Here is a 55,622-nt window from a genome sequence, read left to right as displayed (position 1 = left end):
GTGAGGTTGATCCCGGCCGCGTACAGGAGGGCGCCGGCGCCGCCGGCAATGGCCGCCCTGCGCCCGTCGCAGTAACGGCCCAGGCTGTAGAGGCCGATCATCACGATCGGGTTGCCGCTGAAGGGGACCCGGACGTACGAGGCGGCGATCTCCAGGCCGAGCAGCAGGGCGACGGTGAGGATCGGCCGCTCGCGCCGCATCAGCAGCGGCAGGACGGTGCCCAGGTAGAGCGCGGAGAAGGACAGGTCGCCGCCCAGGACCCAGGTGGAGACGCCGCCGACGACTCCCGGCACGGCGAGCACGACCACGAGGGCGACGTCGAAGACCCGCGGGCGCCGGAGGAACAGCCAGGCGTCCCCGATTCGCCGCCGAATCCTCATGATCTGAGGTTAGGGGAAATTTCTACGGTATTGCGGGGAAGGCGGCTGGACCGCCGCCGTTGACGCTGCGGTAACGTCACCTCAAGGCGAGGGAATCGGGAGCATGCATGAGCCAGTCGGCGCGGGTCATCTGGGACGACGCCCTCACCTCCTACGACTTCGGCCCCGACCATCCGCTCGCGCCCGTCCGGGTCGAGCTCACCATGGCGCTGGCGCGGGATCTCGGCGTGCTCGACAAGGTCGAGGTGACGCCCTGCGCGCCCGCCACCGACGACGAGCTGGCGATGGTGCACGACCCCGGCTACGTCGAGGCCGTCAAGCGCGTCTCCGCCACCGGGCGGCCCGACCTGTCGGCCGGGCTCGGCACCACCGACAACCCCGCCTTCGCGGGCGTCCACGAGGCGTCCGCGCTGATCGCCGGCGCCTCGCTCGCGGCCGCCCGCGCGGTCTGGGAGGGCGCCGCCGAGCACGCGGTCAACGTGGCCGGCGGCCTCCACCACGCGATGGCCGCCACCGCCAGCGGGTTCTGCGTCTACAACGACCCCGCCCTGGCCATCGCCTGGCTGCTGCGGCAGGGCGCGTCCCGCGTCGCGTACGTGGACGTGGACGTCCACCACGGCGACGGCGTGCAGGCGCTGTTCTACGACGACCCGCGGGTCCTGACGATCAGCCTGCACGAGAGCCCCCGCACGCTCTTCCCCGGCACCGGGTTCCCCGGTGAGACCGGCGCCGACGGCACCGCGGTCAACGTGGCGCTCCCGGCCGGCTGCGGCGACGGGGGCTGGCTGCGCGCCTTCCACGCGGTGGTGCCGCCGCTGCTGCGCGAGTTCAGGCCCGACGTCCTGGTCACCCAGCACGGCTGCGACAGCCACGCCCTCGACCCGCTCGCCCACCTGATGCTCAGCGTCGACGGCCAGCGCACCGCCTACTCCCACCTCCACCGGCTGGCCCACGAGACGGCGGGCGGCCGCTGGATCGCGACCGGCGGCGGGGGCTACGAGCTGGTCCAGGTGGTGCCCAGGATCTGGACCCATCTGATCGCCGAGGTCTCGGGTCACCCGGTCGACCCGGCCACGCCGACCAGCGAGGCCTGGCGCCGTCTCGTACGCGAGCGCACGGGCGAGCTGCCGCCGCTCACCATGACCGACGGGCGCAGCGCGGAATTCCAGGATCTCTCCGGAGGTTATGACCCAGCGGACCCCATCGACCGTGCGATCATGGCGACCAGGAACGCGGTGTTCCCTCTGCACGGCCTCGATCCGATGCCCTAAGGAAGACCAGTGCTGAGCCGCGATCGACTCCGTGAGCATCTCGTCCAGACCCGCATCGCCGGGAACGTCGCGACCTCCCGCGAGAACAACCTGGACCACTACAGCTCGCTCGCCAACCGCGACCCCTACTACATGCTCGGGCTGACCTTCGAGCAGCCGTGGCGCTTCCGCGACGTGCTCGCGCTCATGTCCAAGGCGGCCGGCGTGGTCGCCGACCCGGGCCACCGCTGGGGGCAGGACACGATCGACCCCGATCTCACCATCGACGCGCTCGACGCCATGGCCGACCGGATCGCCGCCGCGCTGTCCGGGCCGAACCCCCGGCTGCTGTTCGCCACCGGCCACCCCACCGGCCTGCTGGCCGTCCACCTGCCGCTGGCCCAGATGGCGCTGGAGCACGGCGCGACGCTGCTGGCCCCGGCGGAGGGCTGGACCTACGCGGGGTCCGGCTTCGGCCGCCCGCGCCGCCTGCGCTACCTCGGCGAGGTGGCCATGCTCGATGACAAGGGCGCCTTCGTGCACACCCACGACGCGGCGCCTATGGAGCACATGCTGGCCGAGCTGGGAGACGAGCGGCCTGATCTGGTTATCGCCGACCACGGGTGGGCAGGGGCAGCTGGAGAGGCGGGAGTGCCCACTGTGGCTTTCGCCGACAGCAACGACCCCGGGCTCTTCGTGGGAGAGGCCGAGGGCAAGATCGAAGTGGTGGTGCCGCTTGATGACAACGTGCTACCGCGTTACTACCAGCCGCTCACACAGCGCCTCGTCACACGAGTCACAACAGCCCTATGAGTCGAAATCGGTCATCCTCATACCGTCGTTTCGCGCCTGCATTCCGAGAGACTCGCAGTCCCTTCGCCAACTTGTGATGCGACCTGGGCGACTCTTATGTATGACAGTTTGGACAGTTCCAGCGACTGGCTGAGCAGCCGGAAACCGTGGCTGGCCAGCGTTTTCGTGGATTCTCCTGACAGATGGATCCTCCGACTGGGAAACTGGGGGGTTTGCGCACTCCGAGTCCCGACTTACGCTGACGGCAGTACACGTGCGTGAGCAATGGCACCAGTGGGGATAACCCGGAAACACGTGCGGAAGAGGCGTCCGATGGGTGCAGGCGAAAGACCTCTCAGCGAGGTGAAGTTCCTGACGGTGGCTGAAGTGGCCACGGTCATGCGAGTGTCGAAGATGACTGTCTACCGACTGGTGCACTCGGGAGAGCTGCCGGCCATCCGTGTCGGCCGCTCGTTCCGAGTGCCGGAGCAGGCGGTGCACGACTATCTTCGCGAGGCCTACATCGAGGCCGGGTGAGTCACGGGTAGCGGCGCGCCACGGCGCGCCGTGAGTGCAGGCGCGGGAGAGGCCCGGTCGCGGCGCGCGGCCGGGCACTCACCCCCGAGGGGCGATCTACCATGGATCGCCGGTAGTCTGTGAGCCTGCGTGCGCTCGCACGCGACTCTGACGTGCTACCAAGACCTGGGGGTCCCGTGGGCTCTGTGATCAAGAAGCGCCGCAAGCGGATGGCCAAGAAGAAGCACCGCAAGCTGCTCAAGAAGACGCGCATCCAGCGGCGTAACAAGAAGTAGACGAGGCAGCTGCGAGGCGCAGATGACCCACACCGTGCTCGTCACCGGGGTCTCGCGCCACATCGGCGCCCGGCTGGCGAGCGTTCTGGCCGCTGATCCCGAGATCGGCCGTGTCATCGGAGTGGACACCGTGCCGCCCCCCTCGCTCACCCGAGACGGCGGCATCCCCCTCGGCCGGACCGAGTTCGTCCGGGTGGATCTGCGCAGCCCCGACATCGCCCAGGTGATCGCGGCCGCCGACATCGACACCGTCGTGCACATGAGCCTGGTGAGCGCTCCGTCGAGGAGCACCGGCCGGGCCGCCATGAAAGAGCACAACGTCATCGGCACCATGCAGCTGCTCGGCGCCTGCCAGCGGTCGGCGACCGTGCGGCGCGTGGTGGTCCGTTCGACGACGGCCGTCTACGGCTCCTCGCCGTACGATCCCGCGGTGTTCACCGAGGATCTGGAGCCGCACCACAGCCCGGACCACGGATACGCCAAGGACGCCGTGGAGGTCGAGGGCTATGTGCGGGGTTTCGCGCGCCGGCGTCCTGACGTCTGCGTGTCGCTGCTGCGCTTCGCCAACTTCATGGGTCCGGGCGTCGACTCGCCGCTGACCCGCTACTTCACCCAGCCGCTGCTGCCGACGGTGCTCGGCTTCGACCCGCGGCTGCAGTTCGTCCACGAGGACGACGCGGTCGAGGTGCTGAGCCGGATGGCGACGGAGGACCATCCCGGCACGTTCAACGTGGCCGGGGCGGGCGTGCTGCTGCTGTCGCAGTGCGTGCGCAGGGCGGGGCGGCCCGCCCTGCCGCTGCCGTCGCCCGCGTTCCGGCTGCTGGGCAACGCCGTGCGTGGCGCCGGGCTGGTCGAGTACTCGCCCGAGCAGCTGCGGCTGATGAGCCACGGCCGCACGGTGGACACCAGCGCGCTGGAGCGCGAGCTGGGCCGGCGGCCCAAGTTCACCACGGCCGCGGCGTTCGACGACTTCCTGCGCTCGCGCGGGCTGTACGCGCTCGGAGGTGCGCGCCGGTGAGCGTTCCCCGCGACGACGGGCAGGCCCCGGTCGTCCCGATCAGCGCGGCCCCTTCCTACTCCGCGGACGGCGGCGGCGACGCCCCCGATCCGGTCGCGGAGCTGCTGGCGTTCCTGCGGCGGCGGGTGACCGGCGACTACGAGGTCGACGAGTTCGGCTACGACGCCGAGCTGACCGACAAGGTGCTGCTGGAGCTGCTGCGGCCGCTCTACCACCACTGGTTCAGGGTCGAGGCGCTGGAGCTGAAGAACGTCCCCGAGGAGGGCGGCGCGCTGGTCGTGGCCAACCACGCAGGCACGCTCCCGGTCGACGCGCTGATGATGCAGGTGGCCCTGCACGACGAGGCGGGCAGGGCGCTGCGGCTGCTCGGCGCCGACCTGGTCTACAGGCTGCCGCTGCTCAGCCACCTGTCACGCAAGACCGGCCACACCCTGGCCTGCCGCGAGGACGCCGACCGGCTGCTGCGCAGGGGCGAGCTGGTCGGGGTGTTCCCCGAGGGCTTCAAGGGCGTCGGCAAGCCGTTCTCCGAGCGCTACAAGCTGCAGCGGTTCGGCCGCGGCGGCTTCGTCGCCTCCGCCATCAGGGCCGGGGTGCCGATCGTGCCGACGGCGATCGTGGGCTCGGAGGAGATCTACCCGAAGATCGGCGAGGTGCCGTTCGTGGCGCGGCTGCTCGGGCTGCCCTACGTGCCGATCACCCCGTTCTTTCCGCTGCTGGGTCCGCTCGGGCTGGTGCCGCTGCCGTCGAAGTGGCTGATCGAGTTCGGCGAGCCGATCCGTACGGACGAGTACGATCCCGGCGCGGCCGACGACCCGATGCTGGTGTTCAACCTCACCGACCGGGTCCGCGAGGTCATCCAGCAGATGCTCGACCAGCTCAGGCTGCGGCGCGGCCACGCCTTCCCGCCGTTCCTCTAGCCCGGCGTGAACCCCGACGGGGGGTAGTGGCGAGACATCTCCGACCGATCCCCCACAGAAGGGCGGAGATGATCACTCAACCCGCCACCCGGGATGCGGACGCCGCGCTCATCAGCGCCTCGCTGACCGAACCCGAGGCTTTCGCCGAGCTGTTCGACCGCTACTCGGGCATGCTCTACCGGTACGTGTCGCGCCGCCTGGGCCCCGGCCCCACCGCCGAGGATCTCGTCGGCGAGACGTTCCTGGTCGCCTTCTCCCGCCGCCGGAGCTACGACCTCGCCCATCCCGACGCCAGGCCGTGGCTGTTCGGCATCCTCACCAAGCTCGTCTCCCGGCACCACCGCACCGAGGCAGCCCGCTACCGGGCCCTGCTGCGCGCCCCCGTCGACCCCGACGTGGAGTCGCCGGCCGACCGGGTGGCCGCCGGGGTGACCGCGCAGGCCACCCGGCCCCGCCTGGCCGGCGCGCTGGCCGCGCTGCCCGCCAAGGACCGCGACGTGCTGCTGCTCGTCGCGTGGGGCGATCTCACGTACGAGGAGGCCGCGCGGGCGCTCGGCATCCCGATCGGCACCGTGCGCTCCCGCCTCAACCGGGGCAGGCGGAAGGTCCGCGCGGCCCTCGGTGACACCAACCCGATGCTGGGAGAGGAGTGACGATGGACGACCTGCGGATGCTCAGGGACCTCGGCGGGCGGCTGGAGCACGAGCCCCCGGCGACGCTGGCCCGCCAGCGGGAGCGGCTGGTCAGGGCCGGGTCGCGCCGGCGCTGGTTCGGCTGGATGGCGGCCGGGCTGGTCGCGGTCGCCACCGTGGCCACGGTCACCGCCGTGGCGGTGCCGGCGTTGCTGCTCGGAGACTCCCAGCGGACGGTGGCGCATCCGGTGGGGGGCCGGCCCGCCAAGGTGACAGAGGCGATGAACGTGCTGCTGGTGGGCACCGACAAGGAGGCGAACCGGGGCGTGCCGGACGATCCCGGCCGCACCGACCTCATCGTCCTGCTGCACCTGCCCGCCGACCGGAAGCGGGCCACGGCGGTCAGCATCCCGCGTGACTCGCTGGTCGAGCTCCCCACCTGCGGACCCGCGCCCGCCCGCACCGGCCTGATCGGCTCCGTGTACGGCGAAGGAGGGCTGACCTGCACCCTGCAGGCCGTGGAGAGCCTCACGGACGTGCGGATCGACCACATGGTGGAGGTGGACTTCGCCGGGTTCGCACGGCTCGTCGACGCGCTCGGCGGGATCGAGGTCACGCTGAAGCGGGCCGTCGACGATCCGAGGTCCAAGCTGACGCTGCCGGCGGGCAGGAGCCTGCTGAACGGCGAGCAGGCCGTCGGCTACATGCGGCTGCGCAACTACGGCGACGGCTCCGACGTCGCCCGGATCAGGCGCCAGCAGATCCTCGTCGCGGCCATGGTGAGGAAGGCCAAAGAGGTCCTCGCCGATCCGGACCGGCTTCGGCGGTTCGTGTCCGTGGTGGCGGAGTCGGTCACGACCGACAGCGCGCTCGACCTGGAACGGATGATCGCGATCGCCGAGACCCTGGAGGGCAGGGACCTGAAACTGGTGACGGTGCCGTGGGGCCCGCATCCGGCCGATCCGAACCGGATCGCGTGGAAGCAGCCCGACGCCGAGCGGTTGTTCGCCTCGCTGCGCTAGCGGTCGCGGTAGAGCCTGCGCAGCGCGATGCCGGCGGCGACCCCGCCGGCCACCGCGCCCAGCCCGGCGGCGATCGGCAGCGCCGTCATCGTGGCCTTGCGGCCGGTGCGGAAGTCCTTGATCGGCCAGTCGTGCTTCCTGGCGTGCTCGCGCAGCTCGCTGTCGGGGTTGATGGCCACCGGGCTGCCGACCAGCGACAGCATCGGCAGGTCGTTGGACGAGTCGCTGTAGGCGGTGCAGCGGGTCAGGTCGAGGCCCTCGCGGCGGGCCAGCGCCCGCACCGCCTCGGCCTTGGCCGGGCCGTGGAGCAGGTCGCCGACCAGCCGGCCGGTGTAGACGCCCTCGCTGGTCTCGGCGACGGTGCCGAGCGCGCCGGTCAGGCCCAGGCGCTGGGCGATCACCCGGGCCAGCTCGACCGGGGTCGCGGTCACCAGCCACACGCGCTGGCCCCGGTCGAGGTGGCTCTGCGCGAGCGATCGGGTGCCGGCCCAGATGCGGTCGGCCATGACCTCGTCGTAGATCTCCTCGCCGAGCCGCACCACGTCGTCGACCTTCGCGCCCGCGACGAACGCCAGCGCGGTCTCGCGGGCGACCGCGATGTGCTCGGGGTTCTCGCTGCCGCGCATCCGGAACGCCGCCTGGCCGATCGCGAACTTGAACAGGTCGCTCGTGGTGAACATGCCGCGGGTGGCCAGTCCTCTGGCGAAGTGGTAGATCGAGGCCCCGCGCATCATCGTGTTGTCGACGTCGAAGAAGGCCGCCGCCTCCAGGTCGGGCTCGCTCGGCGGCACGACCACCGCTGCCGCCGCCGCGGCCTCACCGGCGATCTCGGCCTGGACTTCGTGCCGTCGTCGTATTCCCCGCCACATGCGCTTCAGCTTACCTAGACGGCGGGACGAGCCCCTCGATGTAGTGGAGGTACCCGACGGCCTGGTCGTGCTCGTCCCCGTCGAGCTTCTCGATCATCGGCTCGACCATGTTCCGCTGCGTCTCGGCGAACTCGCCGATCTTGGGGGAGCGGGGTTCCGCCCGTTCCAGCCGGGTGATGCCGGCCCGGGTCGACTGCTCCATCTCCTTGAGCGTCCTGCCCACCAGGGCGCCCTCGCCGGTCTCGCCGAGCAGCTGGGCCACCTCCCTGGCGCGGGTCTCGGCCGACACCAGCTCGCGCTCGGCCCGTACCACGTCGTCGGTGCTCAGCCGGACCAGCGTGCTCTCGGTGGCGCGCTTGAGCGGGTACAGCGGGTCGCCCGGCACCGCCCGGTAAGTGGCGATCGTGGACAGCATCAGGACGGCGGCCACCCCGCTGGAGGCGAGCTGCGATGCCAGCCGCCGCCTGCGGCGCGGCCGGCGGTGCGCGGGCCTGGCGTGCCGGGGCGACGAGCCGGCGGCGGGCTGCGCCGTACGGTCGCCGGCACGGTCGCCGGCACGGTCGTCGGCACGGTCGCCGGGTTGGTCGCGGGCACGGTCGGCCGGCGGGTCGGCGGGCCGGCCGCCGGGGTGGTCGCCGGGGTGGTCGCGGGGGTGGTCGGCGGGGGGAATGCGAGCGGGGCCGAAGGCGCGCTCGAAGGCGCGGTCGAACGCGGGATCGAAGGGATGGTCGGGGATGCGGCCGGCGGCGGCCAGTTCGGCGCGCAGGCGCTCGCGGAAGGCCGGGTCGGGGCCGCCTCCGAGGGGGAGCCCGCTCAGCCCGGTGAGGTGGCCGAGCACCCGTTCGCGCGATCTGCGCGCCCTTTTCATGACCGCTCCCTCGACGCCTGGAGGCGCTGCCGTGACACCTGCCTAACGACGGTCGGTGGCGGTGGGTTACGCAAGGTCGTGTTTGAGTGCTCTGGCCAGTGCGCGCACGGCCCGGAACTGGAGGGCTTTGATCGCTCCACTCTTCTTCCCCATGATCAGCGCGGTCTCCGCGAGGGACAGGCCGTGCAGGAAGCGCAGCACCACGCACTCCTGCTGGTCAGGGTTGAGGTCACGGACCGCGCGCAGCACCCGGTCGTTGATGATGGCGCTGACCACGGCGTTCTCCGGGATGTGGGGGCCGTCGAGGGGGACGTCGATCACCTCGCCGGTGGACACTTCCAGCCGGTAGCGGCTCGATTTGTAATGATCTGTCACCAAATTTCGGGCGATCGTCACGAGCCAAGCGCCGAAATCGCGGCCCTGCCAGGTGAAGTCGGTGATCCGCCGCAGCGCCCGCAGGAAGGTCTCACTGGTCAGATCCTCGGCGAGCGGGTGGGAGCCGACCCGGAAGTAGATGTAGCGGTAGACCAGGTCCACGTATCGGTCGTAGAGCGTGCCAAAGGCGTCCGAGTCCCCGGTCTTGGCATGCAGCACCAGGGTACGCAGATCGTCGTCGGCGGCGTCACGGTCTTCGCGCACGTCAGGCTCGGTCGTCCGGGTGGGCGCGGCGACCGCTGTCGCGAGCAACCCGGAGAACGGCCACGAGTCAGGCATCCGGTATCCCTACGGGTAAGGGGTGCGGCGTGCTCGAACACTCTAGAAATCAACCGTAAATTGCACAATCCACTTGCCCCCGGCATGACATCCAGTAAGCGGCAGATACGGTGTGGACCAACCCGTTCCCTCTTCGGCTACCGGCGCGGAGGCTTTGTCCGGCAGCATTGGAGACACCATGGAGATCCTCGTTGCCGTCATCGCTTTCGCAGGTGCGCTCCTGGCCGCCGTCGCGGCCGGAGCCCTGGTCAGGCGGTTGCATGAGGAGCCGGAGGGCTGGCTGATCGCCTGGGCCGTCGCAGCCGGCCTGCTCTGCCTATCGCTCGGCGTGATCGGCGTCGGCCACCTGATCGGGTTCGGGACGGTCACCTTCAAGATCTTCCAGCTGACGGGGTCGCTGCTGGCGCCGCTCTGGCTGGCCATCGGACTGATCCAGCTCCTGGCGGAGAAGACGCCGCCGAAGTTCGGGGCGTGGCTGTTCGGCGTCGGCTTCACGGTCACCGCGTCGGTGATCCTCCTCATGGACCCGCTCAAGTCCGAGGAGATGGGCAAGAGCCTGCCCGACGCGCGCGCACACTGGGCGATCATCCCCGACTACCTGCTGCTGGCCGCCCACGCGATCGCCGCCCTCATCATGGCGGGCGCCGTGCTGGTGGCCGCGCTCCGATGGCGCGACGGCGACGAGTACGACACCGACAACCTGCATGCCTGCCTGGTGATCGTGCCGTCCGGGCTGGCCCTGATGGGGGCGATGCGGTTCGCGGTGCCCGGCGTGTTCACGACCGTGCTGCTGATCGTCGCCGCCGCCGCGATCTGGTACACCGTGCTGCGCCCCCTGGCCCCGTACGAGGACGACGACGAGTACGACGACTTCGACGCCGAGCCGAGCCAGGAACGGCGGCCGACGGGACGCCGGGCGGAGCCCGAGCCCGTCACCGCGAGCCCGCAGGGCCCGGCCACGGGGCCTGCCCCGCCGCGCCGGTCGGGGCTGGGCGACCTGGTGGCCGAGTACCGCGCCACGGGGGAGACCGACTACGCGGCCCGGATGTCCCCGGGCGACCGCGGCCCGTCCACCGGGGAGACCGGGTACGCCTCGCGCAGGCAGCCGCCCGACCCCGGCCCGTCCACCGGATACGTGATGAACGGCCACCACACCCGCCACGCCACGCCGGCGGCCGACTCCGACGGGCCCGCCACCGGCGCGATCTACCCGGCCGCCGACGTGTTCACCCCGCGCGTGCCGGCGACCGGCCCGCAGCCCGCCGTCCCGCCGGCCCCGCAGGGCCCGTCGGCGAAGCTGTCGCCGAAGATCTACGGCATGCTCACGGTCTTCACGCTCATGGACGGCGCCGGGGCCGCCTTCGACCGGCTGGCCGAGCAGACCGTCGAGGCGGTGCGCAGGGGCGAGCCGGACACCCTCGTGTACGCCTGCCACGCGGTCAAGTCGGCGCCCCTGCAGCGCATCGTCTACGAGATCTACCGCGACGAGGTGGCCTACCGCGACCACCAGCGCCAGCCGCACGTCGAGCGGTTCATCAACGAGCGCCAGGCCATGGTGCTCGCCACCAACGTCATCGAGCTCGACATCAACGCCGCCAAGGTCGTGCCGCTGCCGACGGTGATGTTCTAGCCGCTAGTCGGCCAGGGCGGCGCGCAGCCGGTCCTCGGAGACGCGCCAGAAGTCGTGCTGGACCCCGTCGATCAGCGTCACCGGGATCATCTCCGCGTAGCGTTCGCGCAGCTCGTCGGAGGTCTCGATGTCCACCTCCGACCAGGGGACGCCCAGCTCGCCCGCCACCCGGGCGATGATCTCCCGGGCGTCCTCGCAGAGGTGGCAACCGGGCTTGCCGATGAGGGTGATGCGATGCATGTCACCCACCGTAGCGCCACTTGCCAGGGTGCCTACTTTGTGCATCGGTTCACAAAGGGATTAACCTGAAAGGCGGTTCGAATACAAAGCCACGCGGCCCACGGTCGCCCGTTCCCCTGGAGCTCCCGCACGTGAAGAGCCCGTCCCACCCCCGCGATCGTGGCATCCCCGAGGCTACGGTCGCCAGGCTGCCGCTCTACCTGCGGGCGCTGCACGGGATGGCTGAGCGCGGGATCGCGACGGTCAGCTCCGAGGACCTGGCCACGGCGGCCGGGGTCAACTCGGCCAAGCTCCGCAAGGACCTCTCCCACCTGGGCTCCTACGGCACCCGCGGCGTCGGCTACGACGTGGAGTATCTCGTCTACCAGATCTCCCGCGAGCTCGGCCTGACCCAGGACTGGGCCGTGGCCATCGTCGGCGTCGGCAACCTGGGGCGCGCCCTGGCCAACTACGGCGGGTTCGTCTCCAGGGGCTTCCACGTCGCCGCCATGTTCGACGCCGACCCCGACGTCGTGGGCGACACCATCGCGGGGTTGAATGTTGAACATATTGACGCACTGGAAGCCGTGATCAAGCGGCGTGGAGTTTCGATCGTGGTTCTGGCGACACCTGCGGCAGCCGCACAGGAAGTGTGCGATCGTGTCGTTGCCGCCGGGGTGACCAGCATCCTCAACTTCGCCCCGGTCGTCCTCTCCGTTCCCGGCTCCGTCGACGTGCGGAAGGTCGACCTTTCCATCGAACTGCAGATTCTCGCGTTCCACGAGCAACGCAAGGCGGGGGGGCCACTCATGGCAGTGGACACGCAATGAGTGTTCTGGCGATCGGGCTCAGCCACCGGACCGCACCGGTGGCCATGCTGGAACGCGTGTCGGTCACGGGCGAGGCGCTGACCAAGCTCCTGCACGACGTGCGGCAGGAGGCGTGCGTGGCCGAGACCTTCGTGGTCTCCACCTGCAACCGGGTCGAGGTCTACACCGCCGTCGACCGCTTCCACGCCGCCGTCACCGTCGTCACCGAGCTGCTCAGCCGCCACTCCGGCGTGCCCGTCGACGAGCTGACGCCGCACCTGTACGTGCACTACGAGGAGCGGGCGGTCGAGCACCTGTTCTCGGTCGTGTGCGGCCTCGACTCCATGGTCGTCGGCGAGGCCCAGATCCTCGGCCAGGTCCGCCAGGCGCTCAAGCTCGCGCAGAAGCACGGCACCATCGGCGCCACGCTGAACGAGCTGGCCCAGTACGCCCTGCGCGTCGGCAAGCGGGCCCAGACCGAGACCGGCATCGACAAGGCCGGCGCGTCCCTGGTGAGCGCGGGGCTCGCGCTGGCGGGCGACGTGACCGGCCGGCGCGCCCTGGTGGTCGGCGCGGGCTCGATGAGCTCCCTGGCCGCCGCCACGCTGGCGCGCGCCGGGGTGAGCGACATCGTCATCGCCAACCGTACGTTCGAGCGCGGCGCCCGCCTGGCCGCCTCCGTCGGCGGCCGGGCGGTGGAGTTCTCCGCGGTCGGCCGCGAGCTGGCCGAGGCCGACCTAGTGATCACCTGCACGGGCGCCGGGCGGCACCTGATCACCGCCGACATGATGACGCGCGGGGCGTTCCTGCTCGACCTGGCGCTGCCGCACGACATCGATCCCGCCGTGCGCGCCGTCCCCGGCGTCACCCTCGTGGACCTGGAGACGATCCGCGAGTCCGGCATCGGCTCCCACGAGGACGACGCGGTGCGCGCGTCCCGCTGGCTGCTCGCCGAGGAGCTGACCGCCTACCTCGAGGCCGCCCGCGCCTCGCGGGTCACCCCGACCGTCGTGGCGCTGCGCAACAAGGCGGCGAGCGTGGTCGAGTCCGAGCTGGGCAGGCTGATGATGCGGATGCCCGACCTGGACGACAGGACCAGGGACGAGCTGACGCTGACCGTGCAGCGCGTGGTCGACAAGCTGCTCCACGAGCCCACTGTGCGTGTCAAGCGGCTCGCCACCTCGCCGGGGGGCGATCATTATGCCGAAGCGCTGCGCGAGCTGTTCGACCTGGATCCGAAGATGCCCGAAGCCGTAAGGGAGGTAGAGCTGTGATCTCGCGGCCCCTGAAGCTGGGCACCCGTCGCAGCCTGATGGCCACCACGCAGTCGCGGATGGTGGCCGACGCCTACACCGAGCTCACCGGACACGCCATCGAGCTGGTCGGCGTCACGACGTTCGGCGACGTGAGCAAGGCCCACCTCGCCCAGCTCGGCGGCACCGGCGTGTTCGTCAGCGCGCTGCGCGACAAGCTGCTCGAAGGCGAGATCGACTTCGCGGTCCACTCGCTGAAGGACCTGCCGACCAAGGCGGACCCGCGCATCGAGCTGGTCGCGCTGCCCGCCCGCCACGACCACCGCGACGCGCTCGTCGGCCCGGTCGCGTTCGCCGACCTGCCCGCGGGCGCCCGCGTCGGCACCGGCTCGCCGCGCCGCGTCGCCATGCTCCGCGCGCTCCGGCCGGACCTGGAGTACGTGCCGATCCGCGGCAACGCCGAGACCCGCATCGGCAAGATCGCCGCCGGTGAGCTGGACGCGGTCGTGCTGGCCGCCGCCGGGCTCAACCGGATCGGGCGCACCGCCGAGATCGCCGACCTCTTCGGGATCGATCAGCTGCTGCCGGCCCCGGGCCAGGGCGCGCTGGCCGTCGAATGCCTCTCGGACCGGGCCGACCTCGTCGAGTTCCTGTCCGTGCTCGACGACCCGCGGACCCGCTCCGCGGTGACCGCCGAGCGCACCATCCTGGCCGCGCTCGAAGCCGGCTGTTCTGCCCCCGTGGGTGCTTTCGGGCTCGATGACGGGCAGACTCTTCACCTGACCGCCGCGGTCGTCGCCATCGACGGCCGTCAGGCGGTGCGCAAGTCCACCGCCGGCTCTCCTTCGGAGGCGGAAGATCTGGGCCGCCGGCTCGCGGCCGAGATGCTTCACGAAGGGGCCGACAGATTGATGGGGGAGCAATCCCATTGAGCTCCGATAGTCCTACCTCCGGTTTCGTCGCGTTCGTGGGCGCCGGGCCCGGTGATCCCAATCTCCTCACCCTGCGCGGCGCCGAGCTGCTCGCCAAGGCCGACGTCGTCGTGCCCGGCGAGGAGGCGCACCGCGCGCTGCTGCGCCACAGCCGGCCCGAGGTGGAGGTGGCCGAGGGCGACTACCTCCGCCACGCCGCCGCCGGCCGGCTCGTCGTGCGCCTGTGCGAGGGCGACCCGATGCTGTTCTCCACGGTGGCCGAGGAGGTCGCGGCCTGCGCCGCGGCGGAGGTGGACTTCGAGATCGTGCCCGGCGTGCCGTCCGCGACCGCCGTGCTCGCCTACGCCGGCATCCCGTCGGCGGTGTCGGTGCCCGAGTTCCGCGTCGTCGACGCCGCCAGGGAGCAGGACTGGGCGTCCCACGCCGCCTGCCCCGGCACGCTCGTCATCTACCACGGCCTGGCCGACGTCGTGGCCATCGGCAAGGCGCTGGTCGCCGGGGGCAAGCCCGACACCACGCCGGTGGCCGTCACCTCCTCCGGCACCACCACCGAGCAGCACACCGTGGTGTCCACGCTCGGCAGGTTGCAGGCCGATCTCAAACACGCCGGGCTGGCCGAGCCCGCCCTGATCGTCGTGGGCGAGGCCGTCGGCCGGCGCGACACGCTGTCGTGGTTCGAGACCAAGCCGCTGTTCGGCTGGCGGGTGCTGGTCCCGCGTACCAAGGAGCAGTCCCGGTCGCTGTCGGAGCAGCTCGTCTCGTACGGGGCGGTGCCGGAGGAGGTGCCGACCATCTCGGTCGAGCCGCCGCGCACCCCGCAGCAGATGGACCGCGCCATCAAGGGCCTGGTCACCGGCCGCTACGAGTGGGTGGCCTTCACCAGCGCCAACGCCGTCAAGGCGGTGCGCGAGAAGTTCGAGGAGTACGGGCTCGACGCGCGGGCCTTCGCCGGACTCAAGGTCGCCGCGGTCGGCGACGCCACCGCGCGGGCGCTGGTCGAGTTCGGCGTCAGGCCCGACCTGCTGCCGTCCGGCGAGCAGTCGTCGGAGGGCCTGGTGGCCGAGTGGCCGCCGTACGACTCGATGCTCGACCCGATCAACCGGGTGCTGCTGCCCAGGGCCGACATCTCCACCGACACGCTCGTCGCCGGGCTGACCGAGCTCGGCTGGGAGTGCGACGACGTCACGGCCTACCGCACCGTGCGGGCCGCGCCGCCGCCCGCGCCGATCCGCGAGGCGATCAAGGGCGGCGGGTTCGACGCCGTGCTGTTCACCTCGTCCTCGACCGTGCGCAACCTCGTCGGCATCGCCGGCAAGCCGCACAACGTCACCGTCATCGCCGTGATCGGGCCGCAGACCGCGAAGACCGCCGAGGAGTTCGGGCTGCGCGTGGACGTCATGGCCGACCGGCCCTCCGCCTCGGCGCTGGCGGCGGCGCTGGCCGAGTACGGCGCCAAACAGCGGTCGGCGGCGCTCGCCGCGGGCGACACGCCGCGCCGGCCGTCCCAGACCCGCCGAGGCGCCAGGAGGAGAGTCAAGTGAGCGCCCAGTTCCCCGTGGCCCGTCCGCGCAGGCTGCGCCGCACCCCCGCGCTGCGCGCGATGATGGCCGGGACCAGGCTGCACCCCGCCGACCTGATCCTGCCCCTGTTCGTCAAGGAGGGCATCACCGAGCCGCACCCGGTCGGCTCCATGCCCGGGGTCAGCCAGCACAGCCGTGACTCGCTGCGCAAGGCCGCCCACGAGGCGGCCGAGGCCGGGGTGGGCGGGCTCATCCTGTTCGGCGTGCCCGCCGTCAAGGACGCCCGCGGCTCGGCCGGCGATGACCCCGACGGCATCTTGCAGGTGGCGCTGCGCGACGTGACCGCCGAGGTCGGCGACGCTCTCGTGGTGATGGCCGACACCTGCCTCGACGAGTTCACCGACCACGGCCACTGCGGCATCCTCACCGGGAGCGGCGAGGTCGACAACGACGCCACCCTGGAGCGCTACGCCGCCATCGCGGTCGCGCAGGCCAGGGCCGGCGCCCACATGGTGGCGCCGAGCGGCATGATGGACGGCCAGGTCGCGGCCATCAGGAAGGCGCTCGACGCCGAAGGGTTCGCCGGGGTGCCGATCCTGGCCTACTCCGCCAAGTACGCCTCCGCCTTCTACGGGCCGTTCAGGGACGCCGCCGAGTGCGCGCCGCAGTTCGGCGACCGGGCCGGCCACCAGCAGGACCCGGCCGGACCGCTGGAGGAGGCGCTCCGCGAGGTCAGGCTCGACCTGGCGGAAGGCGCCGACGCCGTCATGGTCAAGCCCGCGCTGGCCTACCTCGACGTCATCCGCCGCTTCCGCGACGAGGTGGACGTGCCCGTCGCCGCCTACCAGGTGAGCGGCGAGTACGCGATGATCGAGGCCGCCGCCGCCAACGGCTGGGTCGACCGCGACCGCATGATCATGGAGTCGCTGGTGTCCATCAAGCGCGCCGGGGCCGACCTCATCCTCACCTACTGGGCGACCGAGGTGGCGCGCCGTCTCTAACCCAGGGGTTTCCCGTCAACTCCTGAGACGTGTGCGTTAGAGTGCCATAAGAAGTGCTGGTGTGTCCCGCGTGCGCGTCAGGCCGGGAGAACGGGGCTGCCTCGGGCACGTAATCGTGACGGGAGACACCATGGTGGGGGTACCTCTGGCTCGCCGTACCAGGAAACGGTCGCGGCACACCCGGTTGGACGCCGTGCTCGGCTACGCCGCTCTGGGCTGGCCCGCCGTGCCCGGCGCGCACCCGCTGCGCAGCGGCCCCCGGGCCTGCTCGTGCGACCGCGTCGGCTGTCCCGATCCCGGCGCCCACCCCGTCTCGCCCGCCTGGAACATCCAGGCCACGACCGACACGGCCCAGCTCACCCGCTGGTGGCGGTACGACCCCGAGGCCAACGTCATCCTGCCCACCGGCCGCGTCTTCGACGTGTTCGACGTACCCCTGTCCACCGGACTGTCGGCCCTGGCCAGGATCGACGCCACCGACACCCCCTCAGGCCCGGTCGCCGCCAACGGCGACCGGGTCTTGTTCTATGTCGCCACCCGGGGCAACCCCGAGGACGAGGACGAATGGTGGTCCTGTCAGCTCGACTGCGACCCGGCCACCATCGAGGACACGCCCGGCCTGCGCTGGCACTGCCGTGACAGCTACGTCCTGGCCCCGCCCTCCACTCTCACCACCGGTCAGCCCGTCTCCTGGCTGCGGCCCCCCGACGGCCGCCCGCTCCCCGACCCGCTCCGCGTCCTGGAGCTGCTGGCCGACTAACCTGTTCGCGTGAGCCGTACACAGAACTCCGAGGACCTGTTCGCCCGCGCCTGCGCCGTCGTGCCGGGAGGGGTGAACTCGCCGGTCCGCGCGTTCGGCGCGGTCGGCGGCACGCCGCGCTTCATGGTCTCCGGCCAGGGGCCCTACATCACCGACGCCGACGGCAACCGCTACGTCGACCTGGTGTGCTCGTGGGGTCCGATGATCCTCGGCCACCGGCATCCGGCGGTCGTGGAGGCGGTGGCGGAGGCGGCCGCGCACGGTTTCTCGTACGGGACCGCGACCCCGGGGGAGGTGGCGCTGGCCGAGGAACTCGTGGCCCGGGTGGCGCCCGTGGAGAAGGTGCGGCTGGTCAGCTCCGGCACCGAGGCCACGATGAGCGCGGTGCGGCTGGCCCGCGGGTTCACCGGCCGGTCCAAGGTGATCAAGTTCGCCGGCTGCTACCACGGCCACGTCGACGCGCTGCTGGCCTCGGCCGGGTCCGGGGTGGCGACGTTCGGGCTGCCCGACACGCCCGGCGTGACCGGCGCCTCGGCGGCCGACACGATCGTGCTGCCCTACAACGCGATCGACCTGGTCGAGCAGGCCTTCGAGGCGGCGGAGATCGCCTGCGTCATCACCGAGGCGTGCCCGGCCAACATGGGCATCGTGCCGCCGCTCGACGGCTTCAACAGCCGCCTGCGCGAGCTGTGCACCCGGCACGGGGCGCTGCTCATCGTGGACGAGGTGCTGACGGGCTTCCGCGTCTCGCCCTCCGGCTGGTACGGGCTGGACCCGGTGGACGCCGACCTGATGACGTTCGGCAAGGTCATGGGCGGCGGGCTCCCGGCGGCGGCCTTCGGCGGCCGGGCCGAGGTCATGGCCTACCTGGCTCCCGAGGGGCCCGTCTACCAGGCGGGCACGCTGTCGGGCAACCCGCTGGCCTGCGCCGCCGGCCTGGCCACGCTGCGGGCGCTCGACGCCGACGCCTACACCAGGGTCGACGCCGCCGCCGCCGCGGTGGCCGGGGCCGCCACCGCCGCGCTGACGGCCGCCGGCGTGCCGCACCGGCTGCAGACGGCGGGCAGCCTGTTCTCCGTCTTCTTCACCGACCGGCAGGTGACGTCCTTCGCCGACGCCCAGACGCAGAACACGGCCGCCTACCGGGCGTTCTTCCACAGCATGCTCGACCAGGGCGTCTATCTGCCGCCGTCGGCGTACGAGGCGTGGTTCCTGTCGGCCTCCCACGACGACGAGGCTCTGTCCAGGATCGCCGACGCCCTCCCGGCCGCCGCCAAGGCCGCCGCCGCGGCCCTCTGACGGCCACCGGGCCGGGGCACGAGAACCATCGAGCCTCCCACGTGGTCATTCGCGAGCTGCGAACGACAATCTCCCAGATCTGCCGGAGATCGATTCCCTGATTCGCGGTCGGGCTTTTTCGCTGATCCGCCGGGCGGGGAGTCGCTATTTCGCGAGGGCGGTTTTCCCTGGTTCGCGGGCCGGTGGCTCGGGGATGCGGCGGCGGGTGCCGGCGTACAGGACGCCGGTGACGATGAGGACGGCGGCGGCGAGGCGGGGCCAGGTGAGGGGCTCACCGGTGAAGAGGGCGGCCGTGCTCATGCCGAAGACCGGGACCAGGAGCGTGTACGGGGCGACGGTGGAGGCGTCGTAGCGGCGCAGCAGGAAGCCCCAGACGCCGAAGCCGCCGAGTGTCGAGACGAAGGCCACGTACAGCAGGGACAGCCAGCCCTCCAGCGGCGCGGCGAGCGTGGGCACGCCCTCCAGCCAGAGCGACAGGAGCAGCAGCGGCGGGGACGACAGGGCGCTGACCCAGACCATGAAACGGAGGGCGTCGGGCGGGGCGGCCCTGCGCTGGGCGACGTTGCCCAGGCCCCAGGCCGCGGAGGCGGCGACGCACAGGGCGAAGGCGCCGATCGGGCCGGAGCCGCCGAAGTCGGCGGCGACCAGGGCCAGGCCGCCGAAGGCGACGGCCAGCCCGGTCACGCGGCGCGCGGTGAGCCGCTCGCCGAGAAGCGTCACCGCGAACAGGATCGTGAACAGCACCTGCATCTGCAAAACCAGTGAGGTCAGCCCGGCGGGCATGCCGGCTCGCATGCCCACCAGGAGCAGGGCGAACTGCCCGGCGCCGAGCGTGGCCGCGACGGCGGCGATCCACCGCCACCGCACCGCCGGACGGCCGACGAGGAGCAGGGCGGGGAAGGCCGCCAGCGCGAAGCGCAGGCCGGCGTAGAGCAGGGGAGGGAAGTGCTCCAGCCCCACTTGCATGACGACGAAGTTCACGCCCCACACGGCGGCGAGCCCGATGGCGAGCGCCAGGTGGAGGGGGCGGAGGGTGGTCACCGAGACCCTGACCGGGGCGAGGCTCAGGCGGCTCTGCGGTGGCGGGCGCGCTGTTGCCGGGCCTGGTCGGCGAGGGTCTTCAGGTAGGAGGTGGATCGGTACGGCTGCTTCTTCTGCTTAAGGATTCGCATGCAACTATTTTCCAGCGCTTCAGAATGAAGGACAAGCGAGACTTTCTTGGGTTCACGCTTTAGACTCGCTTACATGTTGGACCTGAACCGGCTGAAGGCCCTCCACGCGGTGCACGTGTACGGCTCGGTGGGAGCCGCCGCCGACGCGCTGATGGTCACCCCGTCCGCCGTGTCGCAGCAGATCGCCAAGCTGGAACGGGAGACCGGCGCCCGGCTGGTCGAGCGCAACGGGCGCGGGGTCCGGCTGACCGACGCGGCCGGACTGCTCGCCGAGCACGCCGAACGCATCCTCGCCCTGGTCGAGACCGCCGAGGCCGACTTCGAGGCGCTGCGCGGCGAGGTCGTCGGCCGGCTCAACGTGGCCGCGTTCCCGACCGCCGCCCGCGGCCTGATGCCCGGCGCGCTCGCCGCGCTCCGCCGGCGCCACCCCGACCTTTCGGTGAACCTGTACGAGCGCGAGCCCGAACGGATGATCCGCGAAGTGGCCAGGGGAGAGCTCGACCTGGTGCTCGTGCAGGACTGGATCAACCGGCCGATGCCGATCCCCGACGGCCTGTCCAGGAAGACGCTGCTCGACGACATCGCGGACGTGGCGCTCCCCGCCGACCACCCGCTGGCCGCCGGCAAGGAGGTCGAGCTGTCCGCCCTCTGCGGCGAGCGGTGGATCAGCTCCGCGCCGGGCACCGTCTGCCACGACTGGCTGGTGTTCACCCTGCGCAGCGCCGAGCTGGAGCCCGTGATCACCGCCATGGCCGACGAGTACCCGACCCAGCTCGCGCTGGTCGCCGCCGGGCTCGGCTGCGCGATCGTGCCCCGGCTGGGCCGCGACCTGGTGCCGCCGGGCGTCCGGATGGTGCCCCTGCTGCCCCGGCAGAGCCGCCGGATCTACGCGCTCTGGCGCAACGACGCCGCCCGCCGCCCCGCCATCCGGGCCACGGTCGACGCGCTCGTCCAGGCCAGCAGCGGCGAGGAGAACGGCTGGGCGGTCAACTGAGCGCGATGGCCACCACGCCACCGACGATCACGCCCGCGGCCGCCAGCCGATGGCGCAGCCCGTCCTCGGCCAGCAGACGCCCGCCCAGCACGACCGCGATCAGCACGCTGATCTCACGCGCGGGCGCGACCAGGCTGACCGGAGCCCTGGTGAAGGCCACCAGCACCAGCAGGTAGGACACGAACGCCAGCACCGCGGCCGCCACGATCGTGCGCCGGTGCGCCCGCCAGGCGGGCGCCACCAGCGCCCGCCGCCGCCCGCGCAGCACGAACGGGGCCAGCGCGATCGCCCGGCCCGCCTCGCCCAGGTAGTTCAGCAGGATCGGCGCCACCGCGAAGGCGCTCACCACCCGCGAGTCCCAGACCGTGTAGGCGGCGATGAACACGCCGGTGACCAGCCCGAACGCCACGCCCTTCAGGTTGGCCTGACCGACGCCCCCGCTCATCAGGAACACGCCGGCGCCCACCAGCAGGATCCCCGCGATGCCCACCGGCGACGGCCGCTCGCCCAGGAACAGCACCGCCACCAGGCTCGCCAGCATCGGGCCCGTGCCGCGCGCCACCGGGTAGACGACCGACAGGTCGCCGCTGCCGTACCCGCGTTGCAGGAGCACGAAGTACCCCAGGTGGATCGCGGTGCTCACCCCGATCACCGCCAGGTCCTGCCACCCCAGCCGGGGCCGCGCCACCAGCAGGAACCCGGCGAACAGGGGACTCCACACGACCGCGCCCGCCGCCGCCACGAGCCAGACGAAGACCAGGCTGTCGACGTGGGCGGCCTTCTTGCTCAGCAGGTTCCACGACGCGTGCGCCACGGCCGCTGTCAGGACGAGCGCGAGGGCTAACGGGTCCAATCGGACGGCTCCTTCCGGAGCCAGACTCTACTCCCCGGGCGATCGCCCCTGGCGATCAGGTGCGGCCGAGCGGTTAAGCTGAGGCCACCATGGCTGAAACCACCGTCGTTCATCTGCTGCGCCACGGTGAGGTGCACAACCCGGGCGGCATCCTCTACGGCAGGCTGCCGGGCTATCACCTGTCCGAGACCGGCGAGCTCATGGCCAAGACCGTCGCCAAGGCGGTGTCCGGTCGCGACATCGCGGCCGTCTACAGCTCGCCGCTGGAGCGCGCGCGCGAGACCGCGGCGCCCGTGGCGGCCGCGCACGGGCTGGAGATCCAGATCGACGAGCGGCTGGTGGAGGCCGGCAACCTGCTCGAAGGCCGGACCGTTGGGCAGGGGCTGCACATCCTGCGCAGTCCGCGCAACTACCGCTACTTCTGGAACCCGATGCGCCCCTCCTGGGGCGAGCCCTACCCGGTGATCGTCGCGCGCATGCGGGCGGCCATCGACGACGCCAGGGAGGCGGTGCGCGGCCACGAGGTCGTCATGGTCAGCCACCAGCTGCCCATCTGGGCCGTCAGGATGGCGGCGGAGGGCCGCCGCAGGCTGTGGCACGACCCCAGGCGACGGCAGTGCGGCCTGGCCAGCCTGACCACCTTCACGTTCGAGGGCGACCGGCTCGTCAGCGTCGGCTACAGCGAGCCCGCCGGGTCGCTGCAGAGGGGACCCAGCGTCCCGGGCGCCTGATGTCGCCGGTACAGTTGCAACTCTACCGGTTGTAGTACAAGGAGATCTTCCTTCCGTGCGCGCGAAGTCCATCTCCCTGCTCCTTATCGCTGCTCTGGTGACGGGGTGCGCCGGCAGCCAGAGCGGGCAGCCGCAGGCGGGCGACACCCGGTTCGTCGCCGGTGACGGGAAGATGCAGGTGTTCGAGGCCGCGGAGCGCAAGCCCGCGCCCGCGATCGAAGGCCCCGCCCTTGACGGTGGCACGGTCTCGCTGGCCGCCCACAAGGGCAAGGTCGTCGTGCTCAACTTCTGGGCGTCGTGGTGCGCCCCCTGCCGGGCCGAGGCCCCCGTGCTCAAGGAGGTCGCGGCCGAGACGAAGGCCGGCGGCGTGGAGTTCATCGGCGTCGACTTCAAGGACCGCAAGGCCGACGCGCTGGCGTTCGAGCGCACCGAGAAGCCGGGCTACCCGAGCATCTACGACCAGCCGGGCAAGGTCGCGCTGGCCTTCCAGGGCACGGTCCCGCCCGCCGCCATCCCGTCCACGCTGATCATCGACAGGCAGGGCAGGATCGCCGCCAGGGCGCTCGGCGCGGTCCGCTACACCGACCTGAAGAACGCGGTGATCAAGGTGCGCGATGAATGACGTCGTCGCCTCCGGCTCCCTGCTGCTGGCGGTGCCGATCGCCGCGCTGGCGGGGCTGGTGTCGTTCCTGTCGCCGTGCGTGCTGCCGCTGGTCCCGGGCTACCTCTCGTACGTGACGGGCATGAGCGACGACCCCAAGCGGGGGCGGCTGGTGCTCGGCGCCACGCTCTTCGTGGCCGGGTTCGCGGCGGTGTTCGTGCTCAGCGGCGCGCTGTTCGGGCAGCTCGGCCAGGTCCTGCTGGTCAACGCCGACGTGATCACGCGGGTGCTCGGCGTGCTGACGATCCTGCTCGGGCTGGTCTTCATGGGCGTGTTCCCGTGGCTGATGCGCGACGTGCGCGTCCACAAGCTGCCCGCCGCGGGACTGGCCGGGGCGCCGCTGCTCGGCGTGGTGTTCGGTCTCGGCTGGACGCCGTGCATCGGGCCCACCCTGGCCGTGGTGCTCACCCTCGGGCTCAACGAGGGCAGCGCCTCGCGCGGCGCGCTGCTGGCCGTCGCCTACGCGCTGGGGCTCGGGCTGCCCTTCGTCGCCGCCGCCCTGGCCTACAGCAAGGCGCTGCGCACCTTCCGCGCGATCCGCCGGCACTCCCTCCTGATCACCAGGGTCGGCGGCGGCATGATGGTGGTCGTCGGCGTGGCCCTGGTGACGGGCCTGTGGGGAGAGATGATCGCGACCATGCAAGGGCTGATCGGCAGCTTCAGGCCGGTGATCTGATGACGATCTCCGAGCTGGAGCGCGAGCGCGAGCAGCGCCGACCGGCCGGGGTCGGCCCGCTGGGCTGGCTGCGCTGGGGCTGGCGCACGCTCACCTCGATGAAGACGGCGCTGATCCTGCTGTTCCTGTTCGCGCTGGCCAGCATCCCCGGCTCGCTGCTCCCGCAGCGCGGCGTCGAGCCCGAACGGGTGGCGCAGTTCTACCAGCAGAACCCCGCGCTCGCCGAGGTGTACGACCGGTTCCAGCTCTTCGACGTCTTCAGCTCCGTCTGGTTCGCCGCCATCTACCTGCTGCTGTTCACCTCGCTGATCGGCTGCATCATCCCGCGTACCGGCGCCTACCTGCGCGAGCTGCGCCGCAAGCCGCCCGCGGCGCCGCGCAACCTGTCCCGGCTGCCGCACCACGCGTCCTTCGCGAGCGACCTGACCGTCGAGGAGGCGGTCAGGCGGCTGCGCAAGCTGCGCTTCCGCGTCCGCGCCGGCGACGGCTGGGTGGCCGCCGAGAAGGGCTACCTGCGCGAGACCGGCAACCTGCTCTTCCACATCGCGCTGCTCGGCCTCCTGGCGGCCGTCGGCGTCGGCTCCGTCTACGGCTACCGCGGCAACGTGCTCGTGGTCGAGGGCGACGGGTTCGCCAACACCGTCGCCGCCTACGACCGCTACATGCCGGGGGCGCGGGTCAACGCCGAGTCGCTGGAGCCGTTCGCGTTCGAGCTGAGCGACTTCCAGGCCACCTACCAGGTCGGCGGCCGGAACTCCGGCCAGGAGCTCGACTACTCCGCCCACCTCAAGGTCAACGACTCGCCCGGCGCGCCCGCCCGCGACTACGAGCTGAAGGTCAACGAGCCGCTCGTGGTCAACGGCACCCAGACCTACCTCATCGGCCACGGCTACGCCCCCGTCTTCCGGGTCACCGACGGCAAGGGGCAGGTCGCCTTCGACGGGCCGGTGCCCTGCCTCATCGAGGACAAGCCCACGCTCACCTCCGGCTGCGTGGTCAAGGTGCCCGACGCCGAGCCGTCGCAGCTCGGGTTCCTGCTGCGGTTCCTGCCGACCAGCACCCCGCTGAAGGACGGCGGTCACGCCTCGTCCTTCCCCGGGGCCGTCGTCCCCGAGGTGCAGGTCCTCGGCGCCTTCAGCGGCGACCTCGGGCTGCGCTCCGGCACCCCGCAGTCCGTGTACGAGCTCGCCCCTCCCGAGATCCTCAAGAAGCTCAAGCCTCTGGTGATGGGCGAGGCCGCGGGCGACCCGCTGGCCGTGGGCAAGGCGCTGGAGCTGCCCGACGGGGCGGGCAAACTGGAGTTCACCGGCGTCAAGGAGTGGATCACCCTCCAGATCGCCTACGACCCCGGCAGGCTCCCGGCCCTGCTGGCGGCGGCCACGGCCACCATCGCCATCGTGTTCTCGCTCACCATCCGCCGCCGGCGGGTGTGGGTACGGATCAAGGACGGCACGGCCGACGTGGGCGGGCTCACCAGGACCGAAGGGTCCGCCGCCGGGTTCGCCGAGGAGTTCGACGACATCGTGAAGCAACTGGCAGGAGACAAGGATGTCCGCTGAGACACTCGCAGAGCTGAGCGACCTGCTCGTGCTCTCCGCTGTCCTGCTCTATCTGGGGGCCATGATCGGGTTCGCGGTGGAGCTCGCGTTCGGCAAGGCGCGTGCCGACACTGCCAGGTCGCGGGCCGGCGCCCGGGTCACGGTGGGCGTCGGCGCGGCCGCGGAGCCGGGCGAGAGCGGACCGGACCCGGCGCCCGAGGGTACGACGGACGTCCTGGCGTCCCCCGGCGGGCCTGCGGCCGGCGACGTCGTCCCGGCCGCGGAGGGTCCCGAGCCGCCGGCCTGGGCCCGTACGGCCGGCCTGGTCGCCGTGGCCGTCGCCTGGCTCGGCTGGGCCGCCAACCTCGCCGCCATCGCCACGCGCGGCCTGGCGGCGGACCGGTGGCCGTGGGGCAACATGTACGAGTTCGTGGTGGCCATCTGCTTCGCCGCCGTGAGCGCGTTCCTGATCACCAACGCGCGGCAGAACATCCGCTTCGTCGGGGCCTTCGTCATGGTCTCGGCCGCGCTCGGGCTCGGCCTGGCGGTGCTCAAGTTCTACACGGCGGCGGGGCCGGTGGTGCCGGCGCTCAACTCGTACTGGCTCGCCATCCACGTCTCGGCCGCGATCCTGGCGGGTGGCCTGTTCACGCTGGCCGGCGCGGCGGGCATCCTCTACCTGGTGCGCGGGGACGGGCTGTCGCGGCTGCCGTCCCGCGCCGACCTGGAGAAGGTGGCCCACAAGGCCATCGTGGTGGCCTTCCCGCTGTGGACGTTCGCCGTCATCGCCGGCGCGCTCTGGGCGGACAAGGCGTGGGGCCGCTACTGGGGCTGGGACCCCAAGGAGGTCTGGTCGTTCATCACCTGGATCGGCTACGCGGCCTACCTCCACGCCCGCGTCACCGCGGGCTGGCGCGGCAACCGCGCGACCGTCGTCCAGCTCATCGGGTTCGCGTGCCTGCTGTTCAACCTGTTCGGGGTCAACATCCTCTTCCCCGGCCTGCACAGCTACGCCGACGTCGGCGGCTGACCTCGTGCCCGGGGGGCTACCCGGGCACGGCCGTGAGGGGCCGCCGCGCACGGAACGCCCGGCCCGTTGACGAGGCGCGGGCCGGCGTGGGTCCAGGCCGACCCAGGGGGCCCCGAAGGGCGTCCCGGGAAGGCGGCCGGAGGGGGTGTCAGGCCTCGGACTCGCCGCGGAGGCGGCGGTCGAGCTCCTGCAGGAAGTCGGGGTCGTCATCCGGGCCCTTCGGCGCCGGGCCGCTTTCGACGGGCGCCGGACCCGCCGTGACGACCGTCCTGGGACGGCCGCGCATCATCCAGAAAGCGCCCCCGACGAGGGGGACCGCCGCCACGATGATCAGCCATACGGCCTTGGGGGAGTGCCGGACCTCTTCCTCGGGGGTGGTGATGACGTCGAACAGCGAGAACAGCCAGAAGGCCAGAAGAGCCAGGCCGATTAGAACACCTGCCATGCCCGAACTGTAAGCCATCTTCAGACTGATCGTGCCATCTGATGCCCCATTCCAGGTGACTGAGGAAGATCTGCGTCGTACCGTGGAACCCGGTTCTCACCGGCAGGCGAGAGGTGCGATGGCCATTTCCAGTGACAAGGGACGCCATCGGCGGGGCCGATGGTGGCGGCGCGGCTCCTACCTCTTCTCCCGGCGCACCGAGGCTCCTCCCGAGGCCGAGCGCTCGTTCTGGGCCAGCCGCGTGAGGCGGTCCCGCGACGCCGGTCGGCCGGGCGCCGACGACCCCGACCGCGAGCCCCGCGACGAGCCGGGACGGACGCGCCGCCCGGACAAGGGCCGCCCGGAGGTGGGCCGCCCGGAGGTGGGCCGCTCGGAGAAGGACCGCTTGGAGAAGGACCGTGCCAGGAGTCGTGACCGGGCGTGGGGCCGGGCGTGGGACCAGGCGTGGGAGAAGGACCGGCCGCGGCGCTGGGAAGGGCGTGAGCGGCTGTCGGCGGCGGTCGTCGAGGAGCCGCGCTACACCTGGTACGACTTCGAGCTGCAGGACGCCGTGCCCCGGGCGCGGCCCAACCGGCCCGATCTGCCGCCGATGGGCGACGGGCTCAGTCACTGCGGCAAGCTGGAACGCATTCTGCACCGCCAGTGGGACTCCCGGCTGGGGCCGCCGCCGCCCGAGGTGGTGCGGGCGGTGGAGAGCCTGGCCCGGCTGCCCGACCGGCTCAAGGAGAAACTGGCCGCGGGCCTGGAGGGCATCTACGTCGGGCCCGGCGGCGTCCCCGACCTGGACGACATGGGCTACCTGCGCGGCGCGCCGCTGCCGTCCGGCCGCGCCACGTGGGACATCTGCGCCGGCGCGTACGGGGAGCGCAAGATCGTGGTGGGCGACCGGCCATCGCCCACGCCTGACGTGATGATGCACGAGGTGGGGCACGCCATCGACGACATCGACTCGGCGTTCGGCGAGTGGGTGTCGGACTCGCCGGAGTTCGCGGCGCTGTTCCGGAGGGTGGAGCCGCTGCTGGTGTCCTCGTTCCACCGGCAGGGCGGCGGGCTGGGCCGCAAGGAGTTCTTCGCCGACGCCTTCGCCGCGATCGCCGCGCGTCAGCGTCCGGCCCTGGTCGACATGCTCGGCGGCAACACGCGGATGGCGCTGGACGTCATGCTGTTCTTCAACAGGCGCTACGGAATCTAGGTGGTAGGCCATGTACGTCATCCGGCTCGCTGACGGCACCCTCAGGGTGCCGCGGAGCCTGGCCAGCGAGGACCGGCGCCTGATCGGCAACGGCTACGTGGAGGTCGGGCCGGACGACCCCGAGTACGTCCGGTGGCTGCCCGAGTCGGTGACCGAGGAGGAGGCGGCCGAGCGCCGGCGCCGCTGGGTGGAGGAGAACGACGCGCTGGAGCGGGAGTTCCTGGCTTTCAAGGCGGACCAGGACGAGGCGTGAGAGCCCGGGAGATGGGGAGAGCGGGCTCGGCAGCCTGGCAGGCGCCAGCCACGATCGGCGGTTGGCGCCTTTCACCGTGCTCGGCCGCGGGTTGGACCAGTGGGCACGCGGACGGAGGTCCCGTCTCGGTGATCCTGACGGGCAGGATCACCGACCGGACGGCACGTCAGACGCGCGGGGACTCACCTGCCGGCCTGTCGGCCGTAAGAACGTCCTCGCCTCGGAGGAGGGCGTGCACTTCCGATTCGCGGAAGCGCCGGTGCCCTCCGGGGGTGCGGATACTGCTGATTCGGCCTGCCGCAGCCCAGCGCGTAACCGTCTTTGGGTCTACCCGGAAGAGGGCGGCAACCTCTCCAGGGGTCAGCAGACGCTCGCTGCTACTCTCCACCAATCTCTCCCCCTCGCATCCCGCTTCCTGCCAGCGGGCGGACAGGTAACCAGTGTGTCGAGCGAAGCCTGATTTATCCGTGGTTTTGTGCAAAGATCACGGGTTGTTATCAGCTGACTGCCCGATTGTTATATGATAGAGCCTCTTTGGGGCTCTCGTGGGTGTTTCTTTACGAAACACCCTAACTGGGAACAGTAGCAGCGCTCGCGCCCGATGCGAAGAGCGAGCGGTCCGACGGGCCGAGTAATCTCGACCTCGTGCATCCCGTTCTCGTTTACACCGCGTCGCGGATCGGCCTGTTCATCATTGCCCTCGGCGTGTTGTGGCTGACCGGGCTGGAACACCCCGTGCTGCTGATCGGAGGGGCGTTCCTGGTCAGTGGATTCGCCAGTTTGGTCCTGCTGTCCAAGCAGCGGGACGCGATGAGCGCCCGCCTCACCGACAGGCTGGACCGTCCCAAGCCGCAGGACGACTAGGGCAGCGGGAACATGCCAATCCGGGCATGGTACTCCCGCCCGAGTCTCGTTGTGTCACTACCGACAAGTAGTCCGCTGCTATGCGTGAAAAACGCCTTCACGCCGATGCCGCGCTCCCGTCCCGGATTCCAACTCAGGGCCTTTCCCGTACGCGGATGAATGGCCGCGATGCCCTCGCGCGCCACGGCCCCCGGACCAGCGGAGTCGCGGCCTCGCGGATTGTGCAGCCAGCGCAGGTGACCGCCCACGTACACGGCGGCGCCGGTGACCGCGACCGAGTAGAGCGAGTCGCCGCCGGTGTGGTTGACCCAGGTGGGCTCGATGTCCTCGCCGCTCGCGTACGTCTCGAACCGGGCGGCGGTGTCGCACATGCCGCGGCGCGGCCCGCCGGTGGTCACCACCACGAAGTAGCGGCCGTCCGGCGAGATGTCGAGCCCTCGCACGTACGAGGGGAACACGTCCTTGCACTCGGCCGCGTAGACGCCGGTGCGCCAGGGGGCGACGGCGGCGACCGGGCGGCTCACGTCCACGACGCCGACCTGCGGCCGGGAGCGGCCGTTGAGGGTGGTGAAGCTGCCGTCGAGCACGAGCCGGTCGCCGGCCACGGCGAGCGCGTGCACCCGCACCTTCCGGGTGAGCGGCCTGGCGGGGACGACGCGGAAGTCGGCGTCCGCCGCGCCGGTGACCGCGTCGAGCCGGGCCAGGGCGACGCGCGGGCTGGTGAAGTCGCCGCCCACGTAGAGGTGGGAGCCCCTGCGGGCGAGCGTGGCGACGGCGCCGCCGGACACGCCGGGCGAGAAGGAGCGCACGGCCTGTCCGGTGGCCAGCTCGACGCGGGCCAGGGCGCGGGCCGGGGTGAAGCCGACGGCGGAGAAGTCGCCGCCGACGTAGACCGTGGCGTCCGGGCCGGGAGCGAGGCTGTGGACCGTTCCGCGGACGTCGGGGGAGAAGCGGGTCAGCACCCGGCCGGTCTTGAGTTCGTAGGCGAACAGGTTGGCGCGGGCGTACCTGACGGTCCTGGAAGCGTCGGCCACCTCGCTGAAGGAGCCGCCGACGACGACGGTGTCGCCGATCACGGTGATGGCGTTGACGATGCCGTCCAGTACGTGAGGGGTGCTGTCGACAGGGTCGGCCGAGACCACGCCGGAATGCGCGGTGGGGGCCGAGGCGATGATCGCCGCCAGGGCGACTCGGGCAAGCATTCGACAATTCATAGCAGACATTAGGTAGTCTCGCGGCTACTTTCCGTCACTTGTCGGGATGGCCCTAGGCTTGGGGACATGACGCGCGCGCAGCTTGACAAGAAGCCGGACGAGGTCGCGGCGATGTTCGACCGCACCGCCCGGCGCTACGACCTGGTCAACGACGTGATCTCCCTCGGGCAGGTCAGACTGTGGCGCAAGGCCGTGGCCCGCGCCGTCGACGCGGGTCCCGGCGAGCTCGTCCTCGACCTCGGGGCCGGCACCGGCACGTCCACCGAGTCCTTCACCGAGCTGGGCGCGCGGGCGATCGCCTCCGACTTCTCGCTCGGCATGCTCCAGGTGGGGGTGCGCCGCCGCGGCGGCAACGGGCTGACGGGCGGCGGCATCCCGTTCATCGCGGGCGACGCGCTGCGGCTGCCCTTCGCCGACGGCGTTTTCGACGCGGTGACGATCTCGGTCGCGCTGCGCAACGTGCACGACACCGGGCAGGCGCTGCGCGAGATGCTCAGGGTGACCAGGCCCGGCGGGCGGCTGGTGGTCCTGGAGTTCTCCCACGTGACCGCGCCTTCGCTGGACCGCGTCTATCGCGAGTATCTGATGCGGCTGCTGCCGAAGGTCGCCCGGGTCTTCGGCTCCAACGACGACTCGTACGAGTATCTCGCGGAGTCGATCAGGGACTGGCCCGACCAGCGGACGCTGGCGCGTACGATTCAAGATGCCGGCTGGCAGCGCGTCGCCTGGCGCAACCTGACCTGCGGCATCGTGGCCGTTCACCGGGGCTTCAAGCCGCCCGTCTCGAAAGAGTGACCGCGGGCATGATCTACTGGGGCATGACGGCCCCCCGGCTGCCACTATGTCCTGGAAAAGGGTTAGACTGACGGGCCGGAAAGTTTGTGAAGAGGTTCACAAAGGACCACCTCGGAAAACACCCCGTGTAGGACAGGACCAGGCCCGTGACCGTGCCAGCAGCCCGCAAGGCTGACGCCGACGTCATCGTCGTCGGCGCCGGTCCCGCCGGTTCCGCGACCGCCTTCTATCTCGCCAGGGCCGGGCTCGACGTCCTCGTGCTGGAGAAGACCCGGTTCCCCAGGGAGAAGGTGTGCGGCGACGGCCTGACCCCGCGCGCCGTGAAGCAGCTGCTCAACATGGGCGTCGACGTCGACACCCCCGGCTGGGTGCGCAACAAGGGCCTGCGCGTGGTCGGCGGCGGCCTGCGGTTCGAGCTCGACTGGCCCCGGCTGGAGCGCTTCCCCGACTTCGGTCTCGTCCGCACCCGCCAGGACTTCGACCAGATCCTCGCCGCCCACGCGGTCAAGGCCGGCGCGCGCCTGATGGAGGGCGTCACCGTCACGGGCCCGGTCCTCGACGACCGCAGCGGCCACGTCACCGGCGTGACCACCAAGGACGGCACGGTCCACCGCGCCCGCCTGGTGGTGGCCGCCGACGGCAACAGCACCCGCCTGGCCCTCGGCATGGGGCTTCACAAGCGCGAGGACCGCCCGATGGGCGTGGCGGTGCGCACCTACTTCGAGAGCCCTCGCCACGACGACGACTACCTCGAGACCTGGCTGGAGCTGTGGGACGAGGAGACGCTGCTGCCCGGCTACGGCTGGGTGTTCGGCGTCGGCGACGGCACCGCCAACGTCGGCCTGGGGCTGCTCAACACCAGCGCCCACTTCGGCAACATCGACTACCGCGAGCTGCTCAAGCGGTGGTGCCGGGCCATGCCCGCCGAGTGGGGCTTCACCGAGGACAACATGACGGCCCCGATCCGCGGCGCCGCCCTCCCCATGGCCTTCAACCGGCAGCCTCACTACACCCGCGGCCTCGTCCTGGTCGGCGACTCCGGCGGCGCGATCAACCCGTTCAACGGCGAGGGCATCGCCTACGCGATGGAGACCGGCGAGATCGCCGCCGAGGTGATCGCCAGGGCGCTCTCCCCCCGCACCACCGCCGCCCAGCGCGAACGCGCCCTGCGCGACTATCCGCGCGTGCTGAAGGACGCCTACGGCGGCTACTTCACCCTGGGCAGGGTGTTCGTCGAGGCGATCGGGAAGCCGGGCGTGATGAGCTTCGCCACCAGGCACGGACTTCCCCACCCCAGGCTGATGCGCTTCGCGCTCAAACTCCTTGGTAATCTCACCGACCGGCGAGGCGATGCGTCAGACACCATCATCAACGCACTCTCGAAGGTCGCGCCACGAGCATGATTCCCACCATCACCCGGCAAACCCATAGATCTCGCCACGCGCCCGGGAGCGCGGCGGCGCAAGAGGAGGCGTAGCGATGGACCTGTACGTGCCCATCCTGGTGCTCGCCGTTCTCGCGGGGGGCTTCGCGATCTTCTCGGTCGCCATCGCTCCCTTCACCGGTCCCAAGCGCTGGAACCGCGCCAAGCTCGACGCGTACGAATGCGGCATCGAGCCGACGCCCCAGCCAGTCGGTGGCGGACGGTTCCCGCTGAAATACATGGTCACGGCGATGCTCTTCATCGTCTTCGACATCGAGATCATTTTCCTCTACCCGTGGGCGGTCTCCTTCGCGCCGCTCACCAACGACGCCGGACAGGTGATCGCCTCGGGCCTGGGCGTGTTCGCGCTCGTGGAGATGCTGCTGTTCATCGTCACCGTCCTGGTCGCCTACGCGTACGTATGGCGCCGCAAGGGTCTGGAGTGGGACTGACATGGGACTCGAAGAGAAACTCCCCAGCGGGTTCATCCTCAGCACGGTCGAGCAGGCCGCCGGCTGGGCCCGTAAGAACTCGGTGTGGCCGGCCACGTTCGGCCTCGCCTGCTGCGCCATCGAGCTGATGGCCACCGGCGCCTCCCACTACGACCTCGCGCGCTTCGGCATGGAGCGCGCTTCGGCGTCTCCCCGGCAGGCCGACCTGATGATCGTCGCCGGCCGGGTGTCGCAGAAGATGGCGCCGGTGCTGCGCCAGATCTACGACCAGATGGCCGAGCCCAAGTGGGTCATCGCGATGGGCGTGTGCGCCTCCAGCGGCGGCATGTTCAACAACTACGCGATCGTCCAGGGCGTCGACCACGTCGTGCCGGTCGACATCTACCTGCCCGGCTGCCCGCCGCGCCCGGAGATGCTCATCGACGCGATCGTCAAGCTGCACGACAAGATCCAGAACATGAAGTTCGGCGCGCACCGCGCGAAGCAGATCGACGAGCTCGAACTGCGGGCGCTGCGTACGCTGCCGCTGATCGACCAGGGGGCGACCAAGTGACCTCGCCCGACAACCTTCCCGAGGTCCCCGACGCCGACGTGCCCGAGGAGGCGCGGACGCCGCAGCCGGTCGAGGCGCCGGTGATCAGGCACGGCATGTTCGGGACGCACGACTCCGGCGACACCTCCGGCTTCGGCGGGCTGGTCGTCCGCCGTCCGCCGCAGCTCTCCACGCCGCGCCCGTACGGCGGCTACTTCGACGAGATCGTCGACGCCCTCGCCATGGACGACGCCGTCGAGCGCGTGGTCGTCGACCGCGGCGAGCTGACCCTGCACGTCAAGCGGGAGCGGCTGGTCGAGGTCTGCCAGAAGCTCCGCGACGACCCGGCGCTCCGCTTCGAGCTGTCGCTCGGCGTCAGCGGCGTGCACTACCCGCACCTGGAGGGCGAGGAGCTGCACTCGCTCATCCACCTGTGCTCCCTGACCTACAACCGCCGGGTGCGCGTCGAGACGAGCTGCCCCGACGCCGACCCGCACATCCCGTCGACCGTCGGCGTCTACCCGGCGCACGACTGGCACGAGCGCGAGGCGTACGACTTCTTCGGCATCGTCTACGACGGTCACCCCGCGCTGACCCGCATCATGATGCCCGACGACTGGGACGGCCACCCGCAGCGCAAGGACTACCCGCTGGGCGGCATCCCGGTCGAGTACCGCGGCGCGACGATCCCCTCGCCGGATCACAGGAGGAGCTACTCATGAGCACCGCTTATGACGAGGCGACAGAAGGCAAGGTCTACTCGGTCACCGGCGGCGACTGGGACGAGGTCGTCACCGGCGTCCGCGAGGGCGACGACGAGCGCCTGGTCGTCAACATGGGCCCGCAGCACCCGTCGACCCACGGCGTGCTCCGTCTGGTCCTCACCCTCGACGGTGAGACGGTCACCGAGGCGCGCAGCGTCATCGGCTACCTCCACACCGGCATCGAGAAGAACATGGAGTACCGCACGTGGACCCAGGGGACCACGTTCGTCACTCGCATGGACTACCTGTCGCCGATCTTCAACGAGACGGCCTACTGCCTGAGCGTCGAGAAGCTGCTGGGCATCGAGGACCGGGTGCCCGACCGGGCCCAGGCGATCCGCGTGATGATGATGGAGCTCAACCGGATCTCCTCCCACCTGGTCGCGATGGGCACGTTCGGCATGGAGCTGGGCGCCACCACGCCGTTCCTGTTCGGCTACCGTGACCGCGAGATGGTCATGGACCTGTTCGAGTACATCACCGGCCTGCGCATGAACCACGCCTACGTGCGGCCCGGCGGCGTGAGCGTCGACCTGCCCGCGGGCGCGGTCGACAAGGTCGGCGAGTTCCTCAAGGAGATGCCCAAGCGGATCCACGGCATCCGCAAGCTCCTCGACGAGAACCCTGTGTACGTCCGCCGCACGCGCGACGTGGCCTACCTCGACGTGACCGGCTGCATGGCGCTCGGCGTCACCGGGCCGATCCTGCGGGCCGCCGGCCTGCCGTGGGACCTGCGCAAGTCGCAGCCCTACTGCGGCTACGAGACGTACGAGTTCGACGTCGCGGTCGAGCGGGGCTGCGACGTCTACTCCCGCTACCTGGTCCGCATGAAGGAGATGGAGGAGTCCCTCAAGATCATCGAGCAGGCCCTGGACCGCATCGCCGGTCCGCTCAAGGGCGACCCGGTGATGATCGAGGACAAGAAGATCGGCTGGCCGGCGCAGCTCGCGCTCGGCCCCGACGGGCTCGGCAACTCCCCCGACCACATCGCGCACATCATGGGCAGCTCCATGGAGGCCCTCATCCACCACTTCAAGCTGGTGACCGAGGGCTTCCGGGTGCCGGCCGGGCAGGCGTACGCGCCGATCGAGTCGCCCAAGGGCGAGCTCGGCGCGGTCGTCGTCAGCGACGGCGGCACCCGCCCCTACCGCGTCCACTTCCGCGAGCCGTCCTTCAACAACCTGCAGGCCGTCCCCGCCATGGCGGAGGGCGGGCAGGTCGCCGACGTGATCGCCGCGGTGGCATCTATCGACCCCGTCATGGGAGGTGTGGACCGGTGAGCTACGCACCGGAAGTCCGGGAGCGTCTGGAAAGGGACGCCAAGGAGATCATCGGCCGCTACCCGAAGTCGCGCTCGGCCCTGCTGCCGCTGCTCCACCTCGTGCAGTCGGAGGACGGCTACGTCTCCGACGACGGCCACGAGTTCTGCGCGGAGATGCTCGGCCTCAGCAAGGCCGAGGTCGTCGGCGTGTCGACGTTCTACACGATGTACAAGCGCAAGCCCGCCGGCGACTACCACGTCGGCGTGTGCATCAACGCGCTGTGCGCGGTCATGGGCGGCGACGAGATCTGGGAGGAGCTGTCGCAGCACACCGGCGTCGGCCACGACGAGACCACCCCTGACGGGAAGGTCTCGCTGGAGCGCCTGGAGTGCAACGCGGCCTGCGACTTCGCCCCGGTCATGATGGTCAACTGGGAGTTCTTCGACAACCAGACGCCCGAGTCGGCCAAGCAGCTCGTCGACGACCTGCGCGACGGCAAGGACGTGCGGCCGACCCGCGGGCCGAAGCGCCTGTGCACGTTCAAGGAGGCCTCGCGCGTGCTGGCCGGGCTGCCCGACGACCTGGCCGGTGAAGGCCCCTCGGCCGCCGGCGCCTCGCTCGAAGGGCTCAAGGTCGCCAAGGCCAACGGATGGAAGGCCCCAGAGGCATGAGCACTACCCTTACTCCGGTTCTGACCGCGAGCTGGGACAGGCCCGACTCCTTCACCATCGACGGCTACGGCCCGTACGAGGCGGCCAAGAAGGCGCTGGGCATGGACCCCGACGCGGTCATCCAGGCCGTCAAGGACTCCGGACTGCGCGGCCGCGGCGGCGCGGGCTTCCCCACCGGCATGAAGTGGGGGTTCATCCCCCAGGGTGACGGCAAGCCGCACTACCTCGTCGTCAACGCCGACGAGTCGGAGCCGGGCACCTGCAAGGACATCCCGCTGATGATGGCCAACCCGCACTCGCTGGTCGAGGGCGTCATCATCACCTCGTACGCGATCCGGGCCAACCACGCCTTCATCTACGTGCGCGGGGAGGTGCTGCACGTCATCCGGCGGCTGCACGCGGCCGTGCGCGAGGCGTACGAGAAGGGCTATCTCGGCACCGACATCTTCGGCTCCGGCTACGACCTGGAGCTCGTCGTGCACAGCGGGGCGGGCGCCTACATCTGCGGCGAGGAGACCGCGCTGCTCGACTCGCTGGAGGGCTTCAGGGGTCAACCGCGGCTCAAGCCTCCGTTCCCGGCCGTGGCGGGCCTGTACGCCTCGCCTACTGTTGTGAACAACGTGGAGTCTGTGGCGAGTGTTCCCAGCATCATCGCCAACGGCGCCGACTGGTTCGCCGGGATGGGCACCGAGAAGTCCAAGGGCTTCGGCATCTTCTCGCTGAGCGGCCACGTCACGCGGCCCGGCCAGTACGAGGCCCCGCTCGGCATCACGCTGCGCGAGCTGCTCGACATGGCGGGCGGCGTCCGCGAGGGGCACCAGATCAAGTTCTGGACCCCGGGCGGCTCGTCCACGCCCATCTTCACCGACGAGCACCTCGACGTCCCGCTCGACTTCGAGGCCGTCGGCGCGAAGGGCTCCATGCTCGGCACCCGAGCGCTGCAGATCTTCGACGAGACCACCTGCGTGGTCCGCACCGTGCTGCGCTGGACCGAGTTCTACGCCCACGAGTCGTGCGGCAAGTGCACGCCGTGCCGCGAGGGCACCTACTGGCTCAAGCAGGTGCTCAAGCGCCTGGAGGCCGGCCAGGGCACCGAGGAGGACCTGTCCACGATCACCGACATCGCGGACAACATCCTCGGCCGCTCCTTCTGCGCCCTCGGCGACGGCGCGACCAGCCCGATCCACTCGTCTGTGAAGTACTTCCGCGAGGAGTACCTCAAGCACTTCGAGGTCGGCGGCTGCCCGTTCGACCCGAAAAAGTCCACTGTGTGGGGTGACCGGTGACCACAACCGCTGTAGAGACGAACCTGGTGACCTGCACGATCGACGGGTTCCAGATCAGCGTCCCGAAGGGCACGCTGATCATCCGGGCGGCCGAGCTGCTGGGCATCCAGATCCCCAGGTTCTGCGACCACCCGCTGCTCGACCCGGCGGCCAACTGCCGCCAGTGCCTGGTCGACATCCCCGACGCGGGCAACGGCCGCGGCTTTCCCAAGCCGCAGCCGTCGTGCGCGATCGAGGTCGCCCAGGGCATGGTCGTGCAGACGCAGCTCACCTCGGCGGTCGCCGAGAAGGCGCAGCGCGGGGCGATGGAGTTCCTGCTCATCAACCACCCGCTCGACTGCCCGACGTGCGACAAGGGCGGCGAGTGCCCGCTGCAGAACCAGGCCATGTCCAACGGCCAGGGCGAGTCCCGCTTCCAGGAGCGCAAGCGGACCTTCCCCAAGCCGCTGCCCCTGTCCACGCAGGTGCTGCTCGACCGCGAGCGCTGCGTCCAGTGCGCGCGCTGCATCCGCTTCTCCGACCAGATCGCCGGCGACCCGTTCATCGACTTCTTCGAGCGGGGCGCCAAGGAGCAGGTCGGCGTCGCCGACGGCGAGCCGTTCCAGTCCTACTTCTCCGGCAACACGGTGCAGATCTGCCCGGTGGGCGCGCTGACCGGCGCCGCCTACCGGTTCCGGGCCCGCCCGTTCGACCTGGTCTCCACGCCCAGCGCGTGCGAGCACTGCGCCTCCGGCTGCGCCCAGCGCACCGACCACCGGCGCGGCCGGGTCACCCGCCGCCTGGCGGGCAACGACCCGCAGGTCAACGAGGAGTGGAACTGCGACAAGGGCCGCTGGGCGTTCACCTACGCCACCCAGCCCGACCGGCTCAGGACGCCGCTGGTCCGCGACGAGGACGGCGTGCTCGTGCCCGCCTCGTGGCCGGAGGCGCTGAGCGTGGCCGCGCAGGGCCTGACGGCCGCCCGCGGCAAGGCCGGCGTGCTGATCGGCGGCCGGCTCACGGTCGAGGACGCCTACGCCTACGCCAAGTTCACCCGCATCGCGCTCGGCAGCAACGACATCGACTTCCGCGCCCGGCCGCACTCCGCCGAGGAGGCGAGCTTCCTCGCGCACGCGGTCGCCGGCACGGGCATCGAGATCTCCTACGCCGACCTGGAGAGCGCTCCCGCCGTGGTGCTCGCCGGGTTCGAGCCCGAGGAGGAGTCGCCGATCGTCTTCCTGCGCCTGCGCAAGGCGTGGCGCAAGCGCGGGCTCCAGGTCACCTCGATCGCCCCGTTCGCCACCAAGAGCCTGGCCAAGATGGGCGGCACGCTCATCCGCACCGCCCCCGGCGGCGAGGCCGACGCGCTCGGCGAACTGGCCGCCACGCTGGCCCCCGGCACGATCGTGCTGGCCGGCGAGCGGCTGGCCACGGTCCCCGGCGCGCTGTCCGCGCTGGTGCGGCTGGCCTCCTCCGGCGCCAGGGTCGCCTGGATCCCGCGCCGGGCCGGTGAGCGCGGCGCCGTCGAGGCGGGCGCGCTGCCCAACCTGCTGCCGATCGGCCGGCCGGTCGAGGACGAGGCCGCCAGGGCCGAGGTCGCCCGCGTGTGGGGCGTCGCCTCGCTGCCGGCCGAGCCGGGCCTCGACACCGCGGGCATCCTCGCCGCCGCCCTGGAGGGCGAGCTCGACGCGCTGGTGGTGGCCGGAGTCGACCCGTACGACCTGCCCGATCCGGCGCTGGCGCTGGAGGCGCTGGAGCGGATGCCGTTCATCGTCAGCCTGGAGACCCGCGCCAGCGCGGTCACCGACCGGGCCGACGTGGTGCTGCCGGTCGCCACCGTCCAGGAGAAGGGCGGCACGTTCGTCAACTGGGAGGGCAGGGGCCGCTCGTTCGGCGCGCCGCTCAAGGTGCCCGGCCTGCAGAGCGACCTGGCCGTGATCGGCAACCTGGCCGACCGGATGGACGTCCACCTGGGACTGCCCGACGCGCAGGCCGCGCGCCGGGAGCTGACGTCCATCGGCGCCTGGCGCGGCGGCCGTGTCGCCGCCCCGTCCGTCGCCACCCGGGCCAGGCCCGTGCCCGGCGCCGGCGAGGCCCTGCTGGCGACCTGGCACCTGCTGCTCGACGACGGCCGGCTCCAGGACGGCGAGCCGTACCTCGCCGGCACCGCCCGCGCGCCAGAGGCGCTGGTCTCGGCGAGCACGGCGGCGGAGATCGGCGTCGCCGACGGTGACAAGCTCGTCGTCGGGGGCCGCGGCCCCAACGCCGTCACGTTGCCCGTCCGCATCGCCGACCTGCCGGACCGCGTGGTCTGGGTGCCGTCGAACTCGGGCGGCTGCTCGGTCACCCGCGACCTGGGCGCGGTGGCCGGCGACATCGTCACGATCGGGAGCGCCTCATGACCCTCGTTCTCGCGGCCGATCCGACCCTCGCCGACTTCGGCAAGGACCCGCTCTGGATCATCATCATCAAGGCCGTGATGCTCTTCGCCTTCATCATGGTGGGCATCCTGCTCGGCGTCTGGTTCGAGCGGAAGCTGATCGCCAGGATGCAGCACCGCTACGGCCCGAACCGGGCGGGAAAGTTCGGCATCCTGCAGTCCGTCGCCGACGGCCTGAAGATGGGGCTGAAGGAGGACCTGTTCCCGCGGACCGTGGACAAGGTGCTCTACCTGCTGGCCCCGATCATCATGGTGGTGCCGGCCTTCCTGGCCTTCTCCATCATCCCGTTCGGGCCGATGGTCAACCTGTTCGGCGTGCAGACGCCGCTGCAGCTGGTCGACCTGCCGGTGGCGGTGCTGTTCATGCTCGCCATGGGCGCCGTGTCCGTCTACGGCGTGGTGCTCGCCGGCTGGTCCTCGCGCTCGCCGTACGCGCTGCTCGGCGGCCTGCGCTCGGCGGCCCAGGTGGTCTCGTACGAGATCGCGATGGGCCTGTCGTTCGTGGCCATCTTCCTGTTCGCCGGGACGCTGTCCACCTCGGAGATCGTCGCGGCGCAGCAGCAGACCTGGTACGCCGTGCTGCTCATCCCGTCGTTCCTGGTCTACGTGATCTGCATGTTCGGCGAGGCGGCCCGCATCCCGTTCGACCTGCCCGAGGGCGAGGGCGAGCTGGTCGGCGGCTTCCAGACGGAGTACTCCTCCTCGCTGAAGTTCGCGCTGATCATGATGGGCGAGTACGTCCACACCTTCACCGCCTCCGGCATCGCCGTGACGCTGTTCCTCGGCGGCTGGCGGGCGCCGTTCCCCATCTCGCTGTGGGAGGGCGCCAACGCGGGCTGGTGGCCGGTGCTGTGGTTCCTCATCAAGTTCGTGCTCACGTTCTGCTTCATCGTGTGGGTGCGGGCCTCGCTGCCGCGCGTCCGCTACGACCAGCTGATGTCGCTGGGCTGGAAGGTGCTGATCCCGGTCAACCTGGCCTGGATCCTCCTCGTCGCCGCCGTGCGCAACGTGATCTTCGTCAACAACGGCACCTTCGAGGGCGACCTCTACATCGCCGCCGGCCTCGGCGCGATCGTCGTGATCGGCGCGATGGCGATCTGGATGCGGTTCGACACCGTCAACCAGCGGCGCAAGGAGGCCACGAAGGCGGAGGTCGAAGCCGAGTTCGAGACGCTGTCCAAGGAGCCGGCAGCCGGTGGCTTCCCTGTGCCGCCGCTCGACCTGCCGCACTACCACGGGGCGCAGCACAAGGAGATTCCCAGTGGGACTAACTGATTGGCTGAACCCCGTCAAGGGCTTCGGGGTCACCTTCCACACGATGTTCAAGAAGCCCGTCACGACCAACTACCCGGAGGTCAAGAAGCCGACGGCTCCGCGCTTCCACGGTCGCCACCAGCTCAACCGCTGGCCCGACGGCCTGGAGAAGTGCGTGGGGTGCGAGCTGTGCGCCTGGGCGTGTCCGGCCGACGCGATCTACGTCGAAGGCGCGGACAACACCGAGGAGGAGCGCTATTCTCCGGGCGAGCGTTACGGGCGCACCTACCAGATCAACTACCTGCGCTGCATCCTGTGCGGGCTGTGCATCGAGGCGTGCCCGACGCGGGCGCTCACGATGACCAACGAGTACGAGCTCGCCGACAGCAGTCGTGAGGCGCTGATCTTCACCAAGGAGATGCTCCTGGCCCCGCTCACGCAGGGCATGGAGCAGCCGCCGCACCCCATGCGCCTGGGCGAGACCGAAGAGGACTACTACCGGCTGGGACGGACCAATGGGTGAGACCATCACGTTCTGGGTGCTCGCCGTCGTGTCCGTCGGCGCCGCGCTCGGCATGGTCTTCAACAGGAAGGCCGTCTACTCGGCGCTGATGCTCGGCACCGTGATGCTCTGCCTGGCGGTCCTGTACGCGGTCCAGGAAGCGCCCTTCCTGGCGGCGGTGCAGATCATCGTCTACACCGGCGCCGTCATGATGCTGTTCCTGTTCGTGCTCATGCTGGTCGGCGTCGACAGCTCCGACTCGCTGGTCGAGACGTTGCGCGGGCAGCGGTTCTGGGCGGTCATCGCCGGGATCGGCTTCGCCTCGCTGATCGTGCTGGCCGTCGGCAACGCGACCTTCGGCTCGCAGGCGGGGCTCGCCGCGGCCACCGCGCAGGGCGGCGGCTACGTCCGCTCGATCGCGCTGCTGCTGTTCACCAAGTACGTGTTCGCCTTCGAGGTCACCTCGGCGCTGCTCATCACCGCCGCGCTCGCCGCGATGGTGCTGGCGCACCGCGAGCGGGTCGCCAAGAAGGCCACGCAGAAGGACCTGTCCCGGGCGCGGTTCCTCAGCGACCGGCCGACGCCGCTGCCGGGGCCCGGCACGTACGCCAGGGGCAACGCGGTCGACATGCCGGCGCTGCTCCCGGACGGGTCGGTGTCCGAGGAGTCGGTCAACCCCTACATCGCGCGCTATGACGTCGAGCAGGACCGGCTGCCCTCGGATCCCAAGTTCGCCGAGGCCATCCGGGCCCGGGCCGAGGAGGAGTCCGAGTGACCACGCAGTACCTCATCCTGTCCGGCCTGCTGTTCGCGATCGGCGCGGTCGGCGTGCTGATCCGGCGCAACGCGATCGTGGTGTTCATGTGCGTCGAGCTCATGCTCAACGCCTGCAACCTCGCCTTCGTCACGTTCGCCAGGCAAGTCGGCAACCTGGAAGGCCAGATCATCGCGTTCTTCGTGATGGTGGTGGCCGCGGCCGAGGTCGTGGTCGGCCTGGCCATCATCGTGACGATCTTCCGAACCCGCAGGTCCGCGTCCGTCGACGACGCCAACCTGCTGAAGTACTAAGAGGTGACTGGTGGATCCCGTTGAGATCATCCAGCACACCGCCGGTGGCGTGATCGGAATGTCCTGGCTGATGATCGCCTTCCCGCTGCTGGGGGCGACCATCCTGCTGGTGTTCAACCGCTACACCAACCGGTGGGGCCATCTGCTGGGCGTGGCCATGTCCCTCGCCTCGTTCGTCGTGGCGGTGCTGGCGTTCGTCCAACTGCTCGGGCTGCCCGAGGCGCAGCGCCGCCAGGCGGTGCACCTGTGGGAGTTCATCCCGGGCATGGTGGACATGGGGTTGCTCGTCGACCCCCTGTCGATCGCGTTCGCGCTGCTGATCACCGGTGTCGGATCGCTGATCCACATCTACTCGATCGGCTACATGGCGCACGACCCCGACCGGCGCAGGTTCTTCGCCTACCTGAACCTGTTCGTCGCGGCCATGCTCCTGCTGGTCCTGGCCGACAACTACCTCGCCCTGTTCATCGGCTGGGAGGGCGTCGGTCTCGCCTCCTACCTGCTGATCGGGTTCTGGCAGTTCAAGCCGTCGGCGGCGGTCGCGGCCAAGAAGGCGTTCGTGGTCAACCGGGTCGGCGACTTCGGCCTGCTGGTCGGCATGTTCCTGATCTGGACCACGTTCGGCACGCTCGCCTTCGCCGAGCTGAAGCCCATCACCTCGGAGAACCCGACCACGCTGGCCATCGGCCTGCTCCTGCTGCTCGGCGCGTGCGGCAAGTCCGCCCAGCTCCCGCTGCAGTCCTGGCTCCTGGACGCCATGGAGGGCCCGACCCCGGTCTCGGCCCTGATCCACGCGGCGACCATGGTCACCGCCGGCGTCTACCTGGTGGTCCGCTCCGGCGCGTTCTTCTTCCCCGAGGGGTCGGGCGCCGCGCTCGCCGTCGCCATCGTCGGCGCGGCCACGCTGCTCGCCGGTGCGATCATCGGTTGCGCCAAGGACGACATCAAGAAGGGCCTCGCCGGCTCCACGATGTCGCAGATCGGCTACATGATGCTGGGCGCGGGCCTCGGCCCGGTGGGCTACGCCTTCGCCATCGGCCACCTGATCACGCACGGCTTCTTCAAGGCCGACATGTTCCTCGGCGCCGGCTCGGTCATGCACGCCATGAACGACGAGGTGAACATGCGCAAGTACGGCGGGCTCCGCAAGTACATGCCGATCACCTTCGCCACGTTCTTCATCGGCTACCTGGCGATCATCGGGTTCCCGCTGCTGTCCGGTTACTTCACCAAGGACGGCATCATCGAGTCGGCGATCCACGCCGAGCCGGTCCTCGGCTGGCTGGCCGTGCTCGGCGCGGGCCTCACCGGCTTCTACATGTCGCGGATGGTCTTCATGACCTTCTTCGGCGAGAAGCGCTGGGACAAGGAGGCCCACCCGCACGAGTCGCCGGCCGTCATGACGGTGCCGCTGATCGTGCTGTCGATCGGGTCGATCTTCCTGGGCGGCTACCTGGTGCTGAGCAACACGCTCCTGCTGTGGCTGGCCCCGGCCGTCGGCCGTCCCGCGGAGCTGCCGGGCTTCCACCCCTTCAGCGTCCCCGGCCTCTCCACGCTGGCGCTGGTCGCGGTCGGCGCGGCGTTCGCCTGGTTCAAGTACGGGCGCGCCGAGGTGCCCGCCGTGCAGCCGCGCGGCTCGTTCCTCACCACGTTCGCCCGGCGCGACCTGTACGGTGACGCCCTCAACGAGTCGCTGATCATGCGGCCCGGCCAGTGGCTGACCCGTCTCGCGGTGTACTTCGACAACCGCGGCATCGACGGCGTGGTCAACGGGCTGGCGGCGGGCATCGGCGGCAGCTCCGGGCGCCTGCGCAGGCTCCAGACGGGCTTCGCCAGAACCTACGCGCTGTCCATCCTGTTCGGCGCCGCCATCCTGACCGGCGCCCTGCTCCTCGTTGGGAACATCTGATGTCGTCACTCTGGCTCCCAATACTCATGGCGGTGCCCGTGCTGGGCGCCGTCGTGGTGGCCCTGCTCCCGAAGGGCGGCACCACCCTGGCCAAGCAGGTCACGCTGCTGGTCTCCCTGGTGGTGCTGGCCCTGACGCTGGTGATGGCGTTCCAGTTCCCGAACGCCGCCGGTGACCGCTTCAAGTTCGAGGCCACGTACGACTGGATCCCGAGCTTCGGGGTGCACTTCGGCGTCGGCGTCGACGGCATCGCGCTGGTGCTGATCGCGCTGTCGGCGGTGCTGGTGCCGATCGTGGTGCTGGCCTCCTGGCACGACGCCGACGGGGTCAAGGCCGCCGACGGCACCGTGATCGCGCCCAAGCGGTCGGTGAAGACGTACTTCTCGCTGCTGCTCGTGCTGGAAGCGATGATGATCGGCGTCTTCGCGGCGACCGACGTCTTCCTGTTCTACGTCTTCTTCGAAGCCATGCTGATCCCGATGTACTTCATGATCGGGTCGTACGGCGGCGCGCAGCGGTCCTACGCGGCCGTCAAGTTCCTGCTGTACTCGCTCTTCGGCGGCCTGCTCATGCTGGTCGCGGTCATCGGGCTGTACGTGGTCGCGGGCAAGGGGACGTTCATGTTCCCCGAGCTCGTCGGGGCCATCCAGGACCCGGCCACGCAGAAGTGGCTGTTCGCCGGGTTCTTCATCGCCTTCGCCATCAAGGCGCCGCTCTGGCCGGTGCACACCTGGCTGCCCGACGCCGCCGCGCAGGCGCCCGCCGGGGCCGCCGTGCTGCTCGTCGGCGTGCTCGACAAGGTGGGCACGTTCGGCATGCTCCGCTTCTGCCTGGAGCTGTTCCCGGACGCGGCCAAGGCGTTCACCACGCCGATCATCGTGCTCGCGGTCATCAGCATCATCTACGGCGCGATCGTGGCCATCGGGCAGACCGACATGAAGCGGCTCATCGCCTACACGTCGATCTCCCACTTCGGCTTCATCGTCATGGGCGTGTTCGCCATGTCGCAGGTCGCCCAGGCCGGGGCGGCTCTCTACATGGTCAACCACGGCTTCGCGACCGGCGCGCTGTTCCTGGCCGCCGGGTTCCTCATCGCCAGGCGCGGCTCGCCGCACATCGCCGACTACGGCGGCGTCCAGAAGGTCACGCCGGTGCTCGCCGGCTTCTTCCTGGTCGCCGGTCTGGCCGGGCTCTCGCTGCCGGGGCTGTCGTCGTTCGTCAGCGAGTTCATGGTGATGATCGGCACGTACTCCAGCGACGCGTTCGGCTCCGGCGCGCTGGCCGCGGCGGCGATCGTCTCCGCGCTGGCCGTCATCCTGGCCGCCGTCTACATCCTGTGGATGGTGCAGCGGGCGATGAACGGCCCGACCGCCGAGCCGGTCAAGGCGTTCAAGGACCTGAACGCCCGCGAGGTGTGGGTCCTGGCCCCGCTCGTCGCGCTGATCATCGGCTTCGGGTTCTTCCCCAAGCCGCTGCTTGACGTGATCAACCCGGCCGTCACCTCCACCCTGACGAACGTCCAAGTGGACATCCCGGGCGTCGCTGAGAAGGGAGCCGGGCAGTGAACCCGACCATCGAGATGCCGACGATCGAGTACGCGACCCTGGCGCCGCTGCTGCTGGTGTTCGGCGCGGCGATCATCGGCGTGCTCGTGGAGGCGTTCGCGCCTCGCTACCTGCGCCGCTCCTTCCAGGTGCCGCTCACGCTGCTGTCCCTGATCGGCGCGTTCGCGCTGGTCATCGTGCAGGTCGTCAGGGGCGACGTGGAGACCGGGCCGGTCGCCATGGGCGCGCTCGCCGTCGACGGGCCCGCGCTGTTCATCTGGGGCGTCATCCTCGTCCTGTCCGCCGTGTGCGTGCTGCTGATCAACGACGAGGGCCACTTCGTCGCCTCGGCCGCGTCCGTGCCCGGCAGCTCCGACGAGGAGGCGTCCGAGAAGGCGGGGCACGAGCACACCGAGATCTACCCGCTGGTGCTGTTCGCCGTGGGCGGCATGCTCATGTTCCCCGCCGCGAACGACCTGCTGACGATGTTCGTCGGCCTGGAAGTCATGTCGCTGCCGCTCTACCTGCTGTGCGGCCTGGCCCGCCGGCGCCGCTTGCTGTCGCAGGAGGCGTCGATGAAGTACTTCCTGCTCGGCGCGTTCTCCTCGGCGTTCTTCCTGTACGGCGCCGCCATGCTCTACGGCTACGCCGGCACGGTGTCCTTCGCCGGGATCAACCAGGCGCTGGCTCAGGGCTCGCTGCTCGACCCGCTGCTGCTGCTCGGGGCCTCGCTGCTCGGCGTGGGCCTGCTGTTCAAGATCGGCGCGGCGCCGTTCCAGGCCTGGAAGCCGGACGTCTACCAGGGCGCGCCCACGCCGATCACCGCCCTCATGGCCTCCGGCACGCTGGTGGCGGCCGTGGGCGCGCTGCTGCGGGTGTTCTGGGTCGGCCTGGGCAACCTCGACTGGGACTGGCGCCCGGTGCTGTGGGTCGTCGCCGCGCTGACGATGATCGTCGGCGCCGTGATCGCCATCACGCAGACCGACATCAAGCGCATGCTGGCCTACTCCTCCATCGCGCACGCCGGCTTCCTGCTGGTGGGCGTGCTGGCGACGTACGACACCGGGGCGGGCAACGTCGTCTCGCTGCAGGCGATCCTGTTCTACCTGCTGGTGTACGGCGTCGCGACCGTGGGCGCGTTCGCCGTCGTCACGCTCGTGCGCGACGCCGGCGGCGAGGCCAACCACCTCTCCCGGTGGGCCGGCCTGGGCAAGCGGGCCCCGATCCTGTCCGGAGTGTTCGCCTTCTTCCTGCTCGCCTTCGCCGGCATCCCGCTCACCAGCGGGTTCTTCGGCAAGTACGCGCTGTTCACGGCGGCGATCGGCAGCGGCAGGGAGGCCGGCGACGCGCTCGGCGCCTGGATGACCGGACTGGTCGTGGTCGGCGTCATCGCCTCGGCCATCGCGGCGTTCTTCTACGTCCGCGTGATCGTGCTGATGTTCTTCAGCGAGCCGGTGGCGGACGGACCGACGATCGCGGTGCCGAGTACGGGGACCGTGGCCGTCATCGCGCTCTCGCTGCTCGTTACGGTAGGAGTGGGGTTGTTCCCGGAGCCCGTACTCCAGCTCGCCAACACGGCTGCTTCCAGCCTTTTCGTCAGATAAGGGGAAACCATATGTCCGCGCCTCCCGTTGTTGACCTTCCTATCGACGATGAGCGGCTGGCGCAGGACGTGGCCAACGGCCTGGCCGCGGTGGAGAAGCTGCTGCGCTCGTCGGTCGAGAGCGAGGACGCCTTCGTCACGGAGGCGTCCAAGCACCTCATCGAGGCCGGCGGCAAGCGGTTCCGCACCCTGATGGTGCTGCTGGCCGCGCAGTTCGGCGACCCGTCGGCGCCGGGCGTGGTGCCCGGCGCCGTGGTCATCGAGCTGACCCACCTCGGCTCGCTGTACCACGACGACGTCATGGACGAGGCCCGGGTGCGCCGCGGCTCGGCCTCCGCCAACGCCCGGTGGGACAACACCGTGGCCATCCTCACCGGCGACTACCTCTTCGCCCAGGCCTCCGCCCTGCTCGCCGACCTCGGGCCGGAGCTGATCAGGATCCAGGCGCAGACGTTCTCCCGCCTGGTGCGGGGGCAGATCCGCGAGACGATCGGGCCGCGCGCCGACGACGACCCCATCGCCCACCACATCCACGTGCTCGCCGACAAGACCGGCTCGCTGATCGCGGCGGCCGGCCGCTTCGGCGCGCTGCTGTCGGGCGCGACCGGCGACGTCGAGGAACGGCTCAGCCGGGCCTGTGAGGCGATCGGCGTGGCCTGGCAGCTCGGCGACGACCTGCTGGACGTGGCCTCGTCCTCCCGGCAGTCGGGCAAGACCCCCGGCACCGACCTGCGTGAGGGCATCAGGACCCTGCCGGTGCTGTACGTCCTGTCAGGCGACCCGGAGTCGCGGCTGGCGAAGCTGCTCGCGGGGCCGGTCGCGGAGGAGGACCTCGACGAGGCGCTGACCCTGCTGCGCGCCCACCCGGCGATGCTGCGGGCCCGGAGCGACCTGGCCGCCTGGGTCGACCGGGCTAGGGCCGACATCGACGGCCTGCCGGACATCCCGGCCAAGGCGGCGTTCCTGACGCTATGTGACTACGTGGTCGAGCGGTCGGGCTGACCTGCCGACGCGGGCGGCCCGCGCCGCCCGCAAGCTGTCGTACGTGAAGATCGCCAGCGCCAGCCACACGATCGAGAAGCCGATCCACCGGCTCGGCGGCATGGTCTCCTTCGCGACCAGCACGCCGCAGAGGAACTGCAGCACCGGCGCGATGTACTGCAACAGCCCGATCGTGCTGAGCGGGACCCGGATGGCGGAGGCGGTGAAGAAGAGCAGCGGCACCGCCGTGATCACCCCGGCGCCGATCATCAGCGCCACGTGCCAGCCGCCCTGGTGCCCGAACGTCGCCTCGCCGCTGACCTGCAGGAACCCGATGTACGCCAGCGCGGGAGCCAGCAGCACCAGCGTCTCCACCGTCAGGCTCTCGGCCGCGCCCACGTTCGCGTGCTTCTTGATCAGCCCGTACAGGCCGAACGAGAAGGCGAGCGCCAGCGCCAGATACGGCGGCCGGCCGTAGTCGGCCGTCAGCACGATCACGGCCAGCGTGCCGAACCCCACCGCCGTCCACTGCAGCGGCCGCAGCCGCTCGCGCAGCAGCACCACCCCGAACAGCACGCTCACCAGCGGGTTGATGAAGTACCCCAGCGCGCTCTCCACCACGTGACCGGAGTTGACCGCGTAGATGTAGGTCCCCCAGTTGACCGTGATGACCGCGGCGGCCAGGGCCAGCAGGCCGAGCTTGCGCGGCTGCCGCACGATCTCCTTGATCCACGACCAGTGCCTGCGTACGGCCAGCACCAGGATGACAGTGATCAGCGACCAGGCCATCCGGTGGGCCAGGATCTCGACCGCGCCGGCGGGCTTGAGCAGCGGCCAGTAGAGAGGGAACAGACCCCACATCACATACGCGGCCACACCGAAGAGAACACCGCGCCGTAGTTCAGGCATGAAACCCATCTTCGGGCATGACCACCTTTAAACACAAATGCGGGTTTCTTCACGGAAATGTGTAGCGTTTGTTAACGGTTACACCGTCTGTAGAGTGGGACTGCGGAGGTGTGCGATGGGCTGGATGTTCGGAACGAAGACGACCATGGTCACTCCCGAGGAGGCCCTCACCGGCCGCTCGGAGCCGATCCCCGTCCCGCCCCGCCACGCGGTCCTGGACGCCCCCCTCGCGCCGCCCTACCCCGAAGGCTACGAGGTCGCCGACTTCGGCCTCGGCTGCTTCTGGGGCGCCGAGCGCAAGTTCTGGCAGACCCCCGGCGTCTACACCACCGCCGCCGGCTACCAGGGCGGTTACACGCCCAACCCGACGTACGAAGAGGTCTGCACCGGGCGCACCGGGCACACCGAGGTGGTCCGCGTCGTCCACAACCCCGCGGAGATCTCGTACGAGCAGCTCCTGAAGGTCTTCTGGGAGGCCCACGACCCCACCCAGGGCATGCGCCAGGGCAACGACGTCGGCACCCAGTACCGCTCGGCGATCTACTACCACACGCCCGAGCAGCGGGCGGCGGCGGAGACATCGCGCGACGCCTACGCGAAGGTCCTGACCCAGGCGGGGTACGGGGAGATCACGACCGAGCTGGCCGAGGCGAAGCCGTTCTACTTTGCTGAGGATTATCACCAGCAGTACCTCCACCGCAACAAAAACGGCTACTGCGGGATTGGAGGGACCGGGGTCGCTTGCCCGGTGGGCGTCGCGCCTGCTGGCGAGTGAAGGCGGCGGTTTTCGACGAGGTCTGTGTGCTCTGGGCGGAGCACATGGGCCTGCCGTTCCCCGGAGCAATCGTCAATACCTGTGGATCAAGATCTTTAGGCGGCGGCCGTAGTCTCCTCGGTAGCCGGTGTCTCTTCGGGGCGTTCGACGAGTTTGCCGCCGAGGAATGTCGCGCCGGCGCGGACCAGGGCGACGAGGTGGGGTGCGTTGACCGCGCGCCAGCGGGCCTGGGCGGACTCGATCAGCTTGAACGCCATCGCAAGTCCGGCGGGGGTCTATACGATCAACGGTGTAACTCCGGAGACGTGAGGGACTGATGTTCCTCCGGAAGGAGACACCCCCGATGAATGAGATGACGATCGAGGAGGCAGCCGAGCCGGCGGCCGGATCGGCACCGGCTGGCGAGGTCGGCGCGTTGGATGTGCAGTTGCTGCGGCGGCTGGCCGATCAAGCGCGTGGCCAGGGTCTGGAGCTGAGCGGTGAGGGCGGGCTGCTGCGGCAGCTGACCAAGATTTTCCTGGAGTCGGCGCTGGAGGGCGAGATGGACGCCCACCTGGGCTATGCCAAGCACGATGCGAGCGGGGACAACTCGGGCAATTCGCGTAACGGTCGGCGGGCCAAGACGGTGATCACCGAGGTCGGGCCGGTCGAGCTCACGGTGCCCCGCGACCGCGATGCCAGCTTCGAGCCGCAGCTGGTCAAGAAGCGGCAGCGGCGCCTGTCCGGGGTCGATGAGATGGTGCTGTCGCTGTCGGCCAAGGGGCTCACCCACGGCGAGATCAGTGCGCACCTGGCCGAGGTATACGGCGCGAACGTGTCGAAGCAGACGATCTCCGCGATCACCGACCGGGTGATGGAGGGCATGACCGAGTGGCAGAACCGGCCGCTGGATGCGGTCTATCCGGTGATCTTCATCGACGCGATCAACGTGAAGATCCGCGACGGGCATGTCGCGAACCGGCCCATCTACGTCGCCCTGGCCGTCACCTGTGAGGGTAAGCGCGACATCCTGGGGCTGTGGACCGGCGACGGCGGCGAGGGCGCCAAGTACTGGCTGCAGGTGCTCACCGAGATCAAGAATCGGGGCGTGGCCGATGCGTGCATGGTCGTCTGCGACGGGCTGAAGGGCCTGCCGGACGCGATCGAGACGGTCTGGCCGCGGGCGCTGACCCAGACGTGTGTGATCCATCTGCTGCGCGGTAGCTTCCGCTACGCCGCCCGCCAGCACTGGGACGCCATCGCCAGGGCGCTCAAGCCGGTCTACACCGCCCCCACCGCCGACGCGGCCGAGGACCGCTTCCTGGAGTTCTGCGAGGCATGGGGCGACAGGTATCCCGCGATCGTCAAGCTGTGGGAGAACAGCTGGGCCGAGTTCGTGCCGTTCCTGCAGTTCGACCCGGAGATCAGACGCGTCGTGTGCAGTACGAATGCCATCGAAAGCGTCAATGCCCGCATCCGCAAGGCCGTCCGCGCGCGCGGACACTTCCCCAACGAGCAGGCCGCCCTCAAATGCGTCTACCTGGCGATCATGAGCCTCGACCCCACCGGCACGGGCCAGAAACGCTGGATCACCCGCTGGAAGCCCGCTCTGAACGCCTTCGAGATCGCCTTCGAAGGCCGCCTGTCCGCCGCCCGCCGATAGAACCATCAGAAATCAGTTACACCGAAGACTGGACAGACCCGCGCAAGAGGTGTCCGTGACCTCTGGAGCCTGATCTCGGCGTGTAGATTGCCGGCCAGTTCCTCCAACGTTTCTCCGCAACGTACATTGGAGAGTCCGCTGATCTTGGGCATGAAGTTGACTCGCATGGCGACCCAGCCTCCAGACATGTCGGTGATCTGCCAGCCGGGGAATCTGTTGAGCACTTGCTGCACGGTCAGGGGCACGGCTGTGCTCCGGCGATCAGTGGCGAGAGCGGATGCGACATGCGCAGTTGCGTGTAGCGGAGGGCGACTCGGCGGGCGGCGCGGGTCGGCTGGGTGAAGGGGTGTCTTGCGTAGATCGGTCGGTGTCTGCGTGGGTTCCAGCCGGTGCGCCACCAGTATGTGCCGTCCGCGCACCAAACGATCAGGCCGACCCAGACCGACACCATGGGCGTGCCGTAGTCGTGATGGACGTCGGCAGTGATTCCCTCCTCCGCAAGGGTGGCGGCCAGTTGTTGTGCGGCGGCCAGGGGGTGAAGCAGCAGTGCGTTCATGTACTGAGCGTTGCTGTCACGAAACCGCAGGTGAACGGCCTAGTGCTGCTGGTGGTACGGCTATTCCCGTTACGAATATCGGTGCGGTCGAGGTCGGCGGCTTAACCTAGCGTTGTGACCCAGATACCGCCGCAGTTCTGGTCCGTGCCAGTTGTGGCCGCCGCTCTCGCCAAGTGCGATCTACCGACCATCCTCGAAGAGGTGCGGCGGGCGAACGGTTGGACGCAGGGCCAGTTGGCTGAGGCGGTCGGCTACTCCCAGAGCTGGGTGTCCAAGGTGTTGCGTGGCCGTCAGCCGCTCACCGTGGACCAGGTCCGGGAGATATCCATCCAGATCGGGGTGCCGCTTCACTTGCTCCGGTTCGGAGCCCGAGGGGATGACGATCCGACGAAGCGCAGAGATTTCGGCAAGGCGGTGGCGTTGACCGCGCTGGCGGGGGTGGCTCTGCCCAAGCGTCCGGATGTGGACGAGACGACGGCCGCCACGCTGACCAGCATCACTGGCGCCCAGCGGCGGTTGGAGGCCGTCACGCCCGCTCGTGAACTCGCCCGGCCCGCTGTGGCGCAGGTCGATCTCGCGAGCCGTGTTCTTGGCCGCGCGTCGCGATCTCCGCATGCGAACTTCCTTATGCGGCGGGAAGAGCTCGGCCTGCGCGCCACCGGCTGGGCCGCGGCACTGCGCAGCCGGCTGCCGCTTCGAGTGCACAACCCGAATGCCTGATCAACGGCAGTCTTGTTCGGTTCACTTATTCTTGCCGATCCGAACAACTACCATCGATTTTGTTCGGTACAGTTAATCTGGCTGAGCCGAACAAGATCTTGGGGGTGCAGGTGTCAGGTCCGGGCAGGCCGTCCAGGGCAACGGTGTATCAGCGCTTGGAGGAGGCCGTTCGAGAACTGCGTGACCGTCTGGGTGGTCTTCCGTCCCCCGCTGAGGCCGAGGACATCTGGTCCGACATCTGGCATCAAGAGGTCCACAACAGCACCGCGATCGAAGGCAACACCCTTGTTCTGCAGGAGGTGGAGAAGCTCCTGGAAGAGGGGCGGGCCGTCGGCGCCAAACCGCTCAGCGATTACATGGAAGTGAAGGGCTACGGCGACGCGGCGAAGTGGGTATATGGGCAGGCGCTGGAGCCGGGAGACTGGCAGAACGGCGAACTCATCACTCTCCAGGAGATCCGGCAGATCCACCACTCAGCCATGTCGCTGGCCTGGGCTGTGGCACCCCACCCGCATGCGACCGCTGCCGAAGAGCCAGGCAATTTCCGCCAGCACGAGATCGCCAAGTTTCCCGGAGGCATGAAGCCGCCGCCGTGGCCGGAGGTCGACCCTCAGATGCGGGACTGGGTGAAGGCTGTCGACGCCCTTCGTGTCGATTCGGATGAGGCGCTTCCTGAACGTTTGGCCCGCCTGCACAACCGGTTCGAACAGATACATCCATTTCTAGATGGCAACGGACGTACCGGCCGGTTGGTGCTCAACTTGATGCTGTGCCGAACGGGGTATCCTCCGGCGATCATCTACAAACGTGACCGCGACAAGTACCTCCAAGCCATGCGTCGAGCCGACGGCGACGAGTTCGGTCCGCTGGGTGAGCTGATCGCCCGTAGCGTGACGACGAATCTGTACCGCTTCGTCATGCCGGCGGTGGCCGGTCCTGTCAAGCTCGTCCCTCTACCCGCACTCGCGACCCCTGGCGTGACCGAGAACGCACTTCGAGTAGCTGCCGCGCGGGGACGGTTGCGTGCGGTCAAAGGGGACGACGGTCTGTGGCGCAGTAGCAAGAAGTGGGTGGATGACTATCTCAAGTCAAGGCATCGCCGGTCGTGACCGTGAGCGGGTGCTTCCCCTCTCGATGGCGTGGGTCTGCGTCTATCGCCCGAACTGCAGCGCTACCACGAGCAGTACCTATTCAAGGTGCCTGACGGCTATTGCGGCATCGGTGGTATCGGAGTCTCCTGTCCGGTGGGTATCGCGCCGGCCGGTGAGTGAACTGTGACGCCATCCAGTGGCGGAGAATTCAGCCGGTTCTCCTGCCAGCGCCTGAACGGCGGCCCTGGGTGAGTAGGCGTCGGCCCGTGGCATGAGCATCCTGCTCTGGGGATGCATTCCAGAGGTTCCGAGCCGTGCGTAGCCACTGGAAGCCGCTCGCAGTGGTGTCTCGGTTTCTACTGGATGATCACAACTCGAACCGGGAACGCAGCTTCTGCGGGGAAGTCTCGTTCGAAGCCGGACGCGTTGATGATGTGCTTCTCCGGATCATATACGAGCGCGAAATATGCATCTGCATGGTCGTGTTTCCTGTAGCGCAGGATGTCCTGCGCAAGCTCATCCCCAAGTCGCCGTGGTCCCAGGTTGCTTCGGGTCATCTTTGTTTCTACGGCGATCCGCTCGTCCTTGAGAAGGAAGTCGAGGCGGGGATGAGCGCCTGCCCTGCTTGGGGCATACTCTTCCGGGCGCACGTCGAGATAGTGCAGACACAGAACAGCGTGCACGACTCTCTGCAGGTCGTACTCGTCGTTGATCGCGATGCCTGGCCGTCCGCGGACGTCCTGGCGTAGAATGGCCAGCGCGGTCGGAAGTCTACGGAAGACGTCTTCGAGGGTATCAAGTGTGGCCAGGACCCCGGGGTGCCCACCGGCGAGGGCCGCGACGTTCCGTAGGATTTGCTTCTGCTCGGACAGGGGTGCAAGAAATGCGCTTTTGGCCGGGTATAACCATTTGGATATCGTGCCCTGTGCGGCCAACTCCGCGAACATGCTATTGAGCTCGATCCCGGCTTGTAGAAAGTGCTTGATCTTGTAGTTCGGAAATCCTCCCTCATATTCCTTGCGGAAAACCTCGATGTGGTCGAGTGGGATTACGGTCAAGGCTTCCGCGTACCAAACTCCGTAATCGTTCGCAAGTTGACGGAGAAGGCCTTCTCGACCCTTTTTGGCTTCGTTCTGTACCTCAC

The 55,622-nt window shown here is 70.1% G+C and carries 59 protein-coding genes and 1 pseudogene (1 of these 60 running past the window's edge); 46 read left to right on the top strand and 14 right to left on the bottom strand.

Annotation, left to right across the window (positions count from 1 at the left end; genetic code table 11):
* Window positions 1-380 carry the 5' end (the start) of a sensor histidine kinase gene (locus OUY22_RS07155; RefSeq protein WP_270153991.1) on the bottom strand. Its footprint begins 763 nt before the window's first position, so the window shows 380 of its 1,143 coding nt (coding positions 1-380); its start codon is at window positions 378-380; its stop codon lies beyond the left edge, outside the window.
* Window positions 381-487: 107 nt separating this feature from the next.
* Here OUY22_RS07155 and OUY22_RS07150 point away from each other — a divergent pair, with 107 nt between their 5' ends.
* The 8 genes from OUY22_RS07150 (at window position 488) to OUY22_RS07115 (ending at window position 6,823) form a co-directional block, all read left to right on the top strand.
* Entirely contained in the window at window positions 488-1,651 is a 1,164-nt protein-coding gene (locus OUY22_RS07150; protein ID WP_270153990.1) for an acetoin utilization protein AcuC, read from the top strand.
* A 9-nt stretch (window positions 1,652-1,660) separates the two neighbouring features.
* Window positions 1,661-2,443, top strand: coding sequence for a phosphatase (locus OUY22_RS07145; protein WP_270153989.1), 783 nt, complete (start codon window positions 1,661-1,663; stop codon window positions 2,441-2,443).
* Between the two features lie 312 nt (window positions 2,444-2,755).
* Window positions 2,756-2,959, top strand: a complete 204-nt coding sequence (locus tag OUY22_RS07140; protein ID WP_026214222.1) for a helix-turn-helix domain-containing protein — start codon at window positions 2,756-2,758, stop codon at window positions 2,957-2,959.
* A 176-nt stretch (window positions 2,960-3,135) separates the two neighbouring features.
* A complete protein-coding gene (locus OUY22_RS07135) occupies window positions 3,136-3,234 on the top strand; it encodes a 30S ribosomal protein bS22 (protein ID WP_018654693.1) in 99 nt (32 codons plus the stop codon).
* Between the two features lie 22 nt (window positions 3,235-3,256).
* Entirely contained in the window at window positions 3,257-4,252 is a 996-nt protein-coding gene (locus OUY22_RS07130; RefSeq protein ID WP_270153988.1) for an NAD-dependent epimerase/dehydratase family protein, read from the top strand.
* Window positions 4,249-5,169, top strand: a complete 921-nt coding sequence (locus OUY22_RS07125; RefSeq protein ID WP_408638118.1) for a lysophospholipid acyltransferase family protein — start codon at window positions 4,249-4,251, stop codon at window positions 5,167-5,169. The genes OUY22_RS07130 and OUY22_RS07125 overlap by 4 nt, the downstream gene beginning before the upstream one ends.
* A 68-nt stretch (window positions 5,170-5,237) precedes the next feature.
* A complete protein-coding gene (locus tag OUY22_RS07120) occupies window positions 5,238-5,822 on the top strand; it encodes an RNA polymerase sigma factor (protein ID WP_270153987.1) in 585 nt (194 codons plus the stop codon).
* A 2-nt stretch (window positions 5,823-5,824) separates the two neighbouring features.
* Complete coding sequence (locus tag OUY22_RS07115) at window positions 5,825-6,823, top strand: LCP family protein (protein ID WP_270153986.1); 999 nt, start codon at window positions 5,825-5,827, stop codon at window positions 6,821-6,823.
* On the opposite strand, the gene OUY22_RS07110 is transcribed toward OUY22_RS07115, so the two are convergent.
* The 3 genes from OUY22_RS07110 to OUY22_RS07100 all read right to left on the bottom strand — a co-directional run bounded on the left by OUY22_RS07110 (window position 6,820) and on the right by OUY22_RS07100 (window position 9,274).
* A complete protein-coding gene (locus tag OUY22_RS07110) occupies window positions 6,820-7,692 on the bottom strand; it encodes an HAD family hydrolase (protein WP_270153985.1) in 873 nt (290 codons plus the stop codon). The genes OUY22_RS07115 and OUY22_RS07110 overlap by 4 nt on opposite strands.
* A gap of 10 nt (window positions 7,693-7,702) precedes the next feature.
* Window positions 7,703-8,560 (bottom strand): DUF5667 domain-containing protein, encoded by an 858-nt coding sequence (locus OUY22_RS07105; RefSeq protein WP_270153984.1) that lies wholly within the window; start codon window positions 8,558-8,560, stop codon window positions 7,703-7,705.
* 66 nt (window positions 8,561-8,626) lie between these two features.
* Window positions 8,627-9,274, bottom strand: a complete 648-nt coding sequence (locus tag OUY22_RS07100) for a sigma-70 family RNA polymerase sigma factor (RefSeq protein ID WP_270153983.1) — start codon at window positions 9,272-9,274, stop codon at window positions 8,627-8,629.
* Between the two features lie 178 nt (window positions 9,275-9,452).
* On the opposite strand from OUY22_RS07100, the gene OUY22_RS07095 reads away from it, so the two are divergent.
* Window positions 9,453-10,904, top strand: coding sequence for a putative quinol monooxygenase (locus tag OUY22_RS07095; RefSeq protein WP_270153982.1), 1,452 nt, complete (start codon window positions 9,453-9,455; stop codon window positions 10,902-10,904).
* 3 nt (window positions 10,905-10,907) lie between these two features.
* Here OUY22_RS07095 and OUY22_RS07090 read toward each other — a convergent pair whose 3' ends face one another.
* On the bottom strand, window positions 10,908-11,144 hold the full coding sequence (locus tag OUY22_RS07090; RefSeq protein ID WP_270153981.1) for a glutaredoxin family protein: 237 nt from the start codon (window positions 11,142-11,144) through the stop codon (window positions 10,908-10,910).
* A gap of 131 nt (window positions 11,145-11,275) precedes the next feature.
* On the opposite strand from OUY22_RS07090, the gene OUY22_RS07085 reads away from it, so the two are divergent.
* From OUY22_RS07085 to hemL, 7 genes are all read left to right on the top strand, one after another.
* Complete coding sequence (locus OUY22_RS07085) at window positions 11,276-11,953, top strand: redox-sensing transcriptional repressor Rex (RefSeq protein ID WP_270153980.1); 678 nt, start codon at window positions 11,276-11,278, stop codon at window positions 11,951-11,953.
* A complete protein-coding gene (locus OUY22_RS07080; protein WP_270153979.1) occupies window positions 11,950-13,206 on the top strand; it encodes a glutamyl-tRNA reductase in 1,257 nt (418 codons plus the stop codon). The genes OUY22_RS07085 and OUY22_RS07080 overlap by 4 nt, the downstream gene beginning before the upstream one ends.
* A complete protein-coding gene (hemC, locus tag OUY22_RS07075; RefSeq protein WP_408638121.1) occupies window positions 13,206-14,117 on the top strand; it encodes a hydroxymethylbilane synthase in 912 nt (303 codons plus the stop codon). Before OUY22_RS07080 ends, hemC begins: the two co-directional genes overlap by 1 nt.
* Window positions 14,118-14,152: 35 nt before the next feature.
* Window positions 14,153-15,658 (top strand): bifunctional uroporphyrinogen-III C-methyltransferase/uroporphyrinogen-III synthase, encoded by a 1,506-nt coding sequence (locus OUY22_RS07070; protein WP_270153977.1) that lies wholly within the window; start codon window positions 14,153-14,155, stop codon window positions 15,656-15,658.
* Window positions 15,655-16,638, top strand: coding sequence for a porphobilinogen synthase (gene hemB / locus OUY22_RS07065; protein WP_270153976.1), 984 nt, complete (start codon window positions 15,655-15,657; stop codon window positions 16,636-16,638). Before OUY22_RS07070 ends, hemB begins: the two co-directional genes overlap by 4 nt.
* 130 nt (window positions 16,639-16,768) lie before the next feature.
* Window positions 16,769-17,398 carry a bifunctional DNA primase/polymerase gene (locus OUY22_RS07060; protein ID WP_270153975.1) on the top strand — a complete coding sequence of 210 codons (630 nt, stop codon included), beginning with the start codon at window positions 16,769-16,771 and terminating at the stop codon, window positions 17,396-17,398.
* A 9-nt stretch (window positions 17,399-17,407) separates the two neighbouring features.
* Window positions 17,408-18,697, top strand: a complete 1,290-nt coding sequence (gene hemL / locus OUY22_RS07055) for a glutamate-1-semialdehyde 2,1-aminomutase (RefSeq protein WP_270153974.1) — start codon at window positions 17,408-17,410, stop codon at window positions 18,695-18,697.
* Window positions 18,698-18,841: 144 nt separating this feature from the next.
* On the opposite strand, the gene OUY22_RS07050 is transcribed toward hemL, so the two are convergent.
* Window positions 18,842-19,738, bottom strand: coding sequence for an EamA family transporter (locus OUY22_RS07050; RefSeq protein WP_270153973.1), 897 nt, complete (start codon window positions 19,736-19,738; stop codon window positions 18,842-18,844).
* 204 nt (window positions 19,739-19,942) lie between these two features.
* Between OUY22_RS07050 and OUY22_RS07045 the strand changes: the two genes are divergently transcribed.
* Entirely contained in the window at window positions 19,943-20,863 is a 921-nt protein-coding gene (locus OUY22_RS07045) for a LysR family transcriptional regulator (protein ID WP_270153972.1), read from the top strand.
* Here the strand turns inward: OUY22_RS07045 and OUY22_RS07040 are convergent.
* Window positions 20,856-21,716, bottom strand: a complete 861-nt coding sequence (locus tag OUY22_RS07040) for a DMT family transporter (protein ID WP_270153971.1) — start codon at window positions 21,714-21,716, stop codon at window positions 20,856-20,858. The two genes, OUY22_RS07045 and OUY22_RS07040, sit on opposite strands and share 8 nt — an antisense overlap.
* Window positions 21,717-21,805: 89 nt before the next feature.
* Here OUY22_RS07040 and OUY22_RS07035 point away from each other — a divergent pair, with 89 nt between their 5' ends.
* The 5 genes from OUY22_RS07035 to ccsB are packed head-to-tail and all read left to right on the top strand — an operon-like array spanning window position 21,806 to window position 26,352.
* Complete coding sequence (locus tag OUY22_RS07035; RefSeq protein ID WP_270153970.1) at window positions 21,806-22,447, top strand: histidine phosphatase family protein; 642 nt, start codon at window positions 21,806-21,808, stop codon at window positions 22,445-22,447.
* Between the two features lie 55 nt (window positions 22,448-22,502).
* Window positions 22,503-23,069, top strand: a complete 567-nt coding sequence (locus OUY22_RS07030; protein WP_270153969.1) for a TlpA family protein disulfide reductase — start codon at window positions 22,503-22,505, stop codon at window positions 23,067-23,069.
* Window positions 23,062-23,784: a cytochrome c biogenesis CcdA family protein gene (locus OUY22_RS07025; RefSeq protein WP_270153968.1), complete on the top strand. Its 723-nt coding sequence runs from the start codon at window positions 23,062-23,064 to the stop codon at window positions 23,782-23,784. Before OUY22_RS07030 ends, OUY22_RS07025 begins: the two co-directional genes overlap by 8 nt.
* Entirely contained in the window at window positions 23,784-25,343 is a 1,560-nt protein-coding gene (resB, locus tag OUY22_RS07020; protein ID WP_270153967.1) for a cytochrome c biogenesis protein ResB, read from the top strand. Before OUY22_RS07025 ends, resB begins: the two co-directional genes overlap by 1 nt.
* Entirely contained in the window at window positions 25,333-26,352 is a 1,020-nt protein-coding gene (gene ccsB / locus OUY22_RS07015; RefSeq protein ID WP_270153966.1) for a c-type cytochrome biogenesis protein CcsB, read from the top strand. Before resB ends, ccsB begins: the two co-directional genes overlap by 11 nt.
* 148 nt (window positions 26,353-26,500) lie before the next feature.
* On the opposite strand, the gene OUY22_RS07010 is transcribed toward ccsB, so the two are convergent.
* The gene (locus OUY22_RS07010; RefSeq protein ID WP_270153965.1) at window positions 26,501-26,797 is read right to left on the bottom strand and encodes a PLDc N-terminal domain-containing protein; all 297 of its coding nucleotides are present in this window, start codon (window positions 26,795-26,797) and stop codon (window positions 26,501-26,503) included.
* A 118-nt stretch (window positions 26,798-26,915) separates the two neighbouring features.
* Between OUY22_RS07010 and OUY22_RS07005 the strand changes: the two genes are divergently transcribed.
* Together OUY22_RS07005 and OUY22_RS07000 are read left to right on the top strand one after the other, a co-directional pair.
* Window positions 26,916-27,989 carry a hypothetical protein gene (locus OUY22_RS07005; RefSeq protein ID WP_270153964.1) on the top strand — a complete coding sequence of 358 codons (1,074 nt, stop codon included), beginning with the start codon at window positions 26,916-26,918 and terminating at the stop codon, window positions 27,987-27,989.
* A gap of 10 nt (window positions 27,990-27,999) precedes the next feature.
* A complete protein-coding gene (locus OUY22_RS07000; RefSeq protein ID WP_270153963.1) occupies window positions 28,000-28,242 on the top strand; it encodes a hypothetical protein in 243 nt (80 codons plus the stop codon).
* Window positions 28,243-28,408: 166 nt separating this feature from the next.
* Here the strand turns inward: OUY22_RS07000 and OUY22_RS06995 are convergent, their stop codons facing one another.
* The gene (locus OUY22_RS06995) at window positions 28,409-28,630 is read right to left on the bottom strand and encodes a BldC family transcriptional regulator (RefSeq protein ID WP_026214226.1); all 222 of its coding nucleotides are present in this window, start codon (window positions 28,628-28,630) and stop codon (window positions 28,409-28,411) included.
* 257 nt (window positions 28,631-28,887) lie between these two features.
* On the opposite strand from OUY22_RS06995, the gene OUY22_RS06990 reads away from it, so the two are divergent.
* Window positions 28,888-29,106: a DUF4229 domain-containing protein gene (locus tag OUY22_RS06990; protein WP_270153962.1), complete on the top strand. Its 219-nt coding sequence runs from the start codon at window positions 28,888-28,890 to the stop codon at window positions 29,104-29,106.
* On the opposite strand, the gene OUY22_RS06985 is transcribed toward OUY22_RS06990, so the two are convergent.
* Window positions 29,103-30,308 carry a hypothetical protein gene (locus tag OUY22_RS06985; RefSeq protein WP_270153961.1) on the bottom strand — a complete coding sequence of 402 codons (1,206 nt, stop codon included), beginning with the start codon at window positions 30,306-30,308 and terminating at the stop codon, window positions 29,103-29,105. The genes OUY22_RS06990 and OUY22_RS06985 overlap by 4 nt on opposite strands.
* Window positions 30,309-30,386: 78 nt before the next feature.
* Between OUY22_RS06985 and OUY22_RS06980 the strand changes: the two genes are divergently transcribed.
* The 17 genes from OUY22_RS06980 (at window position 30,387) to OUY22_RS06900 (ending at window position 48,806) form a co-directional block, all read left to right on the top strand.
* Window positions 30,387-31,115, top strand: a complete 729-nt coding sequence (locus tag OUY22_RS06980) for a demethylmenaquinone methyltransferase (protein WP_270153960.1) — start codon at window positions 30,387-30,389, stop codon at window positions 31,113-31,115.
* A 146-nt stretch (window positions 31,116-31,261) separates the two neighbouring features.
* A complete protein-coding gene (locus tag OUY22_RS06975) occupies window positions 31,262-32,518 on the top strand; it encodes a geranylgeranyl reductase family protein (RefSeq protein WP_270153959.1) in 1,257 nt (418 codons plus the stop codon).
* Window positions 32,519-32,594: 76 nt separating this feature from the next.
* Window positions 32,595-32,990, top strand: a complete 396-nt coding sequence (locus tag OUY22_RS06970) for an NADH-quinone oxidoreductase subunit A (protein ID WP_148036370.1) — start codon at window positions 32,595-32,597, stop codon at window positions 32,988-32,990.
* A 1-nt stretch (window position 32,991) separates the two neighbouring features.
* A complete protein-coding gene (locus tag OUY22_RS06965; protein ID WP_270153958.1) occupies window positions 32,992-33,543 on the top strand; it encodes a NuoB/complex I 20 kDa subunit family protein in 552 nt (183 codons plus the stop codon).
* Window positions 33,540-34,244 (top strand): NADH-quinone oxidoreductase subunit C, encoded by a 705-nt coding sequence (locus tag OUY22_RS06960; protein WP_270153957.1) that lies wholly within the window; start codon window positions 33,540-33,542, stop codon window positions 34,242-34,244. Before OUY22_RS06965 ends, OUY22_RS06960 begins: the two co-directional genes overlap by 4 nt.
* On the top strand, window positions 34,241-35,566 hold the full coding sequence (locus tag OUY22_RS06955) for an NADH-quinone oxidoreductase subunit D (protein WP_270153956.1): 1,326 nt from the start codon (window positions 34,241-34,243) through the stop codon (window positions 35,564-35,566). The genes OUY22_RS06960 and OUY22_RS06955 overlap by 4 nt, the downstream gene beginning before the upstream one ends.
* The gene (nuoE, locus tag OUY22_RS06950; RefSeq protein WP_270153955.1) at window positions 35,563-36,219 is read left to right on the top strand and encodes an NADH-quinone oxidoreductase subunit NuoE; all 657 of its coding nucleotides are present in this window, start codon (window positions 35,563-35,565) and stop codon (window positions 36,217-36,219) included. The genes OUY22_RS06955 and nuoE overlap by 4 nt, the downstream gene beginning before the upstream one ends.
* Window positions 36,216-37,505: an NADH-quinone oxidoreductase subunit NuoF gene (gene nuoF, locus OUY22_RS06945; RefSeq protein ID WP_270153954.1), complete on the top strand. Its 1,290-nt coding sequence runs from the start codon at window positions 36,216-36,218 to the stop codon at window positions 37,503-37,505. Before nuoE ends, nuoF begins: the two co-directional genes overlap by 4 nt.
* Complete coding sequence (locus OUY22_RS06940) at window positions 37,502-39,886, top strand: NADH-quinone oxidoreductase subunit G (RefSeq protein ID WP_270153953.1); 2,385 nt, start codon at window positions 37,502-37,504, stop codon at window positions 39,884-39,886. The genes nuoF and OUY22_RS06940 overlap by 4 nt, the downstream gene beginning before the upstream one ends.
* Window positions 39,883-41,199, top strand: coding sequence for an NADH-quinone oxidoreductase subunit NuoH (gene nuoH / locus OUY22_RS06935; protein WP_270153952.1), 1,317 nt, complete (start codon window positions 39,883-39,885; stop codon window positions 41,197-41,199). Before OUY22_RS06940 ends, nuoH begins: the two co-directional genes overlap by 4 nt.
* Complete coding sequence (gene nuoI / locus OUY22_RS06930) at window positions 41,186-41,701, top strand: NADH-quinone oxidoreductase subunit NuoI (RefSeq protein WP_270153951.1); 516 nt, start codon at window positions 41,186-41,188, stop codon at window positions 41,699-41,701. Before nuoH ends, nuoI begins: the two co-directional genes overlap by 14 nt.
* Window positions 41,694-42,455, top strand: a complete 762-nt coding sequence (locus OUY22_RS06925; protein ID WP_270153950.1) for an NADH-quinone oxidoreductase subunit J — start codon at window positions 41,694-41,696, stop codon at window positions 42,453-42,455. The genes nuoI and OUY22_RS06925 overlap by 8 nt, the downstream gene beginning before the upstream one ends.
* The gene (gene nuoK / locus OUY22_RS06920) at window positions 42,452-42,748 is read left to right on the top strand and encodes an NADH-quinone oxidoreductase subunit NuoK (protein WP_270153949.1); all 297 of its coding nucleotides are present in this window, start codon (window positions 42,452-42,454) and stop codon (window positions 42,746-42,748) included. The genes OUY22_RS06925 and nuoK overlap by 4 nt, the downstream gene beginning before the upstream one ends.
* 58 nt (window positions 42,749-42,806) lie before the next feature.
* Window positions 42,807-44,657 (top strand): NADH-quinone oxidoreductase subunit L, encoded by a 1,851-nt coding sequence (nuoL, locus tag OUY22_RS06915; protein WP_270154003.1) that lies wholly within the window; start codon window positions 42,807-42,809, stop codon window positions 44,655-44,657.
* The gene (locus tag OUY22_RS06910) at window positions 44,657-46,222 is read left to right on the top strand and encodes an NADH-quinone oxidoreductase subunit M (RefSeq protein WP_270153948.1); all 1,566 of its coding nucleotides are present in this window, start codon (window positions 44,657-44,659) and stop codon (window positions 46,220-46,222) included. Before nuoL ends, OUY22_RS06910 begins: the two co-directional genes overlap by 1 nt.
* A 14-nt stretch (window positions 46,223-46,236) precedes the next feature.
* On the top strand, window positions 46,237-47,805 hold the full coding sequence (gene nuoN, locus OUY22_RS06905) for an NADH-quinone oxidoreductase subunit NuoN (RefSeq protein WP_270154002.1): 1,569 nt from the start codon (window positions 46,237-46,239) through the stop codon (window positions 47,803-47,805).
* A gap of 11 nt (window positions 47,806-47,816) precedes the next feature.
* Window positions 47,817-48,806: a polyprenyl synthetase family protein gene (locus tag OUY22_RS06900; RefSeq protein WP_270153947.1), complete on the top strand. Its 990-nt coding sequence runs from the start codon at window positions 47,817-47,819 to the stop codon at window positions 48,804-48,806.
* Here OUY22_RS06900 and rarD read toward each other — a convergent pair.
* Window positions 48,774-49,661, bottom strand: coding sequence for an EamA family transporter RarD (gene rarD / locus OUY22_RS06895; protein ID WP_408638117.1), 888 nt, complete (start codon window positions 49,659-49,661; stop codon window positions 48,774-48,776). The two genes, OUY22_RS06900 and rarD, sit on opposite strands and share 33 nt — an antisense overlap.
* A gap of 157 nt (window positions 49,662-49,818) precedes the next feature.
* Here rarD and msrA point away from each other — a divergent pair, with 157 nt between their 5' ends.
* On the top strand, window positions 49,819-50,469 hold the full coding sequence (gene msrA, locus OUY22_RS06890) for a peptide-methionine (S)-S-oxide reductase MsrA (RefSeq protein WP_270153945.1): 651 nt from the start codon (window positions 49,819-49,821) through the stop codon (window positions 50,467-50,469).
* Between the two features lie 95 nt (window positions 50,470-50,564).
* Here msrA and OUY22_RS06885 read toward each other — a convergent pair.
* Window positions 50,565-50,738 (bottom strand): annotated as a pseudogene (locus OUY22_RS06885) (IS256 family transposase); the annotation flags it as partial.
* 146 nt (window positions 50,739-50,884) lie between these two features.
* Here OUY22_RS06885 and OUY22_RS06880 point away from each other — a divergent pair.
* Window positions 50,885-52,111 (top strand): IS256 family transposase, encoded by a 1,227-nt coding sequence (locus OUY22_RS06880; RefSeq protein ID WP_270154001.1) that lies wholly within the window; start codon window positions 50,885-50,887, stop codon window positions 52,109-52,111.
* A gap of 235 nt (window positions 52,112-52,346) precedes the next feature.
* Here the strand turns inward: OUY22_RS06880 and OUY22_RS06875 are convergent, their stop codons facing one another.
* Window positions 52,347-52,667, bottom strand: coding sequence for a hypothetical protein (locus tag OUY22_RS06875; RefSeq protein ID WP_270153944.1), 321 nt, complete (start codon window positions 52,665-52,667; stop codon window positions 52,347-52,349).
* Window positions 52,668-52,781: 114 nt separating this feature from the next.
* Between OUY22_RS06875 and OUY22_RS06870 the strand changes: the two genes are divergently transcribed.
* A complete protein-coding gene (locus tag OUY22_RS06870; protein ID WP_270153943.1) occupies window positions 52,782-53,387 on the top strand; it encodes a helix-turn-helix domain-containing protein in 606 nt (201 codons plus the stop codon).
* Between the two features lie 155 nt (window positions 53,388-53,542).
* A complete protein-coding gene (locus tag OUY22_RS06865; RefSeq protein ID WP_270153942.1) occupies window positions 53,543-54,496 on the top strand; it encodes a Fic family protein in 954 nt (317 codons plus the stop codon).
* Window positions 54,497-54,834: 338 nt separating this feature from the next.
* Here the strand turns inward: OUY22_RS06865 and OUY22_RS06855 are convergent.
* Window positions 54,835-55,622, bottom strand: a 788-nt coding sequence (locus OUY22_RS06855) for a PD-(D/E)XK nuclease domain-containing protein (protein WP_270153941.1), incomplete at its 5' end; no start/stop codon positions are given.

Origin of the sequence: Nonomuraea corallina, from assembly GCF_027620315.1 — a bacterium.
Classification (GTDB): domain Bacteria; phylum Actinomycetota; class Actinomycetes; order Streptosporangiales; family Streptosporangiaceae; genus Nonomuraea; species Nonomuraea corallina.
The sequence above is the reverse complement of the archived record's forward strand: the minus strand, read 5'-3'. Positions and strand labels throughout refer to the sequence as shown.

What these genes read in the sequence shown, in the direction of transcription:
- OUY22_RS07150 (WP_270153990.1), top strand. Translation starts at nt 488, where the DNA reads ATGAGCCAGTCGGCGCGGGTCATCTGGGACGACGCCCTCACCTCCTAC.
- OUY22_RS07140 (WP_026214222.1), top strand. Translation starts at nt 2,756, where the DNA reads ATGGGTGCAGGCGAAAGACCTCTCAGCGAGGTGAAGTTCCTGACGGTG.
- OUY22_RS07130 (WP_270153988.1), top strand. Translation starts at nt 3,257, where the DNA reads ATGACCCACACCGTGCTCGTCACCGGGGTCTCGCGCCACATCGGCGCC.
- OUY22_RS07120 (WP_270153987.1), top strand. Translation starts at nt 5,238, where the DNA reads ATGATCACTCAACCCGCCACCCGGGATGCGGACGCCGCGCTCATCAGC.
- OUY22_RS07115 (WP_270153986.1), top strand. Translation starts at nt 5,825, where the DNA reads ATGGACGACCTGCGGATGCTCAGGGACCTCGGCGGGCGGCTGGAGCAC.
- OUY22_RS07110 (WP_270153985.1), bottom strand. Translation starts at nt 7,692, where the DNA reads ATGTGGCGGGGAATACGACGACGGCACGAAGTCCAGGCCGAGATCGCC.
- OUY22_RS07105 (WP_270153984.1), bottom strand. Translation starts at nt 8,560, where the DNA reads ATGAAAAGGGCGCGCAGATCGCGCGAACGGGTGCTCGGCCACCTCACC.
- OUY22_RS07100 (WP_270153983.1), bottom strand. Translation starts at nt 9,274, where the DNA reads ATGCCTGACTCGTGGCCGTTCTCCGGGTTGCTCGCGACAGCGGTCGCC.
- OUY22_RS07095 (WP_270153982.1), top strand. Translation starts at nt 9,453, where the DNA reads ATGGAGATCCTCGTTGCCGTCATCGCTTTCGCAGGTGCGCTCCTGGCC.
- OUY22_RS07090 (WP_270153981.1), bottom strand. Translation starts at nt 11,144, where the DNA reads ATGCATCGCATCACCCTCATCGGCAAGCCCGGTTGCCACCTCTGCGAG.
- OUY22_RS07080 (WP_270153979.1), top strand. Translation starts at nt 11,950, where the DNA reads ATGAGTGTTCTGGCGATCGGGCTCAGCCACCGGACCGCACCGGTGGCC.
- OUY22_RS07060 (WP_270153975.1), top strand. Translation starts at nt 16,769, where the DNA reads ATGGTGGGGGTACCTCTGGCTCGCCGTACCAGGAAACGGTCGCGGCAC.
- OUY22_RS07045 (WP_270153972.1), top strand. Translation starts at nt 19,943, where the DNA reads ATGTTGGACCTGAACCGGCTGAAGGCCCTCCACGCGGTGCACGTGTAC.
- OUY22_RS07035 (WP_270153970.1), top strand. Translation starts at nt 21,806, where the DNA reads ATGGCTGAAACCACCGTCGTTCATCTGCTGCGCCACGGTGAGGTGCAC.
- OUY22_RS07025 (WP_270153968.1), top strand. Translation starts at nt 23,062, where the DNA reads ATGAATGACGTCGTCGCCTCCGGCTCCCTGCTGCTGGCGGTGCCGATC.
- resB (WP_270153967.1), top strand. Translation starts at nt 23,784, where the DNA reads ATGACGATCTCCGAGCTGGAGCGCGAGCGCGAGCAGCGCCGACCGGCC.
- ccsB (WP_270153966.1), top strand. Translation starts at nt 25,333, where the DNA reads ATGTCCGCTGAGACACTCGCAGAGCTGAGCGACCTGCTCGTGCTCTCC.
- OUY22_RS07010 (WP_270153965.1), bottom strand. Translation starts at nt 26,797, where the DNA reads ATGGCAGGTGTTCTAATCGGCCTGGCTCTTCTGGCCTTCTGGCTGTTC.
- OUY22_RS07005 (WP_270153964.1), top strand. Translation starts at nt 26,916, where the DNA reads ATGGCCATTTCCAGTGACAAGGGACGCCATCGGCGGGGCCGATGGTGG.
- OUY22_RS07000 (WP_270153963.1), top strand. Translation starts at nt 28,000, where the DNA reads ATGTACGTCATCCGGCTCGCTGACGGCACCCTCAGGGTGCCGCGGAGC.
- OUY22_RS06985 (WP_270153961.1), bottom strand. Translation starts at nt 30,308, where the DNA reads ATGCTTGCCCGAGTCGCCCTGGCGGCGATCATCGCCTCGGCCCCCACC.
- OUY22_RS06980 (WP_270153960.1), top strand. Translation starts at nt 30,387, where the DNA reads ATGACGCGCGCGCAGCTTGACAAGAAGCCGGACGAGGTCGCGGCGATG.
- OUY22_RS06970 (WP_148036370.1), top strand. Translation starts at nt 32,595, where the DNA reads ATGGACCTGTACGTGCCCATCCTGGTGCTCGCCGTTCTCGCGGGGGGC.
- OUY22_RS06965 (WP_270153958.1), top strand. Translation starts at nt 32,992, where the DNA reads ATGGGACTCGAAGAGAAACTCCCCAGCGGGTTCATCCTCAGCACGGTC.
- OUY22_RS06955 (WP_270153956.1), top strand. Translation starts at nt 34,241, where the DNA reads ATGAGCACCGCTTATGACGAGGCGACAGAAGGCAAGGTCTACTCGGTC.
- nuoF (WP_270153954.1), top strand. Translation starts at nt 36,216, where the DNA reads ATGAGCACTACCCTTACTCCGGTTCTGACCGCGAGCTGGGACAGGCCC.
- nuoH (WP_270153952.1), top strand. Translation starts at nt 39,883, where the DNA reads ATGACCCTCGTTCTCGCGGCCGATCCGACCCTCGCCGACTTCGGCAAG.
- OUY22_RS06925 (WP_270153950.1), top strand. Translation starts at nt 41,694, where the DNA reads ATGGGTGAGACCATCACGTTCTGGGTGCTCGCCGTCGTGTCCGTCGGC.
- nuoL (WP_270154003.1), top strand. Translation starts at nt 42,807, where the DNA reads ATGTCCTGGCTGATGATCGCCTTCCCGCTGCTGGGGGCGACCATCCTG.
- OUY22_RS06910 (WP_270153948.1), top strand. Translation starts at nt 44,657, where the DNA reads ATGTCGTCACTCTGGCTCCCAATACTCATGGCGGTGCCCGTGCTGGGC.
- nuoN (WP_270154002.1), top strand. Translation starts at nt 46,237, where the DNA reads ATGCCGACGATCGAGTACGCGACCCTGGCGCCGCTGCTGCTGGTGTTC.
- OUY22_RS06900 (WP_270153947.1), top strand. Translation starts at nt 47,817, where the DNA reads ATGTCCGCGCCTCCCGTTGTTGACCTTCCTATCGACGATGAGCGGCTG.
- msrA (WP_270153945.1), top strand. Translation starts at nt 49,819, where the DNA reads ATGTTCGGAACGAAGACGACCATGGTCACTCCCGAGGAGGCCCTCACC.
- OUY22_RS06875 (WP_270153944.1), bottom strand. Translation starts at nt 52,667, where the DNA reads ATGAACGCACTGCTGCTTCACCCCCTGGCCGCCGCACAACAACTGGCC.